Origin of the sequence: Gluconacetobacter sacchari, from assembly GCF_014174255.1 — a bacterium.
Classification (GTDB): domain Bacteria; phylum Pseudomonadota; class Alphaproteobacteria; order Acetobacterales; family Acetobacteraceae; genus Gluconacetobacter; species Gluconacetobacter sacchari.
Window position 1 is genome coordinate 1 of record NZ_JABEQJ010000016.1, and the last position, 57,671, is coordinate 57,671.

General features: G+C 63.6%; 46 protein-coding genes and 3 tRNA genes (2 of these 49 only partly in view). 28 read left to right on the forward strand and 21 right to left on the reverse strand.

Annotation, left to right across the window (positions count from 1 at the left end; genetic code table 11):
• Nucleotides 1-114: 114 nt before the first annotated feature.
• The 4 genes from HLH48_RS12705 to HLH48_RS12720 all read left to right on the forward strand — a co-directional run bounded on the left by HLH48_RS12705 (nucleotide 115) and on the right by HLH48_RS12720 (nucleotide 3,329).
• On the forward strand, nucleotides 115-576 hold the full coding sequence (locus HLH48_RS12705) for an HlyD family secretion protein (RefSeq protein ID WP_264812687.1): 462 nt from the start codon (nucleotides 115-117) through the stop codon (nucleotides 574-576).
• Between the two features lie 82 nt (nucleotides 577-658).
• Entirely contained in the window at nucleotides 659-2,563 is a 1,905-nt protein-coding gene (locus HLH48_RS12710) for a hypothetical protein (protein ID WP_182997898.1), read from the forward strand.
• Nucleotides 2,564-2,631: 68 nt separating this feature from the next.
• Nucleotides 2,632-2,706 (forward strand) — tRNA-Val (locus HLH48_RS12715).
• 281 nt (nucleotides 2,707-2,987) lie between these two features.
• The gene (locus HLH48_RS12720; protein WP_182997899.1) at nucleotides 2,988-3,329 is read left to right on the forward strand and encodes a YidB family protein; all 342 of its coding nucleotides are present in this window, start codon (nucleotides 2,988-2,990) and stop codon (nucleotides 3,327-3,329) included.
• Nucleotides 3,330-3,347: 18 nt separating this feature from the next.
• Here HLH48_RS12720 and HLH48_RS12725 read toward each other — a convergent pair whose 3' ends face one another.
• Nucleotides 3,348-4,214, reverse strand: coding sequence for an N-formylglutamate amidohydrolase (locus HLH48_RS12725; RefSeq protein ID WP_182997900.1), 867 nt, complete (start codon nucleotides 4,212-4,214; stop codon nucleotides 3,348-3,350).
• A 166-nt stretch (nucleotides 4,215-4,380) separates the two neighbouring features.
• On the opposite strand from HLH48_RS12725, the gene HLH48_RS12730 reads away from it, so the two are divergent.
• Nucleotides 4,381-4,455: transfer RNA gene (locus HLH48_RS12730), tRNA-Val, on the forward strand.
• Nucleotides 4,456-4,484: 29 nt separating this feature from the next.
• Here the strand turns inward: HLH48_RS12730 and ruvX are convergent.
• A complete protein-coding gene (gene ruvX, locus HLH48_RS12735; RefSeq protein WP_182997901.1) occupies nucleotides 4,485-4,964 on the reverse strand; it encodes a Holliday junction resolvase RuvX in 480 nt (159 codons plus the stop codon).
• 76 nt (nucleotides 4,965-5,040) lie between these two features.
• On the opposite strand from ruvX, the gene gatC reads away from it, so the two are divergent.
• From gatC to HLH48_RS12810, 15 genes are all read left to right on the forward strand, one after another.
• Nucleotides 5,041-5,328 (forward strand): Asp-tRNA(Asn)/Glu-tRNA(Gln) amidotransferase subunit GatC, encoded by a 288-nt coding sequence (gatC, locus tag HLH48_RS12740; RefSeq protein WP_182997902.1) that lies wholly within the window; start codon nucleotides 5,041-5,043, stop codon nucleotides 5,326-5,328.
• A complete protein-coding gene (gene gatA, locus HLH48_RS12745; protein WP_182997985.1) occupies nucleotides 5,328-6,812 on the forward strand; it encodes an Asp-tRNA(Asn)/Glu-tRNA(Gln) amidotransferase subunit GatA in 1,485 nt (494 codons plus the stop codon). Before gatC ends, gatA begins: the two co-directional genes overlap by 1 nt.
• On the forward strand, nucleotides 6,812-8,260 hold the full coding sequence (gene gatB / locus HLH48_RS12750; protein ID WP_182997903.1) for an Asp-tRNA(Asn)/Glu-tRNA(Gln) amidotransferase subunit GatB: 1,449 nt from the start codon (nucleotides 6,812-6,814) through the stop codon (nucleotides 8,258-8,260). The genes gatA and gatB overlap by 1 nt, the downstream gene beginning before the upstream one ends.
• A 94-nt stretch (nucleotides 8,261-8,354) precedes the next feature.
• A tRNA-Ser gene (locus HLH48_RS12755) sits at nucleotides 8,355-8,447 on the forward strand.
• Nucleotides 8,448-8,584: 137 nt separating this feature from the next.
• Entirely contained in the window at nucleotides 8,585-9,796 is a 1,212-nt protein-coding gene (locus HLH48_RS12760; RefSeq protein WP_182997904.1) for a tyrosine-type recombinase/integrase, read from the forward strand.
• Complete coding sequence (locus HLH48_RS12765) at nucleotides 9,762-10,709, forward strand: hypothetical protein (RefSeq protein WP_246387296.1); 948 nt, start codon at nucleotides 9,762-9,764, stop codon at nucleotides 10,707-10,709. Before HLH48_RS12760 ends, HLH48_RS12765 begins: the two co-directional genes overlap by 35 nt.
• Nucleotides 10,710-10,809: 100 nt before the next feature.
• On the forward strand, nucleotides 10,810-11,016 hold the full coding sequence (locus tag HLH48_RS12770) for a helix-turn-helix transcriptional regulator (RefSeq protein ID WP_015074059.1): 207 nt from the start codon (nucleotides 10,810-10,812) through the stop codon (nucleotides 11,014-11,016).
• Between the two features lie 116 nt (nucleotides 11,017-11,132).
• A complete protein-coding gene (locus HLH48_RS12775; protein ID WP_182997905.1) occupies nucleotides 11,133-11,642 on the forward strand; it encodes a hypothetical protein in 510 nt (169 codons plus the stop codon).
• Nucleotides 11,643-11,849: 207 nt separating this feature from the next.
• Entirely contained in the window at nucleotides 11,850-12,215 is a 366-nt protein-coding gene (locus tag HLH48_RS12780; protein ID WP_182997906.1) for a hypothetical protein, read from the forward strand.
• Nucleotides 12,212-14,101, forward strand: coding sequence for a type IV secretion system DNA-binding domain-containing protein (locus tag HLH48_RS12785; RefSeq protein ID WP_182997907.1), 1,890 nt, complete (start codon nucleotides 12,212-12,214; stop codon nucleotides 14,099-14,101). The genes HLH48_RS12780 and HLH48_RS12785 overlap by 4 nt, the downstream gene beginning before the upstream one ends.
• A complete protein-coding gene (gene mobF, locus HLH48_RS12790; protein WP_182997908.1) occupies nucleotides 14,101-16,875 on the forward strand; it encodes a MobF family relaxase in 2,775 nt (924 codons plus the stop codon). The genes HLH48_RS12785 and mobF overlap by 1 nt, the downstream gene beginning before the upstream one ends.
• 111 nt (nucleotides 16,876-16,986) lie before the next feature.
• Entirely contained in the window at nucleotides 16,987-19,761 is a 2,775-nt protein-coding gene (locus HLH48_RS12795; protein ID WP_182997909.1) for a class I SAM-dependent DNA methyltransferase, read from the forward strand.
• Complete coding sequence (locus HLH48_RS12800; RefSeq protein ID WP_182997910.1) at nucleotides 19,758-20,591, forward strand: hypothetical protein; 834 nt, start codon at nucleotides 19,758-19,760, stop codon at nucleotides 20,589-20,591. The genes HLH48_RS12795 and HLH48_RS12800 overlap by 4 nt, the downstream gene beginning before the upstream one ends.
• Entirely contained in the window at nucleotides 20,588-22,642 is a 2,055-nt protein-coding gene (locus HLH48_RS12805) for a DEAD/DEAH box helicase (protein WP_182997911.1), read from the forward strand. The genes HLH48_RS12800 and HLH48_RS12805 overlap by 4 nt, the downstream gene beginning before the upstream one ends.
• Nucleotides 22,635-23,840, forward strand: coding sequence for a GIY-YIG nuclease family protein (locus HLH48_RS12810; RefSeq protein ID WP_182997912.1), 1,206 nt, complete (start codon nucleotides 22,635-22,637; stop codon nucleotides 23,838-23,840). The genes HLH48_RS12805 and HLH48_RS12810 overlap by 8 nt, the downstream gene beginning before the upstream one ends.
• Here HLH48_RS12810 and HLH48_RS12815 read toward each other — a convergent pair.
• The gene (locus HLH48_RS12815) at nucleotides 23,788-24,606 is read right to left on the reverse strand and encodes a hypothetical protein (protein WP_182997913.1); all 819 of its coding nucleotides are present in this window, start codon (nucleotides 24,604-24,606) and stop codon (nucleotides 23,788-23,790) included. The genes HLH48_RS12810 and HLH48_RS12815 overlap by 53 nt on opposite strands.
• A gap of 126 nt (nucleotides 24,607-24,732) precedes the next feature.
• Here HLH48_RS12815 and HLH48_RS12820 point away from each other — a divergent pair, with 126 nt between their 5' ends.
• Together HLH48_RS12820 and HLH48_RS12825 are read left to right on the forward strand one after the other, a co-directional pair.
• The gene (locus tag HLH48_RS12820) at nucleotides 24,733-25,521 is read left to right on the forward strand and encodes a type IV toxin-antitoxin system AbiEi family antitoxin (RefSeq protein WP_182997914.1); all 789 of its coding nucleotides are present in this window, start codon (nucleotides 24,733-24,735) and stop codon (nucleotides 25,519-25,521) included.
• 5 nt (nucleotides 25,522-25,526) lie between these two features.
• On the forward strand, nucleotides 25,527-26,444 hold the full coding sequence (locus HLH48_RS12825) for a nucleotidyl transferase AbiEii/AbiGii toxin family protein (protein ID WP_220795109.1): 918 nt from the start codon (nucleotides 25,527-25,529) through the stop codon (nucleotides 26,442-26,444).
• Between the two features lie 485 nt (nucleotides 26,445-26,929).
• Here the strand turns inward: HLH48_RS12825 and HLH48_RS12830 are convergent, their stop codons facing one another.
• The 11 genes from HLH48_RS12830 to HLH48_RS12880 form a co-directional block, all read right to left on the reverse strand.
• Nucleotides 26,930-28,591 (reverse strand): urocanate hydratase, encoded by a 1,662-nt coding sequence (locus tag HLH48_RS12830; protein ID WP_182997916.1) that lies wholly within the window; start codon nucleotides 28,589-28,591, stop codon nucleotides 26,930-26,932.
• Nucleotides 28,592-28,628: 37 nt separating this feature from the next.
• On the reverse strand, nucleotides 28,629-29,732 hold the full coding sequence (locus HLH48_RS12835) for a DUF917 domain-containing protein (RefSeq protein ID WP_182997917.1): 1,104 nt from the start codon (nucleotides 29,730-29,732) through the stop codon (nucleotides 28,629-28,631).
• A gap of 29 nt (nucleotides 29,733-29,761) precedes the next feature.
• A complete protein-coding gene (locus HLH48_RS12840; protein ID WP_182997918.1) occupies nucleotides 29,762-31,015 on the reverse strand; it encodes a Zn-dependent hydrolase in 1,254 nt (417 codons plus the stop codon).
• Nucleotides 31,012-32,376, reverse strand: coding sequence for a dihydroorotase (locus HLH48_RS12845; protein WP_220795110.1), 1,365 nt, complete (start codon nucleotides 32,374-32,376; stop codon nucleotides 31,012-31,014). Before HLH48_RS12845 ends, HLH48_RS12840 begins: the two co-directional genes overlap by 4 nt.
• Entirely contained in the window at nucleotides 32,369-33,904 is a 1,536-nt protein-coding gene (locus HLH48_RS12850) for an aromatic amino acid lyase (RefSeq protein ID WP_182997920.1), read from the reverse strand. Before HLH48_RS12850 ends, HLH48_RS12845 begins: the two co-directional genes overlap by 8 nt.
• Nucleotides 33,901-35,220: an MFS transporter gene (locus tag HLH48_RS12855; RefSeq protein ID WP_182997921.1), complete on the reverse strand. Its 1,320-nt coding sequence runs from the start codon at nucleotides 35,218-35,220 to the stop codon at nucleotides 33,901-33,903. Before HLH48_RS12855 ends, HLH48_RS12850 begins: the two co-directional genes overlap by 4 nt.
• Nucleotides 35,221-35,273: 53 nt before the next feature.
• Entirely contained in the window at nucleotides 35,274-37,619 is a 2,346-nt protein-coding gene (locus tag HLH48_RS12860; protein WP_182997922.1) for a TonB-dependent receptor, read from the reverse strand.
• Between the two features lie 4 nt (nucleotides 37,620-37,623).
• Entirely contained in the window at nucleotides 37,624-38,928 is a 1,305-nt protein-coding gene (locus HLH48_RS12865) for an MFS transporter (RefSeq protein ID WP_182997923.1), read from the reverse strand.
• Nucleotides 38,925-40,181 carry a LysR family transcriptional regulator gene (locus tag HLH48_RS12870; RefSeq protein ID WP_182997924.1) on the reverse strand — a complete coding sequence of 419 codons (1,257 nt, stop codon included), beginning with the start codon at nucleotides 40,179-40,181 and terminating at the stop codon, nucleotides 38,925-38,927. The genes HLH48_RS12865 and HLH48_RS12870 overlap by 4 nt, the downstream gene beginning before the upstream one ends.
• A 342-nt stretch (nucleotides 40,182-40,523) precedes the next feature.
• On the reverse strand, nucleotides 40,524-41,159 hold the full coding sequence (locus tag HLH48_RS12875; protein ID WP_182997925.1) for a YkgJ family cysteine cluster protein: 636 nt from the start codon (nucleotides 41,157-41,159) through the stop codon (nucleotides 40,524-40,526).
• Between the two features lie 205 nt (nucleotides 41,160-41,364).
• On the reverse strand, nucleotides 41,365-41,706 hold the full coding sequence (locus HLH48_RS12880) for a hypothetical protein (protein ID WP_182997926.1): 342 nt from the start codon (nucleotides 41,704-41,706) through the stop codon (nucleotides 41,365-41,367).
• 87 nt (nucleotides 41,707-41,793) lie between these two features.
• Here HLH48_RS12880 and HLH48_RS12885 point away from each other — a divergent pair, with 87 nt between their 5' ends.
• Nucleotides 41,794-42,246 carry a transposase gene (locus HLH48_RS12885; protein ID WP_408871452.1) on the forward strand — a complete coding sequence of 151 codons (453 nt, stop codon included), beginning with the start codon at nucleotides 41,794-41,796 and terminating at the stop codon, nucleotides 42,244-42,246.
• Here HLH48_RS12885 and HLH48_RS12890 read toward each other — a convergent pair.
• Genes HLH48_RS12890 through HLH48_RS12910 form a run of 5 tightly spaced genes read right to left on the reverse strand, consistent with a single transcriptional unit; the run spans nucleotide 42,243 to nucleotide 47,551 of the window.
• Nucleotides 42,243-43,211: a Csu type fimbrial protein gene (locus HLH48_RS12890; RefSeq protein WP_182997928.1), complete on the reverse strand. Its 969-nt coding sequence runs from the start codon at nucleotides 43,209-43,211 to the stop codon at nucleotides 42,243-42,245. The two genes, HLH48_RS12885 and HLH48_RS12890, sit on opposite strands and share 4 nt — an antisense overlap.
• A complete protein-coding gene (locus HLH48_RS12895; RefSeq protein WP_182997929.1) occupies nucleotides 43,208-45,625 on the reverse strand; it encodes a fimbria/pilus outer membrane usher protein in 2,418 nt (805 codons plus the stop codon). The genes HLH48_RS12890 and HLH48_RS12895 overlap by 4 nt, the downstream gene beginning before the upstream one ends.
• Nucleotides 45,626-45,648: 23 nt before the next feature.
• A complete protein-coding gene (locus tag HLH48_RS12900) occupies nucleotides 45,649-46,404 on the reverse strand; it encodes a fimbrial biogenesis chaperone (RefSeq protein ID WP_182997930.1) in 756 nt (251 codons plus the stop codon).
• On the reverse strand, nucleotides 46,398-46,925 hold the full coding sequence (locus HLH48_RS12905; protein ID WP_182997931.1) for a Csu type fimbrial protein: 528 nt from the start codon (nucleotides 46,923-46,925) through the stop codon (nucleotides 46,398-46,400). The genes HLH48_RS12900 and HLH48_RS12905 overlap by 7 nt, the downstream gene beginning before the upstream one ends.
• A gap of 8 nt (nucleotides 46,926-46,933) precedes the next feature.
• A complete protein-coding gene (locus HLH48_RS12910; protein ID WP_182997932.1) occupies nucleotides 46,934-47,551 on the reverse strand; it encodes a Csu type fimbrial protein in 618 nt (205 codons plus the stop codon).
• 204 nt (nucleotides 47,552-47,755) lie between these two features.
• Between HLH48_RS12910 and HLH48_RS12915 the strand changes: the two genes are divergently transcribed.
• A complete protein-coding gene (locus tag HLH48_RS12915) occupies nucleotides 47,756-48,745 on the forward strand; it encodes a crotonase/enoyl-CoA hydratase family protein (RefSeq protein ID WP_182997933.1) in 990 nt (329 codons plus the stop codon).
• 41 nt (nucleotides 48,746-48,786) lie between these two features.
• Here the strand turns inward: HLH48_RS12915 and HLH48_RS12920 are convergent, their stop codons facing one another.
• Both HLH48_RS12920 and HLH48_RS12925 read right to left on the reverse strand, forming a co-directional pair.
• Nucleotides 48,787-51,261 (reverse strand): response regulator, encoded by a 2,475-nt coding sequence (locus HLH48_RS12920; RefSeq protein ID WP_182997934.1) that lies wholly within the window; start codon nucleotides 51,259-51,261, stop codon nucleotides 48,787-48,789.
• Nucleotides 51,262-51,276: 15 nt separating this feature from the next.
• Nucleotides 51,277-53,400, reverse strand: a complete 2,124-nt coding sequence (locus HLH48_RS12925) for a two-component system response regulator (RefSeq protein ID WP_182997935.1) — start codon at nucleotides 53,398-53,400, stop codon at nucleotides 51,277-51,279.
• Between the two features lie 883 nt (nucleotides 53,401-54,283).
• On the opposite strand from HLH48_RS12925, the gene HLH48_RS12930 reads away from it, so the two are divergent.
• The gene (locus HLH48_RS12930; RefSeq protein ID WP_246387298.1) at nucleotides 54,284-55,363 is read left to right on the forward strand and encodes an NAD-dependent epimerase/dehydratase family protein; all 1,080 of its coding nucleotides are present in this window, start codon (nucleotides 54,284-54,286) and stop codon (nucleotides 55,361-55,363) included.
• An 89-nt stretch (nucleotides 55,364-55,452) separates the two neighbouring features.
• Nucleotides 55,453-56,232 carry a glucose-1-phosphate cytidylyltransferase gene (gene rfbF / locus HLH48_RS12935; protein ID WP_182997936.1) on the forward strand — a complete coding sequence of 260 codons (780 nt, stop codon included), beginning with the start codon at nucleotides 55,453-55,455 and terminating at the stop codon, nucleotides 56,230-56,232.
• Nucleotides 56,233-56,314: 82 nt separating this feature from the next.
• On the forward strand, nucleotides 56,315-57,671 hold the 5' portion of the coding sequence (locus HLH48_RS12940; protein WP_182997937.1) for an NAD(P)H-dependent oxidoreductase. 2 nt of this gene lie beyond the right edge of the window; the window shows 1,357 of its 1,359 coding nt (coding positions 1-1,357); the start codon lies at nucleotides 56,315-56,317; the stop codon is cut by the window's right edge — 1 of its three bases falls inside, at nucleotide 57,671.
• Nucleotides 57,660-57,671, forward strand: the 5' portion of a protein-coding gene (rfbC, locus tag HLH48_RS12945) for a dTDP-4-dehydrorhamnose 3,5-epimerase (RefSeq protein ID WP_182997938.1). The gene runs 603 nt beyond the window's last position; 12 of the gene's 615 nt are visible here — the first part of the coding sequence; its start codon is at nucleotides 57,660-57,662; its stop codon lies off the right edge, out of view. The genes HLH48_RS12940 and rfbC overlap by 14 nt, the downstream gene beginning before the upstream one ends.

Genomic DNA, 57,671 nt, shown 5'->3' on the forward strand with positions numbered 1-57,671 from the left:
GCCACCTTCGCTTTGAACTCCGCGCTGTAGCGCTTTCTCGTCGTCTTCATTCCCGTCCATTCCTTCAGGTCGGGATGAGCTTAACACCCTGTCCGATTTTCCGGCTCCACCCCAGTGGACGTGCCGCCCGATATCCGGGCCGGCGACACGTTGCGCCGCCATGAGCGGATCGGCACCCTCGTCACCGACACGCGCGCCGTCATCGAAGCCTATGTCGACGAGGCGGACATCGACGGGCTGCGTGTCGGCGCGCGGGGCTGGTTTCGCGCACCCGGCGCGGACGGTGCGGTGACGGGTGCCCGTGTGATCGCGGTTTCGGCGGCCTCGATCGGGCATCTGGATTCGCTCGAAGCCGCGTCGGTCTATGGCGGCCATGTCCAGGCCCGCAAGGACGAGAACGGACAATTGGTGCCCGATGGCGCGGTCTATCGCGTTCTTCTGGAACCGGACCGCGCGTTCGACCCCATCCCGCCGCGCCAGCCCGGCATCGTCCTGATCCGGAGCAGGCCGATGTCGCTGCTGGGACGGGTGTATCGCAGGACGGTCGCGCTGCTGATGGGGGAGGCGGGCTTCTGACCCCTCCGGCCCCCGTCAGGGGGGCGTCGCCTGTCCAAATGGTATGATTTCTGGGCGCGGGAATATGCGGTATGGAATCGCCATGCTGGACATCCATACCTACGACGCCCAGGCGGGCGGCAATGTTCTCTACAAGGCGCTGGTCCATCCGCTGGCGGCCGAGGCGCTGGCGGGGCTGGCGGCGTCGGTGCGCGCCGCGGGCCCCGTGGCGGTGTACGATCCCGAGGGCATGTTCGCCATGGTGCTGGCGTTGTGCCCCGGCGCGGCGGACGGATTGTCCGGACTGGGCGTGATCGAGGGCGTGTATGTCCATGACACGCTGTGGGTCGGCCAGGCCACGGCCGCCGGCCCGGCGCGGGCGCTGGTGGATCTGCCCCGGGCGGCGGTGGGGGCGGTGCTGGTCGCGAGTTTCGACGGCGCGCGGGTGCGCGACCGCATCGCGCATCTGCTGCCCGATGGGGCGCGGGTCTTCGCGCTGGACGGCGTGCGGTTGCCCGACGCCCTGCTGACCGTGCCGGGGCATTATCTCGACCGGTTGAATTTCGCGACCAACCATGCGTTCTTCCGTGATGCGGACGGGTTGTCGACGCGTCTGGTCTCGGCGAATTACTGGGCGCGCTACGGTGCGTCGGCGGTGCGGCTGTGGCTGCGGCTGTTCGGGGCGCGGGGTGAGGTGCTGGCCAGTTGGGAGGAGCGCGTCGCCGACGGCGAGAGCGCGATCGTGATCGACAGCCGCGTGGTGCGCGAACGGTTCGGCCTGCCGCCCTTCGTCGGACAGTTGTTCATCCATGCCATCGGTGTGGCCGGCCACGACGTGGTGAAATATGCGCTGGATACCTATGGTACCGATGGGAATCCGAGCCTGTCGGTGACGCATGACGCCAATGCCTGGCCCTCGGACCGCTATGCCAACCTGCCGGCCCCCGACGCGGGCGAGGAGGTGGTGCTGTGGGTGCAGAACAGCCACGCGGTGCCGATTCCGGCCGGCGCGATGGCGGTGAACCGCATGGGGGACGGGGGGCAGGTGCCGATCATGCGGGAGATCGCTCCGTACGAGACGGTGGCGATTCCGGTGGCGGCGTGCCTGCCGGACCTGCGCTGGCCGGCGCAGATCGAGCTTCGGTCGGGGCGGTATCTGGTGCGTCCGCGCTATGAGGTGACGCGCGGCACGCGGACGCGGATCGCGCACCTGAACGTGGAGCGGGCGGACCTGCGTCCCGATCCGGGAATCGCGGACCTGCCGGCCAGCCTGGGGCGCGGCTATCTGCTGCCATTTCCGATTCTGGACCCCGCGCGGTTCGGCACCGTCGTCCAGCCCACGCCGATGGCCGAATCGCAGGAGACGCTGCCGCTGCGCCTGGATTGTTTCGATAGCGCGGGGCGGCTGACCGGCCGGAAATTCCTGGGTTGCCTGCCGCGCGACCATGATCTGGCGCAGGATGTGGCGGAACTGGGCGTGCCCGAGGGGCACGGGGAACTGGTCTATGATTTCCGCGACGGCGGCGAGGCCGATGGCTGGCTGCATGCGCTGATCCGCTTCACGGCGCGGGACGGAGGGCATGCCGCCGAGACCAGCTTCGGCGCGCACGTCTTCAATACCGTCATGACCTATCGCGGCGAGCCCCAATCCTATTCGGGACCGCCGCCGGGGTTGAGCACACGGCTGTTCCTGAAGGGCGGGAACGGGCTGGGCGAGGCGTTCTGCTGCCTGATCTATCCGTCGTCGGCGCCCTGGCGGCCCTGGTCGCGCACCATGCTGAGCCTGCATGACGCGCAGGGGCGGGGGGTGGCGAAGGCGGAGCTGGAAATCGCCTGTTCGGGATCGGCGATGGTGTGGCCGCACCGCCTGTTCGGAAGCGCTGCCGTCGAGCGCGCCGGCATGGGCGGATATGTCATGATCCGTGACGTGACGTGCCGGCTGTTCGGCTATCATGGCCTGATGCGGGACGATGGCGCGTTCTCGCTGGACCACATGTTCGGCTTTTGAAGAATGTGGGACGGGGCGTCTTGCGGCCTGGGGGGAGATCCATTATGAGGTCCCCACCGGGCACGGATGGGTGCGTAGCTCAGCGGTAGAGCATCGCCTTCACACGGCGGGGGTCACAGGTTCAATCCCTGTCGCACCCACCATCCGACCGGAAAATCCTTCTTCTTTTCATGTCCCGTCGTTCGATTGGAGCTTCTTGCGGTGTCGCGGTCGTGGCCGTGCGTGTTCCGTCGCGATTTTTCTTGACACTTAAAAGTGATTTGAGCCATCAAAATTGCGTTGCAGCGTTTCGATTGAGCGGCTGCTTCTTGGACGTTTCCTCCCTAAACTTGGCGGTGCTTCGGCACCGTTTTTTTTTGCCTGGCCTCTTGGCCGATCCGTGCGGATCGACATCTTGTGAATCACTTGGCATTGGAGTTGGATCATGGCGGGATTCTTTGACGGGTTGGCGAGCAAGCTGACCGAACTGGCCGATGGCATGGGCCTGACCGACCAGGTGCATCAGCATCTGGCCGAGTTGACCTCGCCCAACGGCATTTCGACGCTGCTGGCCCAGGCCGAGCAGGCGGGGCTGGGGGACAAGGTTCGGTCGTGGATCGGCAATGGCCAGAACCTGCCGGTCTCTCCCGACGAATTGCGGTCGATCCTGTCGAGCCAGCAGGTCCAGACCCTGGTGGACAAGACCGGCCTGCCGGCGGAGACGATCCTGCCGGCGCTGGCGCGGTTTCTGCCGGCCGCGGTGGATCACCAGACGCCGGCCGCCTGAACAGGGCGTTTCCCGGCTTCAGGCTGTGCGGGGCAGGCCGGCGGCGACGCCGGCCAGTGCCCGCAGCAGCGCGGTCATGACGGCGAGGATGTCGTCGAAGCCGCTGTTCGGTGTCAGGCCGTTTTCGTCCATGTAGAGCGGACGGCTGATTTCGATCTGGATCGCGTGCCGGCCGGCTGCGGGCCTGCCGTAATGGCGGGTGACGTAGCCGCCGGCATAGGGGGTGTTGCGATTGGTCCTGAAGCCGTGGGACCGCAGGCATGTCTCGGCGGCCTCGGTGATGACGGGCGCGCAGGATGATCCCCATGCGTCGCCCAGCACGAAATCGGGCATGTCGTAGGCGCGCAATCCCGTGCCGGGCATCGAATGGCAATCGACCAGCAGGCAGGCCCCGTGTTCGGCGACCTGGGATGCGATCAGGGCCGACAGGGCGGCGTGATAAGGAGCCCAGAAGCGGGTGATGCGGTGGTTTGCCTCGTGCAGCGGCAGCCGGGCCCGATAGATCGGGGCGCCGGACGCCGCAATGCGCGGGATGACGCCGAGGCCGGCCTGCACGCGCGGCGTGATGATTCCGCGCTCCGGCGGCAAGGATTCGGTGAACATCGTGGGGTCGAGTTCGTCCGCGTCGCGATTCACGTCGCAATAGATGCGTGGGAAGGTGGCGTGGATCATATGCGCGCCCACGCCCGGGGCGCCGGTCAGCAATTCGTCGACATGGAAATCCTCGCTGCGGCGCAGGGCGGCATGGTCCAGCCGCGACAGGGCGAGGAAATCGCGCGGATAGTCGTGTCCCGAATGGGGGGAGGCGACGACCAGCGGCACCCCGGCGATCGTGGGCGGGACCAGGACGAACGGGCGGGGCGTCGTGTCCGATTCAGGAGCCATCCGCGATTCCGATTCTGTCACGTCTGGGTATCCGGCGCGATGCGAGGAAGGGTTTCCTTCTTTTTGCAAGGTGCCAGGGGAAAGGGGCCCCGGCTCGTTATTTTTTACATATCGATGGCTTGCGCAATGCCGGTTGCCCGGCTAGAAGCCGTTTCACCGAACGGATGGGCGCATAGCTCAGCGGTAGAGCACTACCTTGACATGGTAGGGGTCACAGGTTCAATCCCTGTTGCGCCCACCATCCGTCGGCTTTCCTTATCTGCGAAATGGTTAATCGGGTTCCGATTGCGTGGCCGATGCGTCCAGCGCCGCCTGGAGCATGTAGGCGGCGGCCAGCTTGTCCACCAGTTCCGCGCGGCGTTGGCGGGTGAGGTCGGCGTCCTGGATCAGCATCCGGTTCACGGCGCTGGACGACAGGCGTTCGTCCCACATCGCGGCGGGCAGGCCGACGAGGTCCGACAGGTTGCGCGTCCAGTCATGCGCCGCCTGCGCCGCCGGGCCGAAGCTGCCATCCATCGACAGGGGCAGGCCGCAGACCAGGCCTCCGACGCCTTCGCGCGTCGCGATCCGGCCGATTTCGGCGGCGACCGCGCCGAGCTTGCCGCGCTTGAGCGTACCATAGGACGAGGCCAGCATCAGCAGCGGGTCCGACAGGGCCAGGCCGATCGTCTTCTGGCCGGGGTCGATGCCCAGCAGGCGTTGGCCGTGGCCCAGATGAGCGCGAATCTGGTGCATGTTGAACAGGGGCATGGTCTGGGGCTATGGTCCGCGCGATATCCTGACCCGCAGGATATTCCCCCCGGATGATAATGGAAAGTTGTGCTTCATGTCGCTTGACCCCGCGACGGTCCGACGTATCGCCAGATTGGCGCGGATCGGTATCGACGAGTCCGACCTGCCCGCCTTGCAGCGGGAACTGAACGGTATTCTGGGCTGGATCGAGCAATTGAACGAAGTCGATGTCGACAATGTCGAGCCCATGGTCGGCACCGGGCATGCAGCCCTGCGCATGCGCGAGGACGTGGTGACCGATGGCGACGCGCGCGAGGCCGTGCTGTCGAACGCCCCCGATGCGGCGGGGCCGTACTACACCGTGCCGAAGGTGGTGGAATGATGCTGACCGAACTCACGATCGCCGCGGCCCATGAAGGGCTGCGTCGCCGCGACTTCTCCGCCGAGGAACTGGTCGGTGCCCATCTGGCGGCCATCGACCGGCTGAATGGCCGGCTGAACGCCTTCATCACCGTGACCCCCGAGCAGGCGCTGGCCGCCGCCCGGCGGGCCGATGCGATCCTGGCCGGTGGCGAGGAGGCGCCGGTACTGACCGGGATCCCGCTGGGGATCAAGGATCTGTTCTGCACCGACGGCGTCCGGACCACCGCCGCGAGCCGGATGCTGGAGGAGTTCGTTCCGCCATACGAAAGCACGGTGACGGCGAACCTGCTGGCCGATGGCGCGGTTTTTGTCGGCAAGACCAACCTGGATGAATTCGCCATGGGGTCGGCCAATATCACCTCGGTCTTCGGTGCGGTGGAGAATCCGTGGAAGCGGGCGGGAGATGCCGAGACCGTCCTGGTGCCCGGCGGGTCGTCCGGCGGGTCGGCGGCGGCGGTGGCGGCGCGGCTGGCCATGGGGGCCACCGGTACCGATACTGGCGGGTCGATCCGTCAGCCCGCCTCCTATTGCGGCATCGCGGGGATCAAGCCGACCTATGGACGGTGCAGCCGCTGGGGGACGATTGCCTTCGCCAGTTCGCTGGACCAGGCCGGACCCATGGCGCGCACGGTCGAGGATTGCGCCATCCTGCTGGAATCGATGGCGGGGTTCGATACCCGCGACAGCACGAGCGTGGATATCGCGGTGCCGGACTATCGTGCCGCCTGCGGCCGGTCGCTGAAGGGCATGAAGGTGGGCATTCCCGCCGAATATCGGGTTGCCGGCATGCCCGCCGAAATCGAGGCGGCGTGGGAGCAGGGTATCGCCTGGCTGCGCGAGGCCGGCTGCGAGATCGTTGAGGTTTCGTTGCCCTACACCCGGTATGGTCTGGCGACCTATTATATCGTGGCGCCGGCGGAATGCTCGTCGAACCTCGCGCGTTATGACGGGGTGCGCTTCGGCCGCCGCGTGCCGGGCGCGACGCTGGACGAACTGTATGAAGCGACCCGTCGGGAAGGATTCGGGGCCGAGGTGCGGCGCCGCATCCTGATGGGGACGTATGTGCTGTCGGCGGGGTATTACGATGCGTATTACCTGCGGGCGCAGAAGGTGCGGAACCTGATCCGCAAGGATTTCGAGAGCGCGTTCCGGACGGTGGACGTGCTGCTGACGCCGACCGCGCCGTCGCCCGCCTTCGCGCAGGGCGAGAAGATGGATGATCCGGTGCAGATGTATCTGAACGACGTGTTTACCGTGCCGGCCAGCATGGCGGGCGTGCCCGCGATGTCGGTTCCCGCCGGGTTGAGCGCGTCCGGCCTGCCGCTGGGATTGCAGGTGATCGGCCGTTCGTTTGACGAGGAATCGGTCTTTGCAGCGGCCAGCGCCCTGGAGCGGGCGGCGGGCTTCACGCATCGTCCCGCCGTGCGCGCGGAGGTGGTGTGATGACCTATCTGATCGAAGGGCGCGATGGACCCTGGGAACTCGTGGTGGGGCTGGAAGTCCATGCCCAGGTCATCAGCCGGTCCAAGCTGTTCTCGGGGGCCTCGGCATCCTATGGCGGGGAGCCGAATACCCATGTCAGCCTGGTCGATGCCGGGTTTCCGGGCATGCTGCCGGTCATCAACCGCGAATGCGTGGCGCAGGCCGTGCGTACCGGGCTGGGACTGAAGGCGCGGGTGAATCTGGAGAGCCGGTTCGACCGCAAGAATTATTTCTATGCGGACCTGCCGACGGGATATCAGATCAGCCAGTTCACGCATCCGATCATTGGCGAGGGCGCGGTGGAGATCGAACTGGTCGACGGTTCGACCCGCGTGATCGGCATCACCCGGCTGCATCTGGAACAGGATGCCGGCAAGTCGATGCATGACCAGGACCCGGCGCGTTCGTTCATCGACCTGAACCGGGCCGGGGTTGCGCTGATGGAAATCGTCAGCGAGCCGGATATCCGTTCGCCGGAGGAAGCGGGGGCCTATCTGCGCAAGCTGCGCATGATCCTGCGCTATCTGGGCACCTGCGACGGCAACATGGAAGAGGGCTCGATGCGTGCCGACGTCAATGTGTCGGTCCGCAAGGCGGGCGAGCCGTTCCGTACGCGCTGCGAGATCAAGAACGTCAATTCGATCCGCTATGTCATGCAGGCGATCGAGGTCGAGGCCGTTCGCCAGGTGGAAATCTGGGAAAGCGGCGGCTCGGTCGATCAGGAAACGCGACTGTTCGATCCGGCGCGCTCCGAGACGCGATCGCTGCGGAGCAAGGAAGATGCGCACGATTACCGCTATTTTCCCGATCCGGACCTGTTGCCGCTGGTGATCGAGGAGGCGTGGGTGCAAGAGCTGGCTTCGCATCTGCCGGAACTGCCGGATGCCAAGCGCCAGCGTTTCCAGGATGAGTATGGCATTCCGCGTTATGATGCCGGTGTGCTGGTGGCCGAACAGCCGACCGCCGATTTCTACGAGACGGTGGCGCGCGGCCGTGACCCGCGCCTGGCGGCGAACTGGGTGATCGGCGACTTCTTCGCCGCGCTGAACCGTACCGGCCGTACGATCCAGGACAGCCCGATCAGTGCCGAGGCGCTGGGCGGCATGCTGGACCTGATTACCGATGGCACGATCAACGGCAAGATCGCCAAGGACGTGTTTGAGGAGATGCTGGCGAATGGCGAGACGGCCGCCGAGATCGTCGAGCGCAAAGGCCTGCGGCAGGTGACCGATACCGGCGCGATCGACGCCGCCGTGCAGGCGGTGCTGGACAAGAATCCTGACAAGCTGGCGGAATATCGCAGCGGCAAGGACAAATTGTTCGGCTTTTTCGTCGGGCAGGTCATGAAGGCGATGGCCGGCAAGGGCAATCCCGCCCTGGTGAACGAAGCCCTGAAGAAAGTGCTGTAATCGCCGGAGGCTGGCGGTTTGGGGTTTGACGGCGCTGTGGTGACAGTCTACAAGCAGCGCTGCAAACGCCGTGTTGACAAACACGCTCCTCGGCGGAGGGGTGGCCGAGTGGCTGAAGGCGGCGGTTTGCTAAACCGTTGTACGGTGTCAAGCCGTACCGTGGGTTCGAATCCCATCCCCTCCGCCAATTCCCCTTTTTATTCAATGTCATAGCATAGCAAAAGTGGCAGAATTCCGCGGAATTCACGCCATTTCGTGTTGCATGCCGATGCACGGAATTGCATCCTATCCCACACCTCGCGTGGTAAGAAGTGTGGGATAAAAATGGGGCGTCTTTCCGCAACAACCGTGAAGGCCATCAGGGAGCCGGGTCGCTATGGCGACGGCGACGGGCTCTATCTCGTCATCAGCCCACGGGGTGGCAAATCCTGGGTCTGCCGGGTCCAGAAAAACGGCAAGCGGCGTGACATCGGCCTCGGCAGCGCCAAGAAGGTATCCTTGGCATTGGCGCGCGAACGAGCCGTCAAGGCGCGGATGCAGGTTGAAGTCGGCCTTGATCCCGTGGCCGAACGCCGCAAGGAGGCGGGCATCCCGTCCTTCCGTGAAGCCGCCCTTGAGGTCTACGCGCAGAACAAGGCGACCTGGAAGAATAAGAAGCACCGGGCTCAATGGCTGACGACCCTTGAGACCTACGCATTCCCGTTGATCGGTGACGTCTCAATCGCCGATCTTGACGGTCATCATGTTCGTGAAGCAATCGCCCCGATCTGGCTCAATAAGCCTGAGACCGCCCGCCGGGTTCGGCAGCGGATCAGCAACGTTACGGACTGGGCGATCGGCAAAGGCTACCGCACGCTTCCCCTGCCGCTGGCGGCAATGGATAAATCCCTTCCCAAGGCGAAGATTAAGACCGTTCATCACACAGCGTTGCCCTATGCCGAGGTGCCGGCCTTCCTCACTTATCTCCGGTCGGGAGATTCGATCGGGCGCCTGGCTCTGGCGGCTCTTATCCTGACGGCCACACGCTCTGGGGAGATCAGGAGCGCCACATGGGATGAAATCGACTTTGAGAACAAGCTCTGGACGATTCCCGCCGACCGGATGAAAGCAGGGCGGGAGCATGTCATCCCGCTCTCTTCGCAGATGTGTCACGTTTTCAAGCTTGCGCAAGGTTATCGCGAGGCACGAAGCCAGCTTGTGTTTCCTGGCCAGCGCGCGGGCAAGCCGTTGTCCGATATGACGCTAACCAAGATTTGCCGGGACGCGCGAATCGCGGCGGTGCCTCATGGCTTTCGTTCATCGTTTCGCGATTGGGTCGCCGAGGAAACCCAGTTCGTTGGCGACATCGCCGAGATGGCGCTTGCCCATACGATCGGCAATAAGGTCGAAGCCGCCTATCGGCGTGGTAATCTTCTGGAAAAACGGCGTATTTTGATGGAAGCTTGGGGGGCGTATTGCTGGCCAGAAAAATGCCGAGACGAGGGGAATGAAAGCAGTCCGATTGAGCTTGCTCGCGGCCCAGAGAATCAATCCTGATAATCTGGAAGGAGGCTATCAGTTAGTCGAGCAGGCGATTGTCGATCTGAAGAAAAAATCTGATCGGGCGTTCAGATTCTTCGTCGCTATATTTGTTGTATCTTTCATTATAAGCTTGGCATCTGGTATTCTTCTTTTTTCATTTATTTTTCATCATCCAAATTCTCCTGCCTATATCACGTATCTCATTTTATTTTTGAGCAGCTTTTTCGTGATGGTATTTTCCGCGACCGGCATCAGATGGTTTCAAACCAGAAAATTTTTGTTCGTCAAAACGCCCTACGATGTTGTGCTGCCCGCAGAATTGGAGCGGCTCATGTCGGACCTGCGCAGCGGGCGGCTCTCCGCCTATACGAGCGCCGGCTACGGCAATACGATCCTCAGCGCCGTGCAGGCGCCCGATGGTGTCCTGCTGGATGGACGGATTTCGCCCGAGACTTTTTCCAACCGCTACTCCCCATTGCTCCTCTCCCGCCAGGCAAAATTCTGGGGGCTGTTCTGGCTCTCCTTCCGCAGGTCGTTCACCCGTCCGATCTATGTGGTGCCAGATACCATGCCTGACGGCGACGAGGCGCCGTGCCTCAACAATGATCCGCGCTTCCGCTGGCTGGTCAGCGGCACGATGCCGGAATTCATGACCAATCTCGACGCCTTTCTTCGCGAGAATATCTCTCCCGACGATCAGCCATGGTATCGGATCGCTTTTACCGTTGCTCGACGCGAAATGCGAAAAGGCGCTCAACACGGGGCTCTGGCTGCCGCGATCAAAGCCATCAAACAGGAACTTGCAGTAACTCTGGGCAGCGACCTCGGTCCGCAAGGTGGCGATTCGACCTCATCGCTCAAGGCACTTTTGAGTGGCAGGCAGGGGCGAAAAGATATCAAGGGATATTTCGACCCCAATGACTCCTGATCAGTCCTTATCGCGTTGGATAACGTTGGCTAACAGGCTTTTTCCAGGGATTTGAAGCCGTTTAGCGTCGTCGGCACGCCATCAAACAGGATGCCGTCCGATGGACCAGAATGCCGCTTTCACCCTACTGCTGACGATCGACGATGTGATGCGCCTGACCGGTTATAAGAGTCGGTCGAGCATTTATCGCCTGGTGCGCCAGAAGCGCTGCCCGCCGCCCGTGGTGATCGGTGGTGGGCGCGTCCGCTGGCGCGCAGGCGAGATCGAACATTGGCTCCAGGGCCTCCCGATCCAGACTTACATCTGACCGCAGGGGCGGCGCGTCCCCCGCCATTTGGGGGCGGTCCACGCCGCGCCTGCTCCCGGACTTCCTCCGACAATCCCGTTTCATCGTGTTTCGCGTGAGTCACGAAAGGACACCCCATGCCCATCTTCCGCGCCATGCTGGACTGGCTTCGCCCCGGCAACCGGGTCACGCTGCGTTTTTACGTGCATCCCCGGATCGCCCGTGAAGCCCTCCCGCTGATCGACAAGCTGCTGTCCGATGACCCGGACGGCGAGACCTACCGCTGCACCATAGCTTTCTGGCGTCATACCCTGCGCCCGCCGCTTACGGTGTACCGGGGGGATGGTTCAACCTGCCGGATCGACGGCCCGTTGCAGGCTGCGGGACGCACCTATTTTCCATTGGGTGGCCTGATCGAAACGCCTGGCGTGACAGCCCACCTCACGCCCTTCGAAGCCCACGCGCTGGACATGCGCATCCGGGATGCGATCGAGCATGTCATCCGCGCCTGGACCGCCGAGCATGGGCTTTATGACCTGCCCCCCGTCGATCCCCATCTGGACCGCCGGACAGCGGATCGGGAGGCCATTTTCCAGATCGCGCAGTGGGCCGACCAGCATCGCCGGGAGGGTTCTGACCATGCGTGACCCATGCCGGTTTTTCCATGCGAAGAGCAGCCCCGATGCTGCGCATCGGGCCACAGAAAGAGGAACACACCTCACGCACTGGCCTGCGGCGGTTTTCTGCCGTTTTTCGAGGGTGCGATCCGACACCAATTATTTTGGTAGCATCAAAAATGGCGGTTTTCCAACATTTTTCGCGCATGCGGATTGGGTGCGCCGGGATCACTGGCCATGAGCTACGTCCGGCATTCCATCCGCCTGCCGTTCGCGCTGGATCGAACGCTCCGGCAGCTTGCCGCCGGGCGCGAGATGACCCCGTATGCCCTGTTGCAGGACTGCGTCCGCATCGGCCTCGCCTCCATGACGCAGGAGGGCACGACGGGACCAATCTCCACCGAACTGGCGGAGGAACTGGGGCAGATCAGCGCGCGGATCGTCCATGTCGAGCGCCTGACCGAGCGCGCGCTGTACGTGTCCTGCGCCGCCTATGTCTTCGCCCGCGCCGCAGCACCCACCCGCATCGACGAGACCCGTCTCACCGACGACATCAATGCAGCCTTCCAGCGCCAGCTTGTCTTGGCGGGAGACGCCCCATGACCAGTGATCTCGACCAGCAGGCGCATGCCCGCGCCCTGCGCGCCATCCGCCGCGCCCAGAGCGCCGCACGCTTTCGTGCTGGCTTCCTCGTGACCAGCCTCGGCCTGCTGGCCGGTGGCGGGCTGGTGGCGGTCGCCACCACCTCGCCGGAAGAACTGACCATAGCCGGACAGTTTCTTCTCGCCGAGGCCCAGCGTCCCATTATGGCCATCAGCCATCGGGACGTGCCGATGATCGTCATCCTTGATGGCCGACGCTATGACACCGGCGCTTACGCGCTGCTCGGCAGCGAAGACGTCCAGCATCGCGTCCTGACCCTGACCGAGCGCACTGGCCTGGGTGGTCTGCTCGGCATGGGGCTGGGCATCGGTGCCTTTGCCCTGACCGAAGGTCGGCGGCGGCGTAAACGCGCACAGGAACTGGCCGACCGCACCATCGCCGGCAGTCGGGTCGTGTCCGAAGCCACGCTGGCGGCGGCCACGGAGAATACAGACGATCCCGCGCCCCTGCGGCTGGGCAGCGTCGCCTTGCCGCGCGCGATCGAGACGCGCCATCTGGCGATGATCGGCACCACGGGCGCAGGCAAGACCACCGCCCTGCGCCAGCTTCTCGACGTAATCGAAGCCCGTGGCGAGGCAGCGCTCGTTTATGACACGTCGGGAGATTTCGTCGCCCAGTATTACAACCCCGTCCGGGGCGACATCCTGCTCAATCCTTTCGATGCGCGGGGCGTCTACTGGAACCCGTTCGACGAAATCCGCCATCCCGCCGACGCCGCGCGGATCGCCCGCTATCTGATCAGCGAGACGGGAGACCGGGACCGCGATGTCTGGCTGGAAACGGCCCGTATCCTCGTGGCCAACATCCTGCGTGAACTCTGGGAGGAAAAACGCGGCACACCGGCGCGACTGCTCGACACGCTGCAATATATGTCCAGCGCGGACATGGAGCGCTGGCTGGCCCATACCTCCTCGGCGCGAACCTTTGCCCAGGACGCCGAGCGCGCCACGGCCAGCGTGCTGTTCATGCTCGCTAAGGCCGCCAACCTGCTCATGTTCCTGCGTGCCGAACCGGCACAAGGCGGCGAAAGCTTTGCCTTTGCCCGCTTTTTCGCCGGGTTCGACAGCCACAAGGGCCGTCGCCCGTGGATTTTCGTGCCACGCAAGGAGGATCATTTCGAGGCCATCAGGCCCTTGATGGCGCTCTGGCTGGAATGCGCGGCTTCAGCGACGCTTGGATTGCCGCCCTCCGACCGTCGCCGGATGTGGTTCCTGCTCGACGAGTTCCCGGACCTGCCGCGCGTGGACAACATGACCCGCCTGCTGCCGCAGGGGCGCAAGTTCGGCGCGGCCGTGATCCTGACCTTCCAGGCCATCGACCAGATGCGCAGCCGGTACGGAGAAAAGGACGCCGAAACGGTGCTGGGAAGCTGCAACACCAAGCTCTTCCTTCAACTCGCGGATATCGAGAGCCGGGACTGGGCATCGAAGACGATCGGTCAGGCCGAGGTCGAAATCCAGACCCTTTCGGCCAATCTCGACCCCAAGACACGCAAGCCCCAGATCACGGTCGGCACACGACGCGAGGTCCGCCCGGCCGTGATGGAAAGTGCTTTGCGCCTGCCGCCCGGCTGGGCCTATCTCCTGTTGCCCGACGGACTGCCGGTGGCCCGCATCGCGCTCACCAACGCGCATATCATCGCGCGAGGCGCGGCCGGAACGCTGGCGTTCGAGCCGATCGGCCTGGATCAGACATTGTGGAAACAGACGCGGCCAGATGAGCCGAAGGCCGGAAAGGAGAAGAAGGAGGACAAACCCACCGGCGAGGCCCCGGCATCGAACCGCCCCGCCCGACGCAACCTGGCCTCCAAACCTGGTCCGGTCTGATGGTCGCCACCCTGTCGGCCCTGACCAACGCGGCCCAGGCGGCGAGCTACTACGAGGCCGACGATTATTACGCCGAGGGTGGCCTCGCCCCCTCCGAATGGCAGGGCAAAGGGGCGGAGGCGCTGAAGTTGCAGGGCGCGGTCGAACACGACCAGTTCTCCCGGCTTCTGGAAGGCCGGGTCGCGGATCAGCAGCTTGGCGCGACGCGGGAGGGTGAAATCGCGCACCGGCCGGGCTGGGATTTGACCTTCAGCGCCCCAAAATCGGTGTCGATCCTGGCCGAGGTGGCGGGCGACCGCCGCCTGGTCGAGGCGCATGAGCGCGCGGTCAGGACCGCGCTGGGACTGGCCGAAACCCATTTCGCCGCAACGCGCATCCGGGAGGATGGAGCGGTCCGGCGTGAGACGACGGGGAATCTGGTCATCGCCACCTTTCGTCACGGCACGAGCCGCGCGCTCGATCCTCAGCTTCACAGCCATAACATCATTCTCAACATGACCCAGGATGACAGCGGGCAATGGCGGAGCCTGGAACCCCGCGCCTTCTATCAATTGCAAAAGCAGTTGGGCGCGATCTACCGCCAGGAACTGGCGGGCGAAGTTCAGCACCTGGGCTACATGATCGACAGAGGGAAGGAGTCGAGCTTCGAGATCGCAGGCCTCGACGCGGCGACGCTGGAAGCGTTCAGCCAGCGATCCCAGGCGATTGAAGCGCATCTCAGCGAGCGCGGGACCAGCCGGGAAGAGGCGAGCGCCGCCGAGAAGCAGATGGCGGCACTCGATACCAGGCGGGCCAAGGAGGCCGTGCCTCATGCCGATCTGGTCCGGGAGTGGCGCGCGGTGGCGGACTCCGCCGGCTGGAACGAACAGGCCCGGCGCGAGATAGTCGCACGGGCCGAGGCGCGTGCCCGGACCCAGGCCACAGCCCAGGACGTGGAAAGCCCTTTCGCCCGCGAATGTGCCGCCGATCGGGCGGTCGCGCGGGGCGCGTCGATGCTTGGCGAACGGCAATCGGTCTTCGCGACAACCGCGCTGCACGAGGCGGCGGGGCGTTTCGCCTTCGGCGCGGTCGGCCATGCCGAGATCGGTGCCGCGATCGTGCGGGCGCAGAAAACCGGCGCGCTGGAAGCCCGCTCGTTCGTCGATCGCCGGGGTGCGGCCTTCGAGGGAATGACCACGGCCGCCAATATCGCGGACGAGGCTGCCTTGCTGCGCCTTGAAGAGAGTGGACGGAACCAGGTCGCACCGATCCTGGCACCTGTGGTCGCCGCGCGCGCCGTGGCCCAGGCGGAACGGCGCGCGGAATCACAGGGCCACGCATGGAACGAGGAGCAGCGCGCGGCGACCACGCAAATTCTTACCAGCCGCAACCGGATCATCGCCTTGCAGGGCGCGGCCGGCACGGCCAAGACCTCCACCGTGCTGGCAACCGTCGCGGAAGAAGCCCAGGCGCAGGGTCTTCGTGTCACGGCGCTGGCCCCGACCGCCTCGGCGGCCCAGGTGCTGGGCGACGCGCTTGGCAGTCGCGCCGACACGCTGGCGCGGCATCTTCTGGCACCCGGCAAACCGACCACCGCCGATCAGCTCTGGATCGTGGACGAGGCGTCGCTGGTGTCGGCACGCGACACCGCGAAGCTGCTGGCGCTGGCGGAAACCCATCGGGCGCGCGTGCTGCTGGTCGGCGACACGGCGCAACTTGGCTCAATCGAGGCCGGTGCCGCCTTCGGGCAGCTTCAGCAGGCGGGCATGGAGACCGCCCATCTCACCCGGATTCTGCGCCAGACCAACGAGCAGGCCCGTGCGGCGGTGGATGCCAGCCTTGCCGGCGATGCGAAGAAAGCCCTGGCGGCCCTTGATTCGGGCGGCGGGCATGTCGTCGAGCATGAGGGACGGGAAGCACGGTTCGAGCAGATGGCGCGGGATTTCGCGGCGCTGGACGGAAAAGCCCGCAAGCGCACCCTGGTCATCGAGCCGTCGCGGGACGGGCGCGACATCCTGACCGGAAAAATCCGCGAGCAACTGGCCGGGGCGGGTGCGCTGCGTGGGCCGACGATCGAAATGTCGCATCTCGTGGCCAGAGACATGACCCGCACCGAGGCGAAGGAGGCGAGCAGTTACGCGATCGGCGATGTCGTCCGCTTTACGAAGGATTATGCCGATAAGGGGGTCTCCCGCCGGGATGCCTATACCGTGGCCGGCATCGACACGGAAAAGGCGGCCGTGATCCTGACGGCGCGTGACGGACGACGCATCGACTGGCGCTTGCGCCAATGGGGCGCCATGCAGTCCCAGGTATTCACCGCCGAGCCGATCGAACTCCGTGCAGGTGATCGCGTGCAATTCACCCGCAATGATCGTGCAGCGGGGCGGGTCAACGGCCAGCAAGGGGAAGTGATCGGTGTCGATCCCCAGACGCGTGGCGTGACACTCCGCATGGCCAATCGCCGGATCGAGCATCTGACGCCGGACGACCCGCGCGACCGTCATATCGCCCATGGCTGGGTTGCCACGGCCTTTGCGGCGCAGGGGCGCACCGCCGATCGCGTCCTGGTCCATGCCGACAGCACGGTCAGCCAGCTTGTGGATCAGAAGAGTTTCTATGTGGCTCTGTCCCGTGCCAGGGAGAGCGTTGCCGTTTATACCAATGACCGCGCCAAGCTCGTCACAGCTATTCAGGAGCGGTCAGGGCTGAAGCAGACCGCCCTTGCATCGGCGGCAGGCGATCAGATCGGGGACATTCAACGCAAGGCCGCAGCCAAAGGCATGGCCCTGTAATCCAAATTTGTATAGCCTCGGGATATGTAAAGTTTAGGGAGCAAGCATTCCGCGCCGTTCGGGGCATGGCGATGCTATCTTCTTGTTTGAGAACGGGATTAGGTAGAGGCGATGAACGCCGTAGAAATTGAAGAAGCCGTATCTGCGCTGGCGGAGCAACCTTTTGATGCGGAAGAATTTCCTTACCTTTTCCTTCTGGCCTTCGGCAATAAAGACACCACCATCAAGCGTCTCCGGGCCACCAAAGGCTCGACCAATGCCTCTGACATCCCAGGCGCCGTTCTCCAGCGGAATAACATCCATATTGCGACCTGCCCGCCCGGTGAGGTAACGCGGACTTTGACCGCCCTCCGGGATAGCCCAGCCACGTCGAAGGCCAAGGCCAAGTTCATCCTGGCGACGGACGGTGAGACCTTCGAGGCGGAGGAATTGGATACAGGTGAGACCGTCGCCTGTGCCTATACGGACTTCCCGAATCATTTCGGCGCGTTCCTGCCCTTAGCCGGCATCACGACGGTCAAACAAATCCGCGAAAGTTCGTTCGATATTCGCGCGACCAGCAAGCTGAACCGGCTGTATGTCGAATTGCTGAAGGACAATCCCGACTGGGGGACTGCTGACCGCCGCCATGACATGAACCATTTCATGGCTCGCCTGATCTTCTGCTTCTTTGCTGAAGACACGGATATTTTCCAGGATGGTCACTCTTTCACGAACACGGTCGATACAATGACCGAGCGAGATTCGTCTAACACCCATGAAGTGATTGGCGAACTGTTCCGTGCAATGAATACCCCTACGGCAGAGCGAAAGAAAGCGGGCATTGCTCGTTACGCCGATCGGTTCCCATACGTTAATGGCGGCCTATTTTCGGGCAGCCCTGAAGTGCCGCGTTTCAGTAAGATCGCTCGATCCTATCTTATCCATATCGGCGCCCTCGACTGGACGAAAATCAACCCGGACATCTTCGGGTCTATGATCCAGGCCGTGGCAGATGATGAGGAACGTGGCGCTCTTGGTATGCACTATACGAGCGTTCCCAACATCCTCAAGGTGCTGAATCCTCTCTTTCTTGATGACCTGAGGGCACGACTAGATGAGGCCGGCGACAATGCCCGGATGCTCCTGAACCTACGCAAGCGTATGGCAAGGATCAGGGTGTTCGACCCGGCCTGTGGCAGCGGAAATTTCCTTGTTATCGCTTATAAGGAAATGCGGGCAATCGAGGCTGAGATCAACAGTCGTCGCGGGGAAGCCGATCGTCCTTCAGAGATTCCCCTGACTAATTTGCGTGGAATAGAACTACGAGATTTCCCGGCTGAGATTGCGCGGCTTGCGCTCATTATCGCGGAATTCCAATGCGATGTCCTATATCGTGGTCAGAAGCTGGCCTTGGCCGAATTCCTTCCTTTGAACGCAGAAAACTGGATTACCTGTGGGAATGCTCTTCGCTTGGACTGGTTGAGTATATGTCCGCCGACGGGAACCGGAGTGAAACACAGCGCAGATGATCTATTTCATTCTCCGTTAGATCAGCCGCAAATCGATTTCGAGAACGAGGGTGGAGAAACCTATATCTGTGGGAATCCGCCTTATAAAGGTAGTAAATGGCAGAATGAGAAACAAAAAATCGAGTTGGCAAATGCTTGGGTAAAATTTCCACATCTCGCCAAGATTACAGACTACGTTTCTGGTTGGATCGCTCGCTATTTGGATTACGCAGAAAAGGTTCCCGATGCTGTCGCTGCGTTCGTGACTACGAACAGCATCTGTCAGGGCCAACAAGCCTCCGAAATTTGGCCCGTAGCTTTTGCTCGTGGCATCGAAATTCGCTTCGCCCACACCCCGTTCCATTGGAGCAATCTTGCCAGTCATAACGCGGGCGTTACCGTTATAATTATTGGACTTGGCTGTAAGTCGACCAAGTCAAAGCAACTTTTTGACGATTCAAGCCTTGTCCGTGACTGTAATACGATCGGCCCGTATCTCGTGCCTAACAGGGACGATGTCGTGCAGAAGGCAACTGACCCAATCGGACGACAATCAATAATGCTATTCGGCAACATGCCGCGTGATGGCGGTCATCTCTTTCTTAGCACAGATGAAGCCGATGACCTCAGACGGAATCCACAGACAAGCGCTTATGTTAAGCGATTCGTAGGTGCCGAGGAGTTGATTCATGGCAAGCAGAGATATTGTCTCTGGATCAATGATGAAGATGCTGTTACGGCAAAAAAAAGTGCGTTTATTGCCGATAGATTGGCGCTTGTTGCCAAAAACAGATTGCAGTCACAGGCGGGTTCAACAAGGGATTTTGCGAAACGACCATATAGGTTTGTTCAGATCGGTGGCGTTGCTAAAAAGAACGCGATATTTGTGGCTGGAATCAGTTCTGAGAACCGAGAATATTTACCCTGCGATTATCTACCTTCAGAATATATTGCATCTAATAAATGCTTTGCCCTGTATGATGCCCCGCTATGGAATATGGCGCTTGTCGCGTCGCGCCTCCATTGGGTATGGATTGGCACGGTTTGCGTGCGGATGCGGAACGATTTTTCCTATTCCAACACGCTGGGCTGGAATACCTTCCCCGTTCCCGCTCTGACCGACAAGATGAAAACCGACCTGACCCGCTGTGCTGAAGACATCCTGTTGGCACGCGAGGCGCATTTCCCCGCCACCATTGCGGAACTGTATGACCCCGAAAAAATGCCCGCCGATTTGAGAGAGGCGCACGACCGCAATGACGAAGTGCTGGAGCGCATCTACATTGGCCGACGTTTTCGCAATGATACGGAGCGACTGGAAAAACTGTTCGATCTCTATACCAAAATGACCGCCAGAACCGGATCGAAAAATAAGAAAAAGGCAGGGGCGGTATGAGCGCTATTACAGAGATCGACAAAAGATACCTTGAAAAAATTCTTGGGATGCAGAGCGGTTACGTTCTGGATTATTCAGACACAACATTTCAGGAGTTTTTTACCCGTTACGGGATTGAGATTCATAGTCAAAAGTATCAGACGTATGGTTCATCAAAAGCCAGAAAAATGCGGGCCTTCTGGGAGAAAGAGCCTAACGCCATTGTCGGCCAAGTGCTTGATGAAATGTTAGGCGTCTATGAGGTAAATTGTCTCCTAAACGGCAATCAACCTGATGCAGTCATTCTCGAACAATCCCGAAAGGTAGTCGCACGTCTGACCGGAAAACCCCTTGCCGCTAAAACTATGAGCGCTGAAGAAACCTTTCTTCAAAGTGAATTTTCCATCCCAAACCTCCAGAAACTCCCGGTTGAAGGAGCGGTCGCATCCATCATCGAATGTCGGTTAAAAGAAGCGCAAGCGACAATGTCTGCAAAAGCGTATCTTTCCACAATTTTTCTATGCGGTAGCGTGCTGGAAGCCGTTCTTCTCGGGGCCGCGCAGAAAGAGCCAGCACGATTTAATCGTTCACCTTCCTGTCCCAAAACCACCGAGGGCAAGCCCAAGCTATTTCATGACTGGACGCTCAGCCAGTTGATAGATGTCTCATGTGAAATAGGATTACTGAAGCCAGACGTGCAGAAATTTAGTCATGGTCTTCGTGATTTTCGAAATTACATCCATCCATACGCGCAAATGTTATCGCGCTTCTCGCCAGATAAACACACTGCGACACTTTGCTTCCAAACATTAAAGGCAGCATTGGCTAGTGTCGCAGGAGAGAGAGCATGACCCAAAAAATCCAATCCGTCCCTTCCGTCTCTGTCTCTTACGCGGCCAATGGCAGTTCAACCAAGGCCAATGCCATGGGGATGCGACCCATGCAGGAACGCGCCTATGAAAAGCGTGGCGAACAATATCTTCTCATCAAGTCTCCTCCAGCTTCGGGCAAAAGCCGGGCGCTTATGTTTATCGCCCTCGATAAGCTGGCAAATCAGGGACTGAAGCAGGCCATTATCGTCGTGCCTGAAAGAAGCATTGGCGCAAGTTTCCATGACGAGCCTTTGACCCAGTTCGGCTTCTGGGAAGACTGGCACGTAGAACCCAGAAGAAACCTGTGTGACGCAGCCGGCGGTGATAATGGGGGCAAGGTCAATTCGGTCGAAGCGTTCCTGAAGAGTGACGACAAGGTGCTGGTCTGCACGCACGCCACCTTCCGCTTCGCCGTGGACAGGTTCGGTGTAGAGGCTTTCGACGATCGTCTTATTGCCGTCGATGAGTTCCATCACGTCTCGTCAGATTCAGACAACAAACTAGGTCATCATCTCGGTGCGTTCATTGCCCGCGACAAAGTCCACATCGTCGCCATGACCGGCTCATATTTCCGGGGTGACGCAGTCGATGTCTTGTCACCACAGGACGAGGCCAAGTTTGATACCGTAACCTATACCTATTACGAGCAGTTAAACGGCTATCGATACCTCAAGCATCTCGACATCGGCTATTTCTTCTATTCCGGGTCTTACGCCGAAGACATCCTGAAGGTTCTTGACCCAAATCAAAAAACCATCATTCACATCCCCAGCGTCAATTCGCGCGAAAGCACGAAAGATAAAATGAAGGAAGTGGAGCATATCATTGAAAATCTGGGCGACTGGCAGGGGGCTGACCCTGTTACCGGCTTTCAGTTGGTAAAAACGGAAGACGGCCGGACGTTGCGGATCGCTGATCTGGTGGACGATGACAAGAACAAGCGTGACCGCGTGTCCACCGCATTGAAAGACCCAACCCAGAAGAACAACCGCGACCATGTGGACATCATCATTGCCCTGGGCATGGCCAAGGAGGGCTTTGACTGGATTTGGTGCGAACATGCGCTCACCGTTGGCTATCGATCCAGCCTGACCGAGATTATCCAGATCATAGGACGCGCTACCCGCGATGCGCCAGGGAAAACCCGCGCTCGCTTTACAAACCTTATCGCCGAGCCGGATGCGTCGGAACAGGCCGTAACCGAGGCCGTGAACGATACCCTTAAAGCCATTGCCGCCAGTCTGCTGATGGAACAGGTTCTCGCCCCCCGCTTCGAATTCAGATCGAAAGCGTCAACCAATGAACCGACTGACGGTTTCGATTATGGTGACGAAGGCTACCAACCTGATAAATGCAATGTCGGCTTCAACGAAGAAAAAGGTAAATTCCAGATCGAAATTAAAGGTCTGGCGGAACCCAAAAGCGAAGAAGCAACCCGCATCTGCGAAGAAGACCTGAACGAAGTCATCACGGCCTTCGTGCAAGACAAGACCGCTCTTGAGCGTGGGCTTTTCGACAAAGAACTCGTTCCGGAGGAATTGACGATCTCCCGCATGGGGAAAATCATCAAAGACAAATATCCCGAACTGGATGAGGAAGATCAGGAAGCCGTTCGACAGCACGCCATCGCGGCTCTAAACTTGACACAACAGGCGGCCCATATTGCGACGAGTGGCGATGGAGAGCCAGGAGCCAACACGGCCCTGATCGATGGCGTGCGTAAATTCGCAATGGACGTGCGAGAACTCGACATTGATCTGATCGATCGCATCAATCCGTTTGGTGAGGCTTATTCCATTCTGGCTAAAGCCATGAGCGAAGAGAGTCTGAAGCAGGTTGCGGCCGTAATCGGTGCCAAACGTGCGACGATGACATTGGAAGAAGCGCGTGTTTTATCTAAACGAGCGCTGAAGTTCATGCAGGAACGTGGCCGGCTCCCCTCCATAACCTCGACCGACCCCTGGGAGAAAAGCATGGCCGAGGGCGTTGCGTTCCTTGCTCGCATGAAGGCGGAGGCGGCTCGTGGCTAAAGGTTTTACCGACGAGGACGATGCGCTCCTGTCAGCGCTGGGCGTTGAAGTCGAGACAAAGAAAGAAGGCTCCCGAACTCCAAAAGAAGAGCGCATTATAGCTGGGTTTGAGGAAATCCAGCGGTTCGTGGACAAACACGGACGCTCCCCTCGTCATGGGGAAAATCACGACATTTTCGAGCGTCTATATGCAGTCCGCCTCGATCGGCTTCGCTCGCAACCCGATTGCATGGCATTGCTTCTGCCTATGGATCATCAGGGTATTCTCTCCAATGCCGTTGTCATTGAAGAGATCGATGAAAACATTAGCGACGATGAACTGCTTTCCATGCTTGGCGTGGCCAGCATCGAGCAGAATTCAATCACTGACCTGCGCCACGTCCGCTCCGCAGCAGAAAAGCGGGCAGCCGAGGAAATCGCCAACCGGGAGCGCTGTGAGGATTTCGAGACTTTCAAGCCGATATTCAACGCAGTCCAGAAAGACATCGAGATCGGGACGCGCATTACACGCCCTATCAGGAAGGAAGCCGGCCTCCTGAAAACTGACATTAGACCGGGAGAATTTTTTATTCTCGGTGGTCAGACAGCATATGTTGCCGAGATTGGTGAGACCTTCAGAGCGCCCAATGGTGAGAGTGATGCGCGTCTCCGCGTCATTTATTCCAATGGAACAGAAAGCAATATCCTGCTTCGCTCCCTTCAGCGTGCGCTTTATAAAGATGAAGCCAGCCGCCGAGTGTCCGAACCCAGTGCCGGGCCATTATTCGCCGGAGAAAACGACGAAGACGATCTAGCCAGTGGCACCATTTATGTTCTCCAGAGCAAGTCGGATAACTCTATCGTCGCTGCTAACCGAGACCTTATTCACAAAATCGGCGTAACGGGCGGAGATGTTGCCAAACGCATAGCCAATGCGAAAATCGACCCGACTTTCCTGCTGGCCGATGTGGAGGTCATTGCGACCTACAAGCTGTTCAACATCAGCCGCACCAAACTCGAAAAAATAATCCATCGCATCTTCGATCCAGCCCGACTGGATATCCAGATCGAAGACAGGTTCGGCAACTTCGTCATCCCGCGCGAGTGGTTTCTTGTGCCACTGTTTGTGATTAATGAGGCAGTGGAGAAGATCAAGGACGGTACAATTACTGGCTATGTTTATGAACCGCTAACAGCTCAACTTGTGTTGCAGGCTTAATCCATGTGCCAGGTGAGAAGCCCACGCCAGGGTTTTCCATAATAAAATCAGTGATGATTTTGCCTTTTTCATTATTCTTTCTGCCGTCTTCGAAGATATTGTTCAAGGCTTTCTGAATATCTTCTAAGAGAGAATCGTAATCTATGTTAACTCTATCCCATTCCTGTCCATTGAATATGATTCTATTTATGTGGAGGTGGTTGCCTCTATGCCAGAGCGTGAGGGTATTTTCTCTCCAGTAAGGTTTATACCGACCAGAATTTCGCACTTTTTCGTCTGGACGCAAGCTAAGGCCGTGTACCAGTCCGCAGCGAAGGACCATGTATAACTGCTCTGGTAGGTCATTGGCTGAAACGGGCTTTTCGTATTTAATATTTCTATATTTTGGTAAACGCTCATCGAATAGCTTTCTCACAACTTGAAAAGTACTTTTCCCTGTTCGTTCAGAGTTAAGCTTTGAAACAACTTCAATAAGGCATCCTAATATAACAAAATCCCATATGCTGCCATTTAATCTATCTTCAGGTGTTTTTATGGACTGTGCTGTTCTTAATTCCATAATCCTCTCGTTCAACCACTCTTGATATTTATTGATATCCACTTTCTTCCTCAATTTTCTTTTGGGTTCGCCGTTTCTTGGTATCTGCTGCCCGTTCGGCAACGGCGGGTAACATGCAGAACAAAGCGTAGGAGATTTTGATGTCATATGAAATGACTTGTATCTTTGCGTTCGATGATCTGGAGGCCAATATTGCCCTTGAAGCATGTGCCGGGCTAAATCCCCCTTCGAAGGCAGGTAGTTTATCGTATTGCATATAAGGAAAGTTTTAGTTCGCTTATTGGCGAAATTATGAACTAGACGGAAGTTTATAAGTCTGTCAAGATATCAAGCATGAATATGCATTCAGGTGGAAAACTAAACCGTCTCCAGCAGGAACTCCCCGAAGGACTCCTCGCTGATGCAGCTTGGATGGAAGCCCACGGCTATTCGTCGGCGTTGAGGAGCCAGTATGTGCGCTCCGGCTGGCTCGAAAGCCCAGCTCGTCGCGTCTATCGTCGCTCACGCACGCCGCTAAGCTGGCAGCAGGTCGTGGTTTCCCTCCAGGCGGTACTGGACCTTCCGTTGACCGTCGGCGGCCGTACCGCGCTCGAACAGCAGGGTTATGCTCATTATCTGCCGACATCGGTTCGTGAGGTTCATCTTTACGGACCGAAACCCCCACCGACCTGGCTGCCAAGTCTGCCGCTCGACGTGGCCTTTCATTGGCACAACAGCTTGCGGCTGTTTCCAAGCCACATCGATCCATCGCCCATATCAAGTCCCGCTATGGTCAATGTCGGTGGTCTGGCCCTGCCCATTCGCTATTCCAGCAAAGAGCGCGCCGTTCTCGAATTACTCGATGAACTGCCCGAGCGTGAGACCTTCCACCAAGCTGATGCTTTGATTGAAGGAATGAGCGATTTAAGCCCGCGCCGACTGCAAGTGCTGCTTGAGGCTTGCACTAGCGTGAAGGTGAAGCGGCTCTTCCTCTTCTTCGCCGACCGCCACCGTCATGCATGGCGACCCCGGCTCGATATATCTCGCATCGATCTGGGTGCGGGTAAGCGCGTCCTTGCCAAAGGAGGAAAACTCGATCCGCATTATAACATCACCGTGCCATCCGACTTGGGAGCTTCGTGAAGCTCATGGTTTTCCTCGACACATATCAGCAGCAGGTGGCTCTCTTGATGCGGGTTGTTCCTTTCGTCGCGGAGGAACGGATTTTCGCGCTCAAGGGTGGCACTGCGATCAACCTGTTCGTGCGCGACATGCCACGCCTTTCCGTGGACATCGACCTGACTTATCTGCCGGTTGAGGGACGGCCCGCATCACTTTCTGCGATTGATGCCGCGATGCTCAGAATCAAGGAGCGGATCGAACAGGGCATACCCGGTGTGAAGGTCAATACCTCACGCTCGGCCGATGAGAACGTCGTGACCAAGCTGGTCGTTCGGGTCGGGGGTGTACAGATCAAAATAGAGGTAACGCCGGTGTTGCGAGGCACCGTTTATGATCCGGCTGTGACAAGCGTGGTGCCCGCTGTCGAAGACGTCTTCGGTTTTGCCGAGATGCAGGTCGTGTCTTTCGCCGACCTTTATGCGGGCAAGATCGTAGCTGCATTCGACCGCCAGCATCCCCGCGACCTTTTCGACGTGCGCGGCCTGCTGGCGAACGAGGGTGTCGACGATGCATTGCGTCGAGCTTTTCTGGTTTATCTCATCAGCCATAACCGCCCGATGGCTGAAGTTCTTGCCCCGACCCGCAAACCGCTGCGCGAGGAGTTTGAGAGGGGCTTTGTCGGAATGACGGAAGAACCCGTCACTCTCACGGAACTGGAGGCCGCGCGGGAAGCAATTATCGCCGAGATGGTCGCTGCCATGCCGGAGGATCACCGGCATTTCCTCCTCAGCTTCAAGCGAGGCGAACCGGATTGGGAGCTACTTGGGATACCGGAAGCCCAGCATCTACCTGCTGTCATATGGAAACAGCGCAATCTTGCCAAGCTATCTGATGCCAAGCGGACTGAACTGACCGACGCATTGGAGCGGGTCTTGTTTTCATGAGCATGAATTGTCCATCAAAATCCGCATTGTCTGACAATGAAGACGCAGGTAAAGGCGGATGGTCATGTGCCCTCTGGACCACCCAAAATGACGTAAATGACGACATTATGTGGGTTTTTGTGTGGGATAAATTTTTATGGTCATGCAATAAATGTTAATAAATCAATATGTTGATTTGTTTTTGCGGCGGACATCCCCTCCGCCAATTTCCTGATCAATCAAAGATTTGAGCGGATCCACAGCGGGCCGTTGTGGGCGACCTATGTCATCGGCTCTTCGTTTATCGTCATGGTGACGATTTCCGCTGACTTCCCGTAAAGGACTGGAATTTTTTACATCGGGCCATGTACGCGATCCTGTCTGGCCCGATGATTGCCGGGTTTTTGCCGGCCCGGCGATGATGGACGGGGGAGGAAAGGGAAAGGGGGCAGTTCCCGGTCGGGCCCGCCTCCGAACCTGATTCGGTCCGCAATGTGGTCGACTTCCTATGAAGCGGCGGACGGGGCGAGGTTGATGTAGGGCAGGTGCTGGCGGTCGATTTCCTCGAACGCTTCCGCGTAGCCGGCGTCGGCATAGCGCATGACGCCCAGGCTGGTGTCGTTGGTCAGGGTCAGGCGCAGGCGTTCGTCGGCTTCCGGCGAGCCGTCAGCAATGATGGTGACGCCGGCGCTGGTCATGTAGCCCGCATAGCCGCCGCCGCCGGAATGGATGGCGACCAGATCGGCCTGTGACGAGCAGGCGAGCATGGCATTGAGCAGGGGCCAGTCGGCGATGGCGTCCGACCCGTCCTTGAGGTTCTCGGTCATGATGTTGGGGTGGGCCATGGCGCCGGCATCCAGATGGTCGCGCGTGAAGGCCACGGGGCCGGAGAGGATGCCCTCGCGCACCATGCGGTTGACGGCCAGCCCGACTGTCGTGCGGTCGCCATGGCCCAGCCACGCGATGCGCGCGGGCATGCCCTCGACGGGGATGAAGCGGCGGGCCAGCGTGATCCAGTTCGTGACCGACGGGTTGTCGGCGAAGGTTTCCAGCAGATAATCGTCGATCCTGCGCAGGTCCGCCTGGTCATTGGACAGGGCGATCCAGCGGAAGGGGCCGATGCCGCGGGCGAAGAGCGGGCGGAGATAGGCTTCGGTAAAGATCGGGATATCGAAGGCGTGGGCGATGCCGGCCTTGCGGGCCTGGGTGCGGATCAGATTGCCGTTGTCGAACACGACCGCGCCGGCGGCGCGGAAATCGAGCATGGCCTGCACATGGCGGGCAATCGAGTCCAGGGCCAGCCGGGACAGGGCCTCCGGCTCGTTCTGGCGCAGGGCCCGGGTCTCGTCGAGGGAGAGGGCGGCCGGGACGTAGCCATAGACCAGGTCGTGCGCCGAGGTCTGGTCGGTGACGATATCGGGGATGATGCCGCGCGCCAGCAGGGCGGGGAAGATGTCGGCGGCATTGCCGCACAGGCCGATGGAACGGGCGTCGCCGGTCGCGCGGGCTTCCGCCACCAGGCGCAGGGCGTCGTCCAGCGAGGTGGCGCGATGTTGCAGATAGCCGCTGTCGATGCGGCGGCCGATCCGTGCGTCATCGACCTCGACACACAGGATGATCGCGCCGGCCAGCCGCCCGGCCAGGGGCTGGGCGCCGCCCATGCCGCCGAGGCCGGAGGTGAGGATCAGCCGGCCGGTCAGGTCGCCGCTGAAATGCTGCTCCGCGATGCGGCGGAAGATCTCGTAGGTGCCCTGGATGACGCCCTGTGAGCCGATATACTGCCAGTCGCCGGCCGTCAGGCCACCCCAGCAGATCAGGCCCTTCTTTTCCAGCCGATAGAATTCCTCGGCCTTCGCCCATTGTCCGACGATGTTGCAGTTGGCCATGACGACGATCGGCGCGCGCTCGTGCGTCCTGACCACGCCGATCGGCTTGCCGGACTGGACGATCAGGGTTTCGTCATCGCCCATGGTGGTCAGGGCGTGGACGATGGCGTCGTGCGACGGCCAGTCGCGGGCGGCCTTGCCCAGGGCCGCGTAGACGACGAGGTTGGCCGGGTCCTCGCCGACGGAGAGGACGTTTTCCAGCAGGCGCAGCAATCCTTCCTGCCGCCATCCGCGACAGCGCAGATTGCCGCCCGAGGTGACGCCGAATGTCTGGTTCGTCATGGTCTGGGCCCTCTTGCGCATGTCATTGTCGCTGGTGTCATGTGGTGCTGATGCCGTGTAGCGCGTAGCTGGTCAGGTCGATCCCGAGCGCGCGCTCGACTGGGGGATAGACCGCGGGGTCGAGCACGCTCGATGAAAGCGGGAACTTGGTCTTTTCCACGTGCAGAACGAGGATTTCCATCCCTTCGGTGACTTCGCCGACGCTGAGCGGATGCCCGTCGGGTGACAGGGTGGTGATGATGTCCGGGAAGGAGGCGATCCGCTTTCCGCCCGCATCGTCCAGGGCCATGTATTCGTTCATGACATGCAGCGTGACCGCGCGGTCGCCGGTGCCGACGGTGATGGTGCCGATATCGAAGGCTTCCGGTGTGTAGACGACCGATTTCCGCGCCACCTTGCCCCGCGCCACGATGGCGCCGTCGAGGGTGCGGGCGATGGTGTCGATGATCGCGCTGCCGCCTTTGGGGCGGGCGGCCAGCACGGCTTCGCCCAGTGCCAGCGCGCGCGAGATGCCGCCCCAGGCGGCGTGGCGCTTGACATAGGCGGCCGGCAGCGGGTTGCGGCAGGAGGCGATGAAGCCGCCGGACATGTCGGACGCCGTACGCAGGATGGGCGACACGCGGGCGGTGGCGCCCTTGGCGACCACTTCGAGATAGGCGCCATTGGCGCGGTTGCCGCCCACCACGGCCTGGATCATGGGTTCGGGCGAGCCCGCCATGCCGATCGAGCCCATGTCGCCCGTGGGGTGGGCCCGCATGTCGCCTACCGCGTCGACGACCCTGGTGCCCAGGATGGCGCCGGGCAGCCAGGCGTTCAGCGTGCTGGACTTGCCGTTCTGGCCGATCATCAGCCCGTAGATGGGGCGGCCCAGTTCCTTTTCCACCAGCCGGACGGCGTTGACGTAATCGACGCCCAGCATCTGCCATGCGGTGGTGCTGGCGGGGGCGCCGATGGCGGCGGCGGTCGCGATGATCGCGTCGTCGGGGATCTCGTCGGCGCCGACCAGTTCCGGCTGGCCGGCATTGATCGCGGCTATGCCCAGCATGCGGCCATGCTCCACCCAGCCGCCGCCGCCACATGCGAAGATGGAACCGCCCGCGATGGCGGCTTCGACATCCTTTTCAACCAGTATACGGCCCATTTCGGTTCCTTCCCGTGCAGTTCAGGGGGTCAGTCGATGCGGTCGCGCATGGCCAGCGCCTCGGCCAGGACCATCGTGCCGCGCGTGGCGTCTTCGGGGGCGCACCATTCGTCCGGGTCGTGGCTGCGGCCGTCGCGGCAGGGGACGAACAGCATGGCCGTCGGTGCCAGCCGTGCGACGAAGGCGGCATCGTGACCGGCGCCGGACACCATGTGCCGGGTGCTGAAGCCCTGTGCGTGGGCCGCGTCCTCGACCAGCGCGGCCAGGGCCGGGTCGCAGGGCGTGGGGTGCGTGTCGGACTGGATGGTGAAGCGCGCGAGGGTGGTGCGGCTGGCGGCGGCGGCCTCGATGCAGGCGCTGCGGATCGATGCCACGAGGGCTTCGGCGACCGGACGGTTGGAAACGCGGATATCGACGACCAGCCGCGCCGCGCGCGGGACGACGTTGGACGCGCCGGGCGACAACGCGAGCACGCCGCAGGTGGCCGTGACATGCCCTGCGCCGGAGCGGGCCAGCGTGCTTGCCTGGTCGTGGACGAAGGTGACGATGGCGGCGGCAGGCACCGCGGCGTCCTGCCGCAGGTCCATCGGCGTGGTGCCGGCGTGGTCGGCCCGGCCGGTGAAGGTGATGTCCAGCCGGGTGACGCCGGCGATGGCGTCCACCACGCCGATCTGGATGCCCGCCTGCTCCAGGACGATGCCCTGTTCGATATGCAGTTCGAAGAACGCGCGGATATCGGTGCGGCGTGGCGTGTCCAGCCGGTCGGGCGCGCCGCCCATGCGGGTGATGGCGTCGGCCAGGCCTTCATCCCAAGGTGCGCGCAGGGTGCGGTGCTCGGCTGACAAAGCGCCGGCCATGCCGCGGCTGCCGATGCAGGACAGGCCGAAATCGCTGGGTTCCTCGGCCAGGAAATCGACGATGTCCAGGTCATGGCGCAGGGCGAGGCCGGCATCGGCGAAGGCTCGTGCGGCTTCCAGCGCCGCCAGCACGCCCAGGATGCCGTCGAAACGGCCGCCATCGGGCACCGTATCGGAGTGCGAGCCGCTCATGAGCGTGCCCAGGTCGGGCATCGTGCCGGGGCGGCGGCCGATCAGGTTGCCGGCGTCGTCGATGCGGGTGGTCAGGCCGGCCTGTCGGAACCGGTCCGCCAGCCATGCGCGGCCTTCGAGGAAGTGCGGCGAAAAGGACCGCCGCGTGTGGGGGCGGCCCGGATCGGTGATGGCGGTCAGGGCGTCGAGATCGGCCTGGAGGCGGTCGGGCCGGATGTAGGCGGCGACGCTCATCGCACGCCCGAAGGTTGTTCGGGCGTGATGAAGCGGCCGGTGCCCGGTTCGGCGAGGACGGTCCGGCCGTCGAAGACCTGTCGGCCGCGCAGCCAGGTGCCGGCGATGCGCCAGTCCAGTTCGCGGCCCGCATAGGGGCTCCAGTCGGTCAGGACATTGTCGCTGGCGGCGGGGTCGTAGCGCCATGTCTCGCGCCGGGCGACGGTGATGTCGGCATCGCGGCCGGGTGCCAGGCCGCCCTTGCCGGCGGCGAGGCGGAACAGGCGGGCCGGGTTTTCCGCCAGCAGGCGGCTGGCGTGGGTGGGGGAGAGGTCACGGCGCGAAAGTTCGGTCAGCAGGAGCGGATACAGCATGTCCAGACCCGGCACGCCCGATGCGTTCCTGAGCATGTCCGGGTCCGACTTGCGGGCCAGAGACCAGGAGACATGGTCGGTCGAGACGATCGTGACATTGCCGGCGGCCAGGTGGTGCCAGAGGCCTTCGACCTCGGCGCGGGGGCGGACGGGGGGATTGATCTTGGCGCGGCCGCCCAGGCGGGCGACGTCATGCTCCTCGTCCAGGACCAGATAATGGATGCAGGCTTCGACGGTCGTATCGAATCCCTGCCGGCGATAGGCCTCGCACAGCGCATAGCCGCGCGCGACCGAGCAATGGACGACATGGGCCGAGCAGCCGGTGCCGGCCGCCGTTTCGTAGATCTGGGCCATGGCCAGCGTTTCGGCCAATGCCGGCCGGGAGAGGCCGTGGGCGCGCCAGTCGGTGATGCCCGCGCGGGCGACCGCCGCGATGCGGGCGCGCACCAACTCGTCGTCCTCGTTATGGACGCCGGCGATCAGCCCGGTACGGGCGACGGCCTCGAAACAGGCGGCCAGCAGGTCGGGCGGGATACGGGGGAAGCGGACCGGATCGGTGCCGAAGGTCGAGAATTTGAAGCCGCAGGCACCGGCCTGGGCCATGGCCGGGATGTGGGCGGGGCCGTCATCCGGTGCGATCGTCCCCCAGAGGGCGTAATCGATTCGGGCCTGCGCGCCGGCTTCCTGCGCCTTCTGGCGCAGAGCGTCGGCCGTGCAGACCAGGAACCCGTCATCGTACGGCATGTCGGCGATCGTCGTGACGCCGCCGGCGGCGGCGGCGCGGGTGCTCCAGACGAAATCTTCCTGCCCCTTCTGCGAGCGGGAATGGACCTGGGCGTCGATGGCGCCGGGCAGGATCAGCGCATCACCGTGGTCTTCGACATGGCGGGCCGGTGGGGCTTCGTTCTGGCCCAGGCGGCTGATGCGGCCGCCATCGACGGCGATCCAGCCATCGTCGAGCACCGCATGGGGGGTGACGACACGGCCTTTGAACAGCAGGTCATGCATGGGCATTCTCCTGAAACGATGGCGGTGGAAAGGCGAGGTCCGCCGGCAGCGGGGCGGCCAGGCGCGTTGCGAAGCGGGCCAGGACGTCTTCCGTCCTCTGCACGGCGTCGGAGACGGCATGGCTGTCGTCGAGCAGCGGCACATGCCGGTCGAGTTCGACCAGCAGGTCGCCGGGGCCGCCGGCCGGTCGGGCATCGGACAGGCGGATGGCCTGCCGGGCGGCGAGGGCTTCCAGCGCGATCAGGGGGGACAGCAGGCTGGCTTGCAGGCCCAGCGCGCGGGCGACGGAGGGCAGGTAGCTGGCTTCGTCCTCGAACCCGTTGGCGACGGGGATCTGGTAGAGGGAGGCCGGGGTGGATTCGCGCAGGATCGCGGTGGTGAGGTCGGCGGCCAGTTTGGTCGCGGCGCCGAAGGCGACCTGGCGACCGGGATCGAGCGTGAGGTTGCGCGGCAGGCCCGACAGGTCTTCGCGGCAGGAGGCGAGGATGCGGCCCAGCGTGCTGCGGGCGTAATGACACAAGGCGATCACCAGTCCCTGCGCATCGAGTGCCAGTGCAAGAGGCAGGGAGGCGCCGGATGTCATGGCCCGGCCGTGGAACAGGATCGGGTTGTCGTCGGCGTGGGCGATCGTGTGTGCCAGTGTGGCTTCGGCCCTGTCGAGCGCCGTGACCAGGGCCCCCGCGATCTGCGGCATGCAGCGGAAACTCAGCGGGTCCTGCAGGTTGCGGCGGGGCGACCAGTCGCCGGGACGGGTGAGGCCTTGCAGATAGCGGGCGACGCGGGCCTCGTCCTTCAACCCGTCCAGGCGGGCGGTCTCCCACGGGATGCCGAAGGCGCCGAAGCCGGCGGCGGCCAGCACGAACACATGCAGCAGCAGCGGCAGGCGGTTGCGCAGATCGGCCGTGGCCAAGGCCACGCCGGCGACGCCCAGCGCGTTGCTGGACAGGACGGACATGACGTCCTTGGGGCCGGGCACCAGCGGCGGCAGGCCGAACCGGGCCCGCAGGGGGGCGGAAGGATGGGCCGGGCCGCCTTCGGGAGCGAAAGCCAAGCCCTCGCCCAGCAGGGTCGCGCCGATATGGCTCATGAGGCCGACATCCGCGCAGCCGATCGAACCATATTCGGGCACGGCGGGCGTGATGCCGGTATTCAGCAGGTCCGCCAGGGCGGCGGCCAGGGGCAGGCTGGCCCCGGTATGGCCGGTCAGCAGCGTGTTGAGGCGGATGGCCATCGCGGCGCGGACCACCCGCACGGGCAGATAGGCGCCGGTGCCCAGCAGATGGGAACGCAGGAGCCGGAGGGCGTATTTCGGCCTGTCCGCGTCCGCGACGCCGTTATCCTTGAAGGCCCCGACCATGCTGGTGGTGCCGTAGATGCCGTCTCCACGGGCCAGGGCCTCGTGCAGCGCCTGCTCGCCCGCGCGCAGGCGGGCGACTCCGTCGGGGCCGAGCGCGACCGGCGCGCCGTCGGCAATGGCGGTGAGATGGGCCAGCGGCAGCGTTTCGCCGGAGAGGGAGAGGGGGGTCACGATGGTCTTTCGTCCCTGGTTGCCGTCCGCAGTGTCCCATTGCGGCCTCCGGGTTCCGGTATGCTTTTTTTTGCATGGCCCACAGGATTTTCCGCATTGTGAGCCCGGGCGAAGGGGGGCGACAGCAGTGCCGCCAGTGCGGGCAGCGCGGCCAGTGCGACATAGAGGGCCGCGCTGGGCACGCCGTGCCAGGCCAGGCCGAGGCTGGCGAGCAGGGCCGGGGCGAAGCCGCCGAACAGTGCGACGGCGGCGTTGTAGGACAGGGCGATGCCGGTGGCCCTGATCCGCGATGGAAACAGGCTGGCGATGCCCAGCGGCGCGGCGCCGACGAACAGGGCGACCAGTCCGCACAGGCTGGCCGCGACCGCGATCATGGTCGGTGTATCCGGATGGGATTTCAGCATGCCGAGGATGGGGGCGGGCAGGGCGATCAGCATCATCGTCGCCACCACCAGCATGCGCCGGACGCCGAGACGATCGGCGATCGCGCCGGCTGCCAGCGAACCGGCGACCAGGGCGAGATTGCCGGCCAGCGAGGCGACATAGCTGGCATGGGGGGTGACGCCGCTGAAACGCTGGGCGTAGAGCGGCAGGTAGATGACCAGCGCGTAGGGCGCCGCACCCCAGAGCAGGGACAGCCCGAGTGCGGCCATGAAACGGCCGGCATGGTTGTGGGCCAGATCGTGCAGGATCGGGGCGTGATCGACGGTGGTGCGCGGTGGTGCGGATTCGCCGCGACGCAGGATGAGGCCGAAGGGAATGATCAGCAGGCCGATGGCAAAGGGCGCCCGCCAGCCCCATTGCGCCATCTGCGCGTCGGTCAGCAGGGCGGTCAGGCCGGCGGCGACCGCGGCGCCGAGCATGTTGGACAGGCCCATCGTGGCCTGTAGGAACGAGCCGGCAAAGCCGGCGCGGCCCTTGCCCGCGCGTTCTACCAGGAAGGAGGCGGCGCCGCCGATTTCGCCACCCGCCGAGATACCCTGCAACAACCGTGCGAGGCAGAGAATGACGATGGAGGCGCGGCCCGCCACGGCATAGGGCGGGTCGCACAGGATCAGTGCGGTGCCGGCGCCCATCAGCAGGCAGGTGAGCATCAGCGCCGGCCCGCGCCCCCGCCGGTCGGCGAACTGGCCCAGCAGCAGCGCGCCCAGCGGACGGGCGACAGCCCCGAGCGCGAAGACCAGCAGGCTTTGGGCCAGTTGCGACAGATGGTCGGTCGGCGGCAGCAGGGCGCGGGCGATATAGGGCGCGAACAGGGCGTAGACCGAAAAATCGTACCATTCGAGAAGATTGCCGATGCAGGCAGCGGCAATCATCGTTTTTCCGGTTCGCCCGGGCGGAGTCTGGCGCGGCATGACGGGGCTGCCGGTCAGAAATCCGCGCTGACGGTGCCGAAGAACTGCCGGGGCGCGCCCATCATGAAGTAATTGAAGTTGGTGTTGACGAAATTGTTTCCCAGTTCGTTCGTTGTGGCGATGTAGGTCTTGTTGGCGAGGTTGTAGATATTGAAGCTGGCGGTGAGACCCTTGAACGGTCCGACCTGGCCGAAATGGTAGCGCATGCCGAAATTCATCAGGAAATAGCCGGGTACGCGCAGGTCGTTTGTGTAGGTCAGTTCGCGGCGGGAGAGGTAGGTGCCGTCGACATGCGCGTCAAAATTGCCGATGGCGTAAGTGATGTTCCCTTTATACATGAATTGCGGATAGTTCGGCACCAGCTTGCCGCGCGTCGGTTGCAGGCCGGTCGATGTCAGGACGTTCTGGTCGTACGTCGAATGGGCGTAGGAGAACGAATTGTAGATCGACAGCCCGCGCACGGGACGCAGCGTGACGCTGGCCTCGGCGCCGTTGGTCGTGACGCCGCCGACATTCTGCACGGCGGTGACGGGATTGATGCCGGCCTGGCTGGTGATCAGTTGCAGGCGGTTGGAGAAATTGATGCGATAGAGGGAGGCCAGCGCGCTGATCAGCGGCGAGGTGTAGCGGTAGCCGCCTTCATAGACCCAGTCGGTTTCCGGCTTCAGCGTGTTGCGGGTGGCCTGGAAGGCATTTTGCGAGGCGGTCCATGGAGTGGCGGAGACGTTGGTACCATACCCGTCCAGCGGGAAGGCGCGCATGTTGTGCGACACGTCGAAGAACAGTTCGTTATGCGGCAGGAAGCGCCAGTTGGCCGAGACCTGGGGCAGGAAGGCGTTCGAGGCTTCCAGATGGCCCTGGGCGATGCGCGTGCCGTTGATGGTGCCGTCCTGCGTCGGGACCGAATTGCCGGAATTGACGATCATGGATTTGAAGCCGGCATTGATCGTCAGGTTGTCCGTGACCCTGTAGGTATCCTGCAGGTGGAACACGAAGGTACGGGTCGAGAAGGCTTCCTGCCACGCGGTGGCGAACACCTTGTCGGCCGGGAAGCCGGTGGTGGGGTTGCCGAGCGTGCCCTGGCCCAGTAGCGGGGCTTCGGAGAAATAGCGGCCTTCATTGAAATTACCGTATTCGTACCAGACGCCGGCATTCAGCGCGTGGCGCGCGACCTTCCATGTGAGGGCGGTCTGGAAGCCGCCGCGTGCCACGTTGGGCGTCTGGATACGCTGTGACAGCGGCGCGCCATTCGGCGAGTGCATGTACGGCGTCGTCCAGGTGCTGTAGCCGTTGTCGGCGTGGCCGTACAGCGTCGTCTTCCAGTTGAGGGACGAGGTGAGGTTTTCGTCCAGCGTGAGGCCGCCGAGATAGTCGGTGCGATTGGCGGTGCCGGCATAATAGGCGGCATCGAACGGATCGTTCGTCTTCTGTAGTTCCGCGGGATAGGTGCCGAGCGCCGCGTTATAGGCGGCCGCGTAGTTGGGATAGTAGTTCGCCAGGTTGGGGCCGACCGTGTGCAGCCAGTTCTTGGTCATGTCCTGGTAGTCGAACTGCTGGATCGAACTCCAGTCGAAGAACAGTTTGAGGGACGAATTGCGGGCCAGCGGCTGGATCAGCTTGGCGTTGACCTGGTCGGAATGGTCATAGCCGCCGCCTTTCCACAGATTGCCGTTCAGCCGGGCATAGGCGACGTAGAAGCGGGTGCCGGTGGTGTTGAGGTCGCCGCTTTCGAAACGCGCATAGGTGCGCATGGTCGAATTGCTGCCGAAGGTCTGGGCGACGGTGCCCCCGCGCACATGGGACGGGTCGAGCGAACGGATCTGGATCGCGCCGCCCAGATTGCTGGTGGACGCGACGTCGATCGCGCCCGCGCCCTGCGAGACGTCCACGCCGCCGACATCGTCGGAGATGATGGCGCGGGTGACGGCAAGGCCGTTGTAATTGTTGAACTGCTGGTCGCCGAGTGGAATATCGTCGAGCGTGAAGCCAAGCTGCGGCTGGCTGAAGCCGCGCATGAACAGTTGGCTGGAATATTCATAGGCGCCGAACGGATCGGCCGACTGGTAGATCACGCCGGGAAGCTGGCTGAGAACCTTCAGCGGCGAGGTACCGGGCGTGCTCTGCTGCATCATGTTGCGCGTGACGCTGGTCATCTGCCGGGTGGAGCCGTGGCCGAAGACCGAGATCGCCTCGATGGCGGGGGCGGGCATGCCGGCGGCGCGATGACCGGGCGCATGGGTGTGCGCTGCCGCCTTCTTCGGGGTGCGGGGTTCCGGCGCGGGAGCGGCCGCGTGAATCCGGGGCGCGATGGCGAGGCCGCCGAGCATGGTCGAGAGCGCGAGAATCCGGAGTGAGGTCATCGGATTATTCCTTGTCGTATCCGGTGGAGGCAACGTCTTCGGGGCGCAGGCCGAACTGGTAGAGCGCGACGGTGGCCAGCCCGATGGCGGCCGCCGTGAGCATGGAGGGGGTGAAGCTGCCGAACCGGTCGGCCAGCAATCCGGTCACGGCCGGGGCAAGCGCGCCACCGAGCGAGCCGCCGGTATTCTGGATCGCCTGCAAGGTGGCGACCCGATGGTCGGCCGCGATGACGGTACCGAGCATCCAGCCGGTGCTGAGGGCCAGGCCGCCCGCGAACAGTGCGATGCCCATGAAGGCGATCATGACCGCCAGCCCCGTATGCAGCGTGGTCAACGCGGTGGCGATGGCGGCGACCAGCATGGCGAGTACCAGCGGGGTGCGGCAGGCGTTCAACCGCCCCACGCCCCTGACGGCCAGATGGTCGACCACGAAACCGCCCAGCACGCTGCCGGCGAAACCGCAGAACTGGGGCAGCGCGGACAGCATGCCGGCCTGCCCGATCGTCAGGTGGCGGGAGGTCTGGAGCCATGCGGGCATCCAGGTGGCATAGAGCCAGGTGATGTAGATCACCCCAGCATAGCCTGCCGTCAGCACCCAGCTTGAGCGCCGGCACAGCAGGTCGCCCAGATCATGGCGCAGCGACTGCACGATACCGGCGGGCACCGGGCCGTCGGAGCGGGGCAGGGCCTGACGCATCGCCGCGTTCAGCGGCAGGTCGGCGGGGTCGCGATAGAAGCGGATCCACACGACAGCCAGTACCAGGCTGGCGGCGCCGATCGCGACCGACATGCCCCGCCAGCCCCAGACCATCATGATCGCGAGCAGCAGCGGCGGCGCCATGGCCGGCCCGAGCGCCGCGGAGCCGTTGAACAGTCCGAGCGGGCGCCCACGCTCGTGCGGCCGATACCAGCGGACCAGTGCGCGGGTGCCGGAGAGGAACAGTGGCGTTTCGCCTATCCCCAGCCCGATCCGCGCCAGGAACAGGCCGGTGACACCATGCACCAGGCCGAAGGCCATCTGCGCGCAGGACCACAGGACCAGGCCCGCGCCCAGCAGAACGCGGCTGTCGAACCGGTCGGCCAGCAGGCCCGTCGGGATCTGTCCGGCCAGGTAGGCCCAGGCGAAGACCGACAGCAGCAGGCCCATCTGGGTGTAGGACATGTGCATGTCGGCCATCACGGTCGTATTGCTGACCGACAGGGCGGCGCGGTCGATATAGCTGATGCATCCGGCGGCCATGAGCAGCAGGACCGTGATCTGGCGGCGGCGGCGCAGGGCGGGCGTCAGCAGGGGCGCGATCATGCTCATGCGACCGATTTCCGGCCCGCGTTGCCGGCTTCGGCCTGGATTTCCGCCAGACCGGCGCGCAGGCGACCGATGATGGCGAGGTTAGGGTGGTCCTTCTTCCAGATCAGCCGCGTCGTCATCCGGTAGCGGTCGGGGAGGGGGATGGCATGTACCGCGTGGGCGCGGAACGACCCGGCAGGCAGGATGGCGCAGCAGGTGCCGTCCTCGACCAGGCGCAGGATCAGCGACAGCGACTGGGTTTCGAAGATGCCGCCCGGTGTGATGCCTTCATGATCCAGATAGCGATCCGTCACCCGACGCAGGCCGGTGCCCAGGGCGGGCACCGTCAGCAGGTAGGAGGTCAGCGCGATACGGGGAGGCTGGTTGGGCGGCGGGCTGTGCGCGCGGCCGAAGACGAGGAAGATTGCGGATTTTTCCAGTTCCGAACTGTCGAAATCCAGCGGGATGTCGATCAGGTCGGACAGGCCGGCATCGAACCGGCCGTCGAGCAGGCCGTCGACCATCTGAGGTGCGGCGATGGTCGAGATCGTCAAAGGCGGCTGATAGCGGCGGTGGCGCCAGAGGCGGACCAGGTTGGCCAGCAGCACGGTCAGCGAACTGTCGCTGCTGGTCGGCATCATGGAGGCGAGTTTCAGAGTCTTGAAGGCGCGGAAATAGCTGAAATTCTCGTCGCGCATGATCTGCCGGTGGGCCTGTTCCACCTGCTGGCAGCCCTGGCGCAGGGCCTCGGCCTCGGCCGTCGGCAGAACGCCATGGGGGCTGCGGACGAACAGGGGCCGGCCGAGGATTGCTTCCAGCTTGCCGATCTGCCGCGACAGGGTGGGCTGTGTCAGCGACAGGCGCTGGGCGGCAGCGGCGATGCGGCGGGTTTCATAGACCGAGAGGAAATAGCCGATCATGCGCAATGTCAGGCCCGACCCCAGCAGTGCGCGCAGACGGTGCGTCGGCAGCGGACAGGCCGTGTCGCGTTCCGGCGGGGCCATGCCGGCGCGACCGTCATGCTCGATCAGGGTCAGGTACCAGGCCAGCAGGTGCAGGGCCGACCGGTAGAGACTTTCACCCTGGGCGGTGGTGGCGGCCCTGCTGCCCCGACGGAATGCGGAACGTGACAGCAGCGATGTCGCCATGGCCTGCTCCAGCGCGGAAACGCTGTGGCTGAGCGTGGACGCGCTGACGCCGAGCAGCGGGGCCGCCGCCGCGGCGGAGCCTTCTGTGACGAGGCTCGTAAAATAGATCAGGGCTGGAAGTTCCATTTCCACGGAGCCTTATGACAATAGGAATGGTAGCGCGGCTTGTGTGGGTTATTACTGGTTCATCCTTATAATCACATATATTCATGTTGATATTAAAATTAGCGATCAACGGTCGTATCGAAGCATCGCCGTAATGAGCGTGCAATTTCAATTAGCCCGCAGGCATGGCATGCGCATGAAAAAGCATACGTCAACGGTCGAGGGGGGAAGCGGTTGCCGCCGGCCGGCACCGGCGATAGTGGCGCGGGCGCGCGGGAAATGGCCGGTCGGGCGTTTGTCAGGGGTACAGGATGGATGGCGGCCAGGCCGGAAGGGGCATGGCGCCCGGCCGATGGGCCGGGCTCAGGGAGCCGGTTCGTCCATCAGGGCACGAGCGGCCATATTGAGAAAGACCGGTTCGCCGGGGATGCCGAGTTCGGCTTCGATGGCTTCCAGGCGTTTTTCCAGCGCGAACAGGAAGATCATGAACTGATGGTGGGCATGGGCGTGTTCGCCCTGATAGCCAAGGGATTTCTCGCAGAATTCGCCCTGCCGGCACAGATCGAGATTCAGGCTGTAATATCCCCGGCACACCATCGGGCGCGCGGCATAGATCGAGCAGCTTCCGTCGAAGAGGAAGGGGCAGGCCGACGGGGGCGAGGTCAGCCGTTCCTGAAGGATATGCAGGCGCTCGGGCGAAAATGTCTGTCGTGCCTCATGAACGGCGAGCGCTGCGAACAGCGGATTGACCTGTACCAGGCTGTGGCAGCAGGTATCGCAGCCCTTGCCACAGGCCAGCGGCACGACGGGGCTGAGATGCGGCAATGCGTCCGCCACCTCGTCGCACAGGGAGAGGATGCGCCGGGCCAGGAGAAGGAGGTCGGCTCTGCTGCCGGCCACAGGCCGGTCGCGCCTGAACATGGCATCGGCCTGGTTCATCTTCTGGCGCATATAGGCCAGGGGGGAGGCCGCTTCGGGAGCGGCGCTGTCGCTGCTCATCGAATGGTCAGGCGGTCCGGGGATGACAATGTGGGCGGTGTTGCCGTCGGCTTGCGTTCTGCCCCGACAGGGCAAGGATTTTCGTGGAGTTTTTCTTTTTCGTATATTTCATAAGGCGTGGAAAATCTTGCAACCTGGCGATGTAAGGGGATTTTTCCTATGCTGTCATGAATGATTCGGACGGTCAAAGGAAAAGGCCCGCCGATCAGAAAGCATGCAGGATCACCGATGATTTCGGCCCGCGGGAAATAAACCTGTTCGGCACGCGCGGGTCGTGGCCGATCGACAGGATGAGGTCGGCGCGTTCGATGGTTTCATGCATGTTGAAGCGCGACGGGTAGTGTGGAACTACGGGACAGAAGGTATGGAACCCTGGACTTGCTTCGAAAAAGTGGAGAGCGCTTTCCGAGGATGAAAGGCTATATCCATGACGAAGCAACGACGTTTTACGCGAGAATTTGAGGATGAGGCGGTTCGCCTGGTGCATACGAGCGGTCGGACGCGGCGGGCGGCGGCGGACGATTCGGCATTTCTTCGGGTATGACATGTGGAACCTCGCCCGGGGCAATGGGGCCGACCTGCTGTGGTGTAGAAATCTCGACTAAATCTGACGGATGGTTCCTGCCTGAGCCGCATCTATCCGTCCGAGCGTGACCGGCGTCATGGGGCCGACGCGGTCGTGGTTCGGGTCATTGATTACCGTCTGGAAGGCATCGCCGGCGCCGAACCGATCTATCGTCTGATGACCACCATCCTCGATCCCCAACGCGCCCAGGCGGACAAACTTGCCGCGCTCTATCATGAGCGATGGGAAATCGAGACTGCGCTTGACGAATTGAAAACCCATCTTCGCGGCGCGCGGATCACGCTGCGGTCGAGGACGCCCGACCTCGTGCGGCAGGAGTTTCACGGGCTGATCATGGCCCATTTCGCAATCCGTTCCCTGATCCATGAGGCCGCTCTCAAAGCCGACGAGGATCCCGACAGGCTCTCCTTTCTTCACGCCGTCAGGGTCGTGCGTCGCAAGATGGCCGCAGCCGTCGCGTTTTCCCCCTCGGAAGCGGACGATCTTCCATATTGCCTCTAGAACTGTACGTCCACGACGAGGTTGTCGTTGTACGACCCTGCCGGCGGTGTTGGCTGCGTTGTCAGGATGTGTGCCGTATAGGCGAATTGCTGCTGCGTTATGCCATCGAGGCTGTTCGGATTGACATCCGCGGTCGAGTCGGCGCGCCTTTGCATGCCGGTAGACCCCCAGCGGTCGGTCGTCGATTGCTTGTAGATTTCGTAGCGGAGCAGCGATCCGGCGCCGTTGCTCATGGCGCGGCTGGTGCTGTCGGCGTTGTTGCCGTCGCTGATTCCGACCGTGTAGGTCGAGCCCCTGGTGCAGCCGACGGTCAGGGACTGGTGGATGTCGGTGAAGGCGGTGACGAGAGGGCTGGGCGCGAAGACGACGTTCGGCGCGGTGATCCGGCAATCCGCCGTGATGGTGAAGGTGAGGGGGATGGTTTCGGGCACGGGGGTCGTCTGGCTGTCGAGCCCCGCGCAGAGACCCAGCACGCCGATCCCCCAGCAGACGTTCCATGTCCAGCCGATCGTCACCGAACCGGTATAGACCCCCGCGCTGACATTGTAGGAGCCGGGTGGAATCCGGACGTAAAGCGGCAGGGTGCCGTTGATGCCGTTGAAGAGGCCGAGCAGGCCGATCAGGCTCGTTTCGGACCAGTTGATCGTCTGACCCGCCGTATAGGTCGTCGCGCAATTCGCGGACTGGCAGAGCTGCATCGGCAGGCTGTCGCCCGCCGGATTGGTGAGGGCGCCGATCGACTGGATCTGGGCGTTGACGGTCTGGGTATAGATAAGGGAGAGAAGCCCCCCGTTGCAGGAGAAGCCCGAGGAGATTTCCGTCGTGCTGCCGCCCGAACTGACGGCGAGAGAAGAAAGCGAGCCGAGTGGCGTGGTGCCGGGGGTAGAGACGCTGCAAGCCGCCCAGGCCCGCCCGCCCGTCAGCGTCGCCAGAAGGAGCAGGGTCAGAAATACCAGTGGTTTCATGGGGTCGGCACGCTCCGGCAGACAAGGGGGCCAAGGCGGACCTGTCCGGCCGAGGCGGCGGGAACGGCGTCGGCCGTGGCGATGCAGCGGTCGCCGGAGGGCAGTGACGCTTCCAGCTTTTCGCCCCGGCTGATGCCGTTGAGATACAACATGCCATCCCAGCCGACATAGGCATCGGCTTCCGCTTCCGTGTCCGCCGCGCGTACGGATGTGCCGACGGGCAGCGGTTTGCCGGAGGGGTCGGTCAGACGGATCAGGACGGTCAGCACGTGCTTCATCGGGAAGCGGACGAGATAGCCGCTGCCATACTGGACGGCGACGCGCTGCTCGACCATCCGGGCCTGAAGGTCCGCCGGGAGCGAGAGCGTGTCGATTTCGTATTTCGCGGGATAATAGGACGTCGCATAGGGTACGAGCAGATGGCCGCCCGCGTTGGTCTTGCCGACGAGCTGGTTTTCGTAGCGGACCGGCACGCCCGCCACGTGGTCGGTGCTGACGACGGCGAAGGCGTCCGGGACGCGGTTGCCGAAGAAGGCCGCGCCGTCCAGCAGCGCGATCGATCCCTGGGCTTCCGCCCAGCGCGTGGTGTCGCGCACATCGCCGTAAAGGCCGCCCTGGAACTGGGCGAACGGGCCGCGCCAGGTCGCCGAGCCTTCGACGTAATCGGCGCCGCCGGCCTGGCCGGTGCCGTTCGCGTGCTGGTAGTTCGCGGTCCAGCCGAAATCGCCCCTTGCCGCGACGGAGCGGGTGGCCGTGACCTGTTCGGTGCTTTCCCCGTCCGCCCGGCGGCTCCATCCCGCGGTCGCGGTGCCGTAGGCGCCGAAGGGAATCACGATCTGGGCGTAGCCGGCCCAGCCGTCGCTCCGTGCGTCCAGAGTGCCCAATTGCCGGTTGCCGGACAGGGACAGGCTGATGCCGTGCCAGAGCGGGAGCGTGTCGGTGATGGTCGCGAACCGGGTGCGCCGGCCGACGGACGGCGTGATGTCGAAATAGCCGAGGCTGAGCGAGCCGAACGGCTTCAGCATGAGGCTTGCGCTGGCCTGGAGGCTCGAAAGCGGCAGGCGCGTGAAGCCGGGATCGTAGGTCGAAAGATCGGCATAGCCCCGCGTGCGCCAGGTCTTCTGTGCGGCGACCGTGAAATTCCTGTGGGTGTACTGATAGCCGGCCACGAATTGCTGCCCGTCCGTGGGCAGGGTCGTCCTGGCGTTTGTGGTGCGGTTTCCGGGGCGGCGGCTGGCGCTTGCGGCGATATTGACGACGCCGAACCGCTGGCCGATCTGGGCGAGCAGCCCCAGTCCGCCGAGGAGGAGGTGGGGAGCGGCCTCGGCATGGGTTTCCAGCGTGAGGACGGGCAGGAGGCCCCGGCGGTAGGAGGCATTGACGCTCGGCGCGCCATAGTCGAAATCCGCCAGGCCGTAGCGTTCGCGCTGCGCGCCGAGGGCGAGCGTGTAGTCGCTGTAGCCCGGGTGCAGCAATGTGCTGGCGACGTAGAACGGCACGCTGGTTTCCACCCGTCGGCCCAGCGCGTCGGTCGTCACCACCGTCGCCTCGCCCGCGCCGTTGATGTAGGGCAGGTCGGTCAGGCTGTAGGGCCCTGGCTGGACGGTGCTGTGCATGGATTGCACGCCGTTGACCAGCAGATCGACGCTGGTGGGGACGGACGCCTGGCCTGAGAATTGTGGCAGCGGGTAGGTCACGATGTCGGGCCGCACCGAGAAATCGCGCGAGATCTGTATCCCGCCCAGCCTGATCGTGCTCGACCAGGCCAGGGCGTGCGTTACGATGTCGCCGGCTTCGGCGGTCAGCACCCGGTTCTGATCCGAATAGCGCCAGGTCGTGTCGTAGCGGCGGTACGAAGCGCGGTTTTTGCCGTTGCCGACGGTGCCCTCGAATCCGAATTGGGCGACGCCTGTGTTCGAAAGCGTGCCGAACGCGCCGAAAATCCGCTGCTCGTTCCATAGGGAGAGATTTGCGAGGCCGGTCGCCTGTGTGGCGTACGCATCGTAATTGAGGATGGCGCCGAAGCTCGATCGTGCCTTCTTCTCCTCGACCAGCCTGTCCCGGGCGAAGTGCTGCGCCGGCAGCCAGTGCGTCGGGACAGAGAGAAGCAATTTCTGCGCCGTCGAATCATAGCGCGTGCGCAGGCCTGCGATCGTGGCCAGCGCCACCGGTCCTTCTTCGTTGTTGGGCAGATGCGCGCCGAGTCCGAGCGCGCGAAGAGCCGGCGCGGCGAGGAAGAAGCGCTCGCCCTTCGCCAGAACGGGCTCGACGCGACCCGTATCGAGCCCGTTGAGAACGAGATCGAGATAGAGCGTCATGCCCGTGTCCACTGTCGCCGCCCCGAAGCTGTGAGGCGGCGGAGGCAGGGCGGCCGCCCGCGCGCCGTGGTCTCGGACCGCCGTGAGCGCCAGCATGCAAAGGACCGCCCGCCGCGCTTTCACGGCTGGGCCGGGATGGTCTCGCGCTTGGCCCCGCCATTGACGAAAGCCTGGAGGGGCGCGCCGCTCGCGCCGCCGGTCAGGGGCCACTCCATCGTGCGGCCCGGCAGGATGTAGCCGAGCAGCCCCGCCGAAACGGTTCTGCCGCCCAAGGTCGCCTGGCTGAGTTGGGCGTGGATGGGGCCCGTATTGGCGACGGCCAGGAAATGTCGGCCGTTCCGCGTCGCGATGTGCCAATGCAGCGCTGGCCGCGCCTTGATGTCGGTTACCATCGTCGGCTCGCCTGCCCCGGCAGGGGCGTGCGTCCCGTAGACGAAGAGCGGCACGGAATAGCGGAGCTGGATCGCGATCCGCGGCCCGCTTCTCGCGGCGGCCTGCTGCGATTCCGGCGTGGGGATTTCGTCGATGATGACGCGATAGGCGGTTTCGGCGTCGGAGGGCGTGGTTCCGGCGCGGATCAGGCGGATGAGCTGGCGCGCGCCGGGCGGGACGCTCGCCATGGGTGGGCTCGCGACGATGTCCGTCTGGTCGGCATATTGGTCGCCCGTCGAATCCTGTGTCCAGCGGAAGACGCGGACCTGGAGCAGCACGTTGTGATGGTCGTTGTTTTCCAGCCACAGAGCGGCGGCCCTGGCCGTGCTGCCCAGCACGGGGTTGACCGGCCAGATCGTGACGGCGGATGCGGCATGCGCCCGGCAGGGGGAAAGGCTGGCGGCCAGAAAGCCGGCGAACAGGAGGCGGAGGGCTGTCACCATTGAAGGGTCACCGTCAGGGTATCGGAATAGAGGCCGGCGGATGTGAGGCCGGTCGGCGTCGCCTGCCCGAAAATCGGCAGGGTGAGTGGGCTGGGCGAGCCGGCGACGTTCACGCTGACGGTAGCGCCCGGCTGGATCGTGGCGCTGTAGGCGCTGTCGCTGAAGAGGGCGTAGGCGATCCGTGCCGTGCCGCCGGTCAGGACCATGCCGCGCGAGCCGCCGGCATAGTGGAGCCCGCCATCGACCGTCATCGTCACCGGCACGCCGGGCGTGCAGCGCAGGGAAACCGTGGCGGCGGGAGTGAGCGCGGCCCGGAGCGGCGCGGTCGACAGCGACGCGACGGAACCGAAATCAAGCGCCCCCAGCGAGCCGACCGAGGCGCCGGACGCCGGGACCGCCCCGTTGATCGCGCAGCCTGCCACGATCTGGGCCGAGACCGACATCGTGGCGCTGGTCGCGGCCCAGGTCGGCGCGGCCGCCGCCAGCAGCGCCGTACCGGCGGCGGCCGCGCCGATACGCATGGCCGTGCTCAGAAAGAGAGCGTGACGTTGAGCGTGTCGGTATAGACGCCGGCGGGAAGGACGCTTGCCGTCCCCGCGCCGAACACCCGGCCGTAGAGGTTGGTGGTGTAGGTCGTGCTGCTGGCCGTCAGCGCCAGGGCGGCATTGTTCTGAACCACCGTCGTGCGGCTGGAATCCGAGTACAGATCGTACGACACATTGGAACTGCCGGAGACCAGCGCGTGGAGATGGCCGCCGGTGGTCTTGGTGTCGTTGCCGCCGCTGGTGACGGTCAGTTGCGGGCTGATCCCCGGCGAGCAGGTCAGCGATATTCCGCCGCTGGAGCCGGTCAGAACCTGGGCGTCCTGCTGCGTGAAGAGCGTCGTCGCCGTGCCGAAATCGAGCGTGCCGAAATTGGCACTGCTGCCCGAGGCGAGAATCGTGCCGTTGATGCTGCATGCGGACGTCAGGGTCAGCGTCACGCCGATCGTGCCGGTGATGCTGGTCTGGGCGGCGGCGACATCCGGATGGCCCAGTGCGAATGCCGCCGCGGCGACCAGCAGCCCGGTGTGGCCCGGCCGGGGGCGGCGGAACGCGAAACGCGTGCTCCCGGCGGTATCGCGCGTCCTCGGTCCGATAGGCGGCATTGCGTACTCCGTTGGTCTGGCTTCGTGCTTTGAATAGTATCCGCTTATGCCAATGCCCTTAATTCCTGGTGAACGGCTGTGATTTTGTGAGAGCCCTGGGGGGTGCGCTTTCCCGGTCGAATGGTGGCCTCGATGTGCAAGACTGCGGCCCGGCCGGAGCATCGCCGGCCGACCGTGCCACACACATAATCGATCGGACCTGACATGACCTACGCGAACCGGATCTCGACCCCCGTCAATGGCGGCCAGCGGAACGGCCTGCCCGGCGAGGCTCACGCCATGCGCACCTATGGAGCGGCCCATGCGCCGCTGCCGGCCACGGGCGTGACGGTGGACGAGTCCTACAAGGACCTCGACACGTTCATCACGGCGGAAGACCATGCCTATTGGTGCTTCATGCGTCCGTCGGAGCGGCCCAGCTTCACCCGGCAACTGCTGATCGACCTGGAGGCGATGCAGGCGAATATCGGCCGGATGTTCGCCGCCGCGCCGGCGGACCAGCGGCCGTTCGATTATTTCGTGCTCGGCTCGCGCACGCCGGGCGTGTTCAACCTCGGCGGCGACCTGGTGCTGTTCCGCCAGAAGATCGAGCAGCGCGACGCCGATACGCTGCGCCGCTACGCCTATAGCTGCGTCGAGTCGGGCTATGCCAACTATATCGGCTATGGCCATCGCGTGATCACCATCGCCCTGATCCAGGGCGACGCGCTGGGCGGCGGGCTGGAATCGGCCTTGTCCTGCGACATGCTTGTCGCGGAGCGGCAGGCGAAGTTCGGGCTGCCGGAGATCCTGTTCAACCTGTTTCCGGGCATGGGGGCGTACAGCTTCCTGGCCCGGAAGATCGGCGCGGCCAAAGCGGAGGAGATGATCATGTCCGGCCGCATCTATACCGCCGAGGAGATGCACGCCCTGGGCGTCGTCGACATCCTGGTCGACGAGGGGGAGGGCGAGCGCGCGGTGAAGCACTATATCGCCGGCAACCGGACGCGCCATTCCGCGCATTCGGCGATCTACCAGGTGCGGCGGCGGGTCAATCCGGTGACGTTGGAGGAACTGCGCGACGTGACGGATACGTGGGTCGAGGCCGCGATGCGCCTGTCCGAGCAGGATCTGCGGAAGATGGCGCGGATCGCCGCGGCGCAGGACCGGTCGCGGCAGCGCCGCATGGCATCAATGGCGGTCGCCGCGGCGTGAATCGCTGAACAGTCGGGGCCAGGCGGTGGAAGCGGTCGCTTTCATCGCTTGGCTACCCCCTTTGCGTCCCAGTTCCGCAACGCGCTTTCCACCCGCGCGAGTTCCGCCGCCAGGCGCCTGACGTGGGATTCCCCTTTCGCCGCCATCTCATCGGCGGAGATGGTCTGCCATTCCGTGCAGAGTTCGTACAGCATCGTCGCCCCGAGATTGGCGGCCCCGCTGCACATGGCATGGGCCTGGGCGCGGAAGGTCGCCACATCGGACCGGGCCGTGGCATCTTGCAGCCGTGCCAGGATGGCTTTCGCATCCGTCAGATATTCGTCCGTGACCTCTTGCAGGAAGGCCGGGCCGGCGAGGTCCAGCAGGCGCGCGATGACCTGCGCGTTGACGGCCGGAGCGCCGGCCTCGCGGAACCTCGGGTGGGTGTCGATCCTGGCGACGATGCCGCTCTTCGGCGCGGCCTCCGGCCGGCCGGGGGCCATCAGGCCGTCGATGGCGGCCAGCAGCGTGTCCGGTTCCACCGGCTTGGTGACGCATGCATCCATCCCCGCATCGAGGCAGCGCTGCCGGGTCTCGGGCGTCGCGTCCGCTGTCAGGGCCAGGATGGGCAGATGCGGGTCGCCGATGGCGCCGAAGCGGTAGAGCTTGACCGCCTCGATCCCGCCCATGACCGGCATGTTCACGTCCATGATCGCGAGGTCGAAATCGGCCTCGGCCAGCAGGTCCAGCGCTTCCTCGCCGTCGCTGACGACCCGCACCGAGTGGCCGGCCCGTTCCAGGATGCGCGACAGGACGAGCTGGTTCGCCCGGTTGTCGTCGGCGACCAGGATGCGCAGGCTCCAGAGCGGCCGTGGCCGCCCGGGCACCGCCGGCCGAGGTGGGGCGGCGATGTTCGCACGCACGAGGGAGAGCACGGTCATCAGCTCGTCATCTGTACATTGCGGCGTCAGCACCGAGATCAGGCGGCGCCGGGCCTCGGTCAGGGCCGGACCCGCGAGCGGCGCCGTCGCCACCGCAGCCAGTACGCCGGAGGGTGCCTTTGTCGCATCCTCGTCCCGTGGTTGGAAGAGGAGAATCCCCGTCTCGTCGCCAGGGGCGCCGAAAACCTCCATCAGCGCGGCCTCGGCCGGGCTGGCCGGGTGGACGGCGATGCCCAGGTCCGACAGCCTGGCCACCAGCGGGGCCGCCATCGCGGGCGCGCGCGCCATCAGCGCCGCTTGCAGCCCGTGGAGGTGCCCGGCCTCCGCCACGGCAGCGCCGCCGCGACAGGTGAAGTCGATCTCGACCCAGAAGGTGCTGCCGACGTCCATCGTGCTGTCGACCCCGATTTCGCCACGTAGGAGCTGGACCGATTTGCGGGTGATCGCGAGGCCGAGCCCGGTGCCGCCGAAACGGTCCAGGATGGTGGGATTGGCCTGCTCGAAGATTTCGAAGATGCGGTGGCGTGCCTCGGGCTCGATGCCGATGCCGGTATCGGTGACCTCGAAGCGCAGCCGGGCCGTGGTTTCGGTGCGCTCCACCATGTCCACCGCGACCGCGACGCCGCCCTGGCTGGTGAACTTGATGGCGTTGCTGACGAGGTTCAGCAGGATGTCGCGCAGGCGGCCGTTGTCGCCGACCAGGCGCACCGGCGTGCGCGCGGCGACGTGGATGTTGAGGAACAGGCCCTTGGCCCGGGCCTGTCCCGCGGTCATGCGCCGCAACTGACCCAGCAGGTCGGCGAGGTCGAAATCGGCGCTGATCTCCGGCATCTTGCCGGCCTCGATGCGCGAGAGGTTGAGGATCCCGTCGATCAGCGACAGCAGGGTGTTCGCCGCCGTCAGGATGGTGCGGCTCATCTCCCGCTGCTCCGCGTCGGTCGCGCGGTCTTCCAGCAGGGCGCCGGTGCCGACGATGGCGTTCAGCGGCGTGCGCAGCTCATGGCTGACGCTGGCCAGGAACAGCGACTTCGCCTGGCTGGCTTCCTCTGCCTGGCGGCGTGCCTGCGACAGCCGGCGGATCAGCACCAGCGCATAGATCGGCACGATGATCATGCCGACCAGCATGCCGATGGCCAGGGGCTGCTGCATGCGCCAGAACGGCGTGGTCCAGAGCATGAGGCCGAACATGGCGGTGCTGACGCCCATGGCCAGCAGGAGGAAGCCGGAGCCGAAGCGGAAGCCGTTGCCGAAGATGACCCATAGATAGGCGGGGTACAGCCACGCCGTCCACCAGCCGCCGATATGCAGCTCGTACGACACGGCGCCGAAATCCAGCAGCATGGCGAGGACGCGGCGCACGCGGATGGCCTTGGGGGCCGCGATGCAATAGCCGAGCAGCAGCAGTCCCAGTCCGAGATAGGCCAGCGCGCCGGCGCGCGGGTACGACGTGGCCCCGATGTCGCCGCCGAGGCCGTACAGGTTGAACAGCAGGACCAGCAGGCCGGCGATGAACCGGTTGAGCGCCATTTCCCAGTCGCCGGCCGCGAGGTCCCGCGATCGGCGCAGCCGGGCGCCCAGCGCCCTAAGCGCCGGCATCGGGCGCCCGCCTGGTCATGATGCCTCGCCGCTCATCAGCCGCGTGATGTCTTCGGGGGGCCGGGCACGGCTGAAATAGAAGCCCTGGACCAGGTGGCAGCCTTCTTCCCGCAGGGTGCGGGCCTGATCCTCGGTCTCCACCCCCTCGGCCACGACCTCGATATTCATCTCGCGCCCCAGGTTGATGATGGCGCGGACGATGGCCAGGTCGTTGGAGCCGGCCCTATGCATGTCGGCGACGAAGCCCTGGTCGATCTTCAGCCGGTCCACGCGGACGCGCTTCAGATGCGTCAGCGAGGAGTGGCCCATGCCGAAATCGTCGATCGCGATATGCACGCCGCGGCGACGCAGCTCCTGCAAGTCGGGGGCGGCGGCCTCGGCATGTTGCAGGAGGATGCTTTCGGTCAGTTCCAGCTCCAGCAGATAGGGTGGCAGGCCGGTCTGCTCCAGCACGTCCATGACCAGGGTACAGAGATTTTCCCGCTGGATTTGCAGCGGCGCGATATTCACCGCCACGCGCAATGGCGGGGTGGCGCCCACCATCCAGCGCACGGCCTGGCGGCAGGCCTCGCGCAGCACCCATTCGTTGATCGGCAGGATCAGCCCGCTTTCCTCAGCCGCCGGCAGGAAGGCCGCGGGGGTGACGAGGCCGACTCCCGGCCGGTCCCAGCGCAGCAGGGCCTCGACGCCGATGATCTCGCCGGAATCGAGGTCGAACTGCGGCTGGTAATGGACGACGAACTGCTGCTCTTGCAGCGCCTCGCGCAGTTCGAGTTGCAGGCTGATCGAGTTGCGGGCGCGGGAGAGCATGTCTTCGGTGAAGAAGGCGTGGCCGCGCCGGCCGGCGACCTTGACCCGGTACATCGCGATATCGGCGTTCTGCAACAGCTCCTCGGTGGTCAGGCCGTCGCGCGGGTAGAGGGCGATGCCGACGCTGGCATTCACCGCCACGTCCTTGCCTTCCAGCAGGAAGGGCGCGTCCAGCGCGTGGTTGATGCGTTGCGCGACCTCGGCGGCGTCCTCGTCGGTCGAGGTTTCGGTTTGCAGCAGGGCGAATTCGTCGCCACCGAGGCGCACCAGCAGGTCGCTGGGGCGCACGGAGGCGCGGAGGCGGTCGGCCACGGCGCGCAGGAGCTGGTCGCCGAAATAATGGCCCAGCCCGTCATTGATGCCCTTGAACCGGTCGAGATCGATGAAATGCAGCGCGAAGGGGCGATCGCCATTCTGCAGTTCGTGCCGCAGCCGGTCATGCAGGAACGAGCGGTTGGGCAGGCCGGTCAGGTGGTCGCGATGCGCCAGGAAGGCCAGCCGTTCCTCCGCCCGTTTCCGCTCGGTGATGTCGATGGAGGTCGTCAGCACGCCGACGATTTTCCCGGCGCCGTCGTGCAGCGGCGATTTCGTGGTGGTGAAGACGCGCTGTTCGCCGTGGCGGTCGGAGATCTCCTCCTCCAGCCCGGTGATCGGCCGGCCGGTGGCCAGAACCTGCTGGTCGAGAAGGCCGTGGCGCACATGATGCGTCTCGCCGAACATGGCGGCGCGGCCGTCGGGCGGCAGCGCCAGGTCGACCCCGGCCAGGGCGGCCTGGTAGGCGCCGACGAAGATGCAGCGGCCCTCGCGGTCGGACGCGCTGATCAGGGCCGGGATGGTATCGATCACCTGGGCCAGTCGCTCGCGGCTGTCGCGCAGCGCCCGGTCGTGCGAGATCTCGCTCTCCCTCAGTTCCCGCGCGAGCGCCTCGACCCGGCCGCGCATGGCGCGCTGGTGCAGGCTGAGCTTGAGGAGATTGTGGACGCGGGTCTTGAACTCGGTGTGATCGATCGGGGTGTGCAGGAAGTCGGTCGCCCCGGCTTCGAGCGCCGTCATGCGGAAGGCGCGGTCGTCATGCGCCGTGATCACGACAACGGGGATGTCGGACCACCGGGGCATGGCGCGGACCCGGCGGGTGAACGTCGCCCCGTCCATTTCCGGCATCTTGTAGTCGACGATGACCAGGTCGGCGTCGTGGCTGGCCATCCATTGCAGCGCGGCGAGCGGGCCTTCGAACGGAACCGCGACCACATCCGGTTCGACCGAGGCGGCGATCTTGGCGAAGATGGTGCGATTGGTAATCCGGTCGTCGACGATCAGGATCGTAGCCATATGGAAAAGGTACCTTTCGCCCGACCTTGCACCCTGGACCAGACTTCAACACCCGTGAACAGCGTCGGATCCGTGGGAAGACCATAAAGAAGTCCGCGGAACCGATCCCTGGGAGGTCCACCCGCCTCGGCTTGAGTGCGTCCGGCACCAATAACATTGCGTGACCGGAGACGGTAGTGTCGTGTGGTGCCAGTGCGCAAGATTGTGGAAATGCTGATTTTTTTTCGTGAGGTCGGCGCTTTCGAGAGGATTGCCGGCCCGTGGGCGGGCTGTGGAAAACTTCGGTGGAGCGCCGGACCGGCGCGGCATCGGGGTACGTGCCCGATCATAGGATACAGGATGTGAACAGATTGCTTATGGCCGGGCCGGGCGGGATTTGGGGTGCCCGCTCTCCGTGGACGGCCGGAGTCGCCTGATCGGGCTGGCTGCCGGAGAGAAAGGGCGAATAACGAATTTTTAACAGATCGACCGGCCGTCGGGATGATGCGCCGTCCGGGGCGGCGCGGCGGTAGCGGACCGCAGGCTGGTCCGGTCGCGTTCCCGCGGGTGGGGCGTTTATCGGCTTTTTTACGGGGCATGCTGCAATTTTTTTGCCACCGTCATTTTTAAAGAATTATAACGGTTATTTACTTGAATCAAGACAATGTGTGTAATATTCATTAGATATTCTCGTGCATATATGCTAGAATTTGTTCCCCAAAGCGAAAGGTCTTTGTTTCGCTGGGGTAAAATATTTTTCTGACGGGACGCGAAACCTTTCCATTCGGGATATCTTAATCTTCCAGCCATGATGTCGGAAAGATTACTATTATTTCGGTACTTTTCGGATCCTAGCGCATTGGAGAGGCGTGCCGGTCGTGCGGCAGGTCGTGGATCCGGGCGCATGGCAGCTGGCGAGGAACTGATTGCAATGCAAATATTGATTACTGGAAATATGGGCTATGTCGGGTCCACGGTATGCAAATATCTGAGGCGCGCCCGGCCCGACGCCATCCTGCATGGGTTCGACAATGCCTATTTCGCGCATTGCCTGACGGGCGTGACGCGCCTGCCGGAGCGGACACTCGACGCGCAACTGCTGGGCGACGTGCGGTCGATCACGCCCGAACAGCTTGCCGGATATGACGCGGTCGTTCAGCTCGCCGCCATATCGAACGATCCGATGGGGCATAAATTCGAAAAGATCACTTACGACATCAACCAGGATACCACGATCGCGCTGGCCCGGGCCGCGGCGTCGGCGGGTGTCGGGCATTTTGTCTTTGCGTCGAGTTGCAGCATCTACGGCATTGCCGAGGGCGGCCCGCGCAGGGAGGGCGATCCGGTCAATCCGGTGACGGCCTATGCCCGGTCCAAGATCGGCGCGGAGAAGGCGCTGGAGCAGATCGACGGCGACATGGTGATCACCAGCCTGCGCTTCGCCACCGCCTGCGGCATGTCCGACCGGCTGCGGCTGGATCTCGTCCTGAACGATTTCGTCGCATCCGCCATGGTCTCCGGCAGGCTCACCGTGCTTTCGGATGGAACGCCGTGGCGGCCGATGATCGATACCGCCGACATGGCGCGCGCGATCGACTGGGCGGTGGACCGTCCGGCGGAGGCGGGTGGGCGCTATCTGGCGGTGAATGTCGGCAGCGACGACCGCAACTACCAGGTGCGGCAGATCGCCGACGCGGTGGCCGAGGCGCTGCCGGGAACCGAGGTCAGCGTCAATACCGACGCGCCGGTGGACAGCCGGTCCTATCGGGTCGATTTCGGCCTCTACAAATCCCTGGCGCCCCATCATCAACCGCAGGTGACGCTGCGCGATTCGATCGGGGAATTGAAGGCGGGACTGGAGCGCATGCGTTTTGGAGACGCGGATTTCCGCAATTCGCCCCTGATCCGCCTCAAGGTCCTGGAAGCCCATATGGCGGAGGGGCGCCTCGATTCATCGCTGGTGTGGCAGGCGCCGCCACCCTGAGACAGGACGGCGCTCGGCACAGGACCATGCGGGGCCGCCCGGGGCGGGGAAACAAACCAACAATACCATGGTACAGGGAGGGGTGAGGCATGAAGGTCGCGATATTAGCGGGTGGTTTTGGAACACGGCTCAGCGAGGAGACGATGATCCGCCCCAAGCCGATGGCCGAGATCGGCGGCCGGCCGATATTATGGCACATCATGAAGATCTACGCCCATTACGGGTTTTCGGACTTCGTCATCCTGGGCGGATATCGGGTCGATTTCATCCGCGATTACTTCATGCGCTATCGCGCGTCGCTCAGCGATTTCACCATCGACCTCGGCACCGGGGAGGTGGACTGGTTGCAGGCGCAGGCCGAGAACTGGCGTATCACGGTGCTGGATACCGGCAAGGAGTCCCTGACGGGCGGGCGGATCCGCCGTGCGCGCCGGTATCTGGAAGGCGGCACGTTCTGCCTGACCTACGGCGACGGCGTGAGCGACGTGAACATCGGCGATCTCGTGGCATTCCATAAATCCCGCGATACGTGGTGTACATTGACGGCGGTGGTCCAGCCCGGGCGCTACGGCGCGCTGAACCTCAGCGACAATGGCGCGGCCGTGCGCGGATTCGGCGAGAAGCGGGCCGGGGATGGCGGGTTGATCAATGGCGGTTTCTTCGTGTGCGAGCCGGAGATCTTCGACCTGATCGACGATGATCTGACGACGTGGGAGGCCGAGCCGATGGACCGGATGATCGCGCGCGACAAGCTGTCGAGCTTTGTACACGACGGTTATTGGCAGAGCATGGATACGTTGCGTGACAAGCAGGTCCTGGAGGCGGCGTGGGCGACCCGGGCGGCGCCATGGAAGGTATGGTCCGACTGACGGCGGCAGGCGGCGCCATGCGGCAATCGGTGGAAAGCCGTGCGGTGCCATGGGAAATCACACAACTGGCAGGATCCGGAACATGATCATCGTCGATACGGCATTGAAGAAGCGCGAGGCCGAAGGACTGCCCGTGACCGTCGCCATCGTCGGGGCGGGTACCCAGGCGCGGGCCATTGCCCGCACCATCGAGATCGCGACGCCCGGCATGCGTGTCGTCGCGGTGGCCAACCGCACCCGCGCGAACGGCGAGGCGGTCTTTACCGAACTGGGGCTCGACCCGGTCTGGTGCCCGGACGGCGCCGCCCTTGACGCCGCCATCGCGGCGGGGCAGCGGGCGGTCACCGACGACCCGCTGCTGCTGGCCGGCGCGACGGGCATCGACGCGGTAGTCGAGGCGACCGGATCGATGGAATATGCCGCCCGCGCTGTGCTGGCCGCCATCGAGGGGGGCAAGCACCTGATTCAGGTGAATGCGGAACTCGATGGTACCATCGGCCCGATCCTGAAGGTGAAGGCGGATGCGGCGGGGGTCGTCTATTCCGCCGGGGATGGCGACCAGCCGGGCGTGATGATGAACCTGGTGCGCTTCATGGAAGGGGTCGGCGTTCGTCCGGTGCTGTGCGGCAGCATCAAGGGGCTGTACGATCCGTACCGCACGCCCGATACGCAGGTTTCCTTCGCGCGGAAATGGGGGCTGGACCCCGCCATGGCGGCGTCGTTCGCCGACGGGACGAAGATCTCGTTCGAGCAGACGGTCATTGCCAACGGCACCGGCATGAAGGTGGCGCGGCGCGGGATGATCGGGCCGGATTTCTCCGGCGGTGACCCTTATGCGCCGCTGGTGCCGCTTGAGGAGACGACCGGCGCCTTTGCCGCGCATCTCGACGCGCATCTCGCCGCCGGCGGCCCCGGTCTGGTCGATTACGTGATCGGCGCGCGGCCGGGGCCCGGCGTCTTTGTCATCGGGACGATGGAGGATGCACGCCAGCGGCATTTCCTGAACTACTACAAGATGGGGTCGGGGCCTTATTACTGTTTCTACACCGCCTTTCATCTGTGCCATTTCGAGGTTCCGGGTTCGATCGCGCGTGCGGTGCTGTTCGGGGATGCGACGCTTGCGCCGCTGGCCGGCCCGAGTGTCGGCGTCGTCGCGCTGGCCAAGAAGGATCTCGCGCCGGGGGATGTCATCTCGGCGCTTGGCGGGTTCGAGGCCTATGGGATGATCGAGAATATCGAGACGATGCGGGCGGAAAACCTGATTCCGCTCGGGCTGGCGATCGGCGGGCAGGTGAACAGGCCCATTCCCCGCGACCAGCCCATCACGTTCGCCGATATCGACCTGCCCGAGGGGCGGACGATCGACCGTCTCTATGCCGAGCAGGAGGCCGCCTTCGCGCCGTCTGTCTTGGTCGACGAGGTGGTTTATGATCTTTCAT

What these genes read in the sequence shown, in the direction of transcription:
- mobF (WP_182997908.1), top strand. Translation starts at nt 14,101, where the DNA reads ATGGTCGCCACCCTGTCGGCCCTGACCAACGCGGCCCAGGCGGCGAGC.
- HLH48_RS12870 (WP_182997924.1), bottom strand. Translation starts at nt 40,181, where the DNA reads ATGGAACTTCCAGCCCTGATCTATTTTACGAGCCTCGTCACAGAAGGC.
- HLH48_RS12760 (WP_182997904.1), top strand. Translation starts at nt 8,585, where the DNA reads ATGGGGCGTCTTTCCGCAACAACCGTGAAGGCCATCAGGGAGCCGGGT.
- HLH48_RS12820 (WP_182997914.1), top strand. Translation starts at nt 24,733, where the DNA reads ATGAATATGCATTCAGGTGGAAAACTAAACCGTCTCCAGCAGGAACTC.
- HLH48_RS12835 (WP_182997917.1), bottom strand. Translation starts at nt 29,732, where the DNA reads ATGGGCCGTATACTGGTTGAAAAGGATGTCGAAGCCGCCATCGCGGGC.
- HLH48_RS12895 (WP_182997929.1), bottom strand. Translation starts at nt 45,625, where the DNA reads ATGCTGGCGCTCACGGCGGTCCGAGACCACGGCGCGCGGGCGGCCGCC.
- HLH48_RS12925 (WP_182997935.1), bottom strand. Translation starts at nt 53,400, where the DNA reads ATGGCTACGATCCTGATCGTCGACGACCGGATTACCAATCGCACCATC.
- HLH48_RS12795 (WP_182997909.1), top strand. Translation starts at nt 16,987, where the DNA reads ATGAACGCCGTAGAAATTGAAGAAGCCGTATCTGCGCTGGCGGAGCAA.
- ruvX (WP_182997901.1), bottom strand. Translation starts at nt 4,964, where the DNA reads ATGCCCCTGTTCAACATGCACCAGATTCGCGCTCATCTGGGCCACGGC.
- gatC (WP_182997902.1), top strand. Translation starts at nt 5,041, where the DNA reads ATGTCGCTTGACCCCGCGACGGTCCGACGTATCGCCAGATTGGCGCGG.
- HLH48_RS12910 (WP_182997932.1), bottom strand. Translation starts at nt 47,551, where the DNA reads ATGCCGCCTATCGGACCGAGGACGCGCGATACCGCCGGGAGCACGCGT.
- HLH48_RS12830 (WP_182997916.1), bottom strand. Translation starts at nt 28,591, where the DNA reads ATGACGAACCAGACATTCGGCGTCACCTCGGGCGGCAATCTGCGCTGT.
- HLH48_RS12880 (WP_182997926.1), bottom strand. Translation starts at nt 41,706, where the DNA reads ATGTCATACCCGAAGAAATGCCGAATCGTCCGCCGCCGCCCGCCGCGT.
- HLH48_RS12775 (WP_182997905.1), top strand. Translation starts at nt 11,133, where the DNA reads ATGCCCATCTTCCGCGCCATGCTGGACTGGCTTCGCCCCGGCAACCGG.
- HLH48_RS12845 (WP_220795110.1), bottom strand. Translation starts at nt 32,376, where the DNA reads ATGCATGACCTGCTGTTCAAAGGCCGTGTCGTCACCCCCCATGCGGTG.
- HLH48_RS12805 (WP_182997911.1), top strand. Translation starts at nt 20,588, where the DNA reads ATGACCCAAAAAATCCAATCCGTCCCTTCCGTCTCTGTCTCTTACGCG.
- HLH48_RS12915 (WP_182997933.1), top strand. Translation starts at nt 47,756, where the DNA reads ATGACCTACGCGAACCGGATCTCGACCCCCGTCAATGGCGGCCAGCGG.
- HLH48_RS12825 (WP_220795109.1), top strand. Translation starts at nt 25,527, where the DNA reads ATGGTTTTCCTCGACACATATCAGCAGCAGGTGGCTCTCTTGATGCGG.
- gatA (WP_182997985.1), top strand. Translation starts at nt 5,328, where the DNA reads ATGCTGACCGAACTCACGATCGCCGCGGCCCATGAAGGGCTGCGTCGC.
- HLH48_RS12780 (WP_182997906.1), top strand. Translation starts at nt 11,850, where the DNA reads ATGAGCTACGTCCGGCATTCCATCCGCCTGCCGTTCGCGCTGGATCGA.
- HLH48_RS12865 (WP_182997923.1), bottom strand. Translation starts at nt 38,928, where the DNA reads ATGAGCATGATCGCGCCCCTGCTGACGCCCGCCCTGCGCCGCCGCCGC.
- HLH48_RS12720 (WP_182997899.1), top strand. Translation starts at nt 2,988, where the DNA reads ATGGCGGGATTCTTTGACGGGTTGGCGAGCAAGCTGACCGAACTGGCC.
- HLH48_RS12840 (WP_182997918.1), bottom strand. Translation starts at nt 31,015, where the DNA reads ATGAGCGTCGCCGCCTACATCCGGCCCGACCGCCTCCAGGCCGATCTC.
- HLH48_RS12920 (WP_182997934.1), bottom strand. Translation starts at nt 51,261, where the DNA reads ATGCCGGCGCTTAGGGCGCTGGGCGCCCGGCTGCGCCGATCGCGGGAC.
- gatB (WP_182997903.1), top strand. Translation starts at nt 6,812, where the DNA reads ATGACCTATCTGATCGAAGGGCGCGATGGACCCTGGGAACTCGTGGTG.
- HLH48_RS12770 (WP_015074059.1), top strand. Translation starts at nt 10,810, where the DNA reads ATGGACCAGAATGCCGCTTTCACCCTACTGCTGACGATCGACGATGTG.
- HLH48_RS12900 (WP_182997930.1), bottom strand. Translation starts at nt 46,404, where the DNA reads ATGGTGACAGCCCTCCGCCTCCTGTTCGCCGGCTTTCTGGCCGCCAGC.
- HLH48_RS12875 (WP_182997925.1), bottom strand. Translation starts at nt 41,159, where the DNA reads ATGAGCAGCGACAGCGCCGCTCCCGAAGCGGCCTCCCCCCTGGCCTAT.
- HLH48_RS12725 (WP_182997900.1), bottom strand. Translation starts at nt 4,214, where the DNA reads ATGGCTCCTGAATCGGACACGACGCCCCGCCCGTTCGTCCTGGTCCCG.
- HLH48_RS12890 (WP_182997928.1), bottom strand. Translation starts at nt 43,211, where the DNA reads ATGAAACCACTGGTATTTCTGACCCTGCTCCTTCTGGCGACGCTGACG.
- HLH48_RS12785 (WP_182997907.1), top strand. Translation starts at nt 12,212, where the DNA reads ATGACCAGTGATCTCGACCAGCAGGCGCATGCCCGCGCCCTGCGCGCC.
- HLH48_RS12855 (WP_182997921.1), bottom strand. Translation starts at nt 35,220, where the DNA reads ATGATTGCCGCTGCCTGCATCGGCAATCTTCTCGAATGGTACGATTTT.
- rfbF (WP_182997936.1), top strand. Translation starts at nt 55,453, where the DNA reads ATGAAGGTCGCGATATTAGCGGGTGGTTTTGGAACACGGCTCAGCGAG.
- HLH48_RS12800 (WP_182997910.1), top strand. Translation starts at nt 19,758, where the DNA reads ATGAGCGCTATTACAGAGATCGACAAAAGATACCTTGAAAAAATTCTT.
- HLH48_RS12905 (WP_182997931.1), bottom strand. Translation starts at nt 46,925, where the DNA reads ATGCGTATCGGCGCGGCCGCCGCCGGTACGGCGCTGCTGGCGGCGGCC.
- HLH48_RS12860 (WP_182997922.1), bottom strand. Translation starts at nt 37,619, where the DNA reads ATGACCTCACTCCGGATTCTCGCGCTCTCGACCATGCTCGGCGGCCTC.
- HLH48_RS12710 (WP_182997898.1), top strand. Translation starts at nt 659, where the DNA reads ATGCTGGACATCCATACCTACGACGCCCAGGCGGGCGGCAATGTTCTC.
- HLH48_RS12930 (WP_246387298.1), top strand. Translation starts at nt 54,284, where the DNA reads ATGGCAGCTGGCGAGGAACTGATTGCAATGCAAATATTGATTACTGGA.
- HLH48_RS12815 (WP_182997913.1), bottom strand. Translation starts at nt 24,606, where the DNA reads ATGCTTCAAGGGCAATATTGGCCTCCAGATCATCGAACGCAAAGATAC.